The sequence below is a fragment of the Glaciihabitans arcticus genome (genome assembly GCF_004310685.1).
Lineage (GTDB): Bacteria > Actinomycetota > Actinomycetes > Actinomycetales > Microbacteriaceae > Conyzicola > Conyzicola arctica.
This window is the reverse complement of record NZ_SISG01000001.1, coordinates 1,132,303-1,187,089: the sequence shown is the minus strand read 5'-3', so window position 1 is coordinate 1,187,089 and position 54,787 is coordinate 1,132,303. Positions and strand designations below refer to the sequence as shown.

Below are 54,787 nucleotides of genomic sequence, written 5' to 3'. Positions count from 1 at the left end.
GACGAGTACGTCGGCCAGGCCATCCGGGCGGGAGCGAGCGGTTTTCTGGTGAAGGACACCGAGCCGGTCGAGCTGATCCGCGCCGTGCGCGTCGTCGCGGGCGGCGATGCGCTGCTGAGCCCCGGGGTCACCAAGCGCCTGCTCGAGCGCATAGCTGCCGACCTGACCGACGCTCCCGACACGGCGCAGCTCGCCGTGCTCACCGACCGGGAGCGCGAGGTGCTCGCTCTCGTGGGGCAGGGGCTCACGAACGACGAGATCGGCCGAGCGCTGTTCCTCAGCCCGCTCACCGCGAAGACCCACGTCTCCCGCATCATGTCGAAACTGCTCGCCCGCGACCGCGTGCAGCTCGTCGTCGTCGCCTACGAGACGGGCCTGGTCAAGGCCGGTCGCCCCTGAGTCGATCGTCCCGGAGTCCATCGTCTTGGGGGAGTACGCGCGTTCGCGCCACTGCACCCGGCGCAGTACCAGGAGTGTAGCCACCGGGCAGATTCGCAGGAACGGCACCGAGAGGAACCTAAAGGTAGTGGTTCCGCCGGAACCCACAACCGAATGGATACGCCGTGTTGACTACCCTTGCTCTCGCTCCGATCGCCGCTCACGCCGGCCCGTGGGCCGCCGGATTCGGCTGGGTGTTTCTCCTCATCCCGCTGTTCTGGATAGCGCTCTTCGCCCTGTTCTTCGCCTTCGTCGGCCGCCGCTTCCGTCGTGGAGGCTTCGGACCCGGCTACGGCGGAGGCTGGCACAACCCGGCCCGCGAGGCCGAAGCCACCCTCGCCGGACGCTACGCGGGCGGCGACATCGACGAGAAAGAGTACGCCGCGCGCCTCGCCGTGCTGCGAGCGAACAACTCTCACGACCCGTCGTCCCGGCGCTAGCCACGCGGTAGTCTCTCTCTTGGTCGAAATGGGCCAAGAGGGAGACACCCGTGATTACCTGGATCAACGACAACCCGATGGTCGTCATGATCTCGCTCGCCGTACTGGCGGGCGTTTTTCTCGTCCTCGCGCTTGTGCTCCTTGTCTCCTGGCTGCTCGCGCGTCGCGGCCGCCGCAACGAGCGCTTCGACCGGGTCGGTGCCGAGCGCGACCGCATCGACCTCGAGCTCGCCCTCGCCGAGCAGACCGGGCGGCTGCGCATCATCCGCGAACTGCACGAGGTAGCCGTTCACGACCTCGCCGTGATCATCAACCAGGCCGATGGCGCGCAGTACGCGGCGGCCGAAGACCCGTCCGCCGCTGTCCGCGCCGCCTCCGTCATCTCGGAGGCCGCCAAGCACACCCTCGCCGACCTGCGTCGCGTGATGACCGTGGTCAGTGACGGTGAGTCCGCTCCGGATGCCCTGCCCGACATCCCCAGCCGTGCCGAGCTCTTCGGACTCATGCGCGAATCCGGTCTGGGTGTGGAGTTCACGGAGACGGGCACCCCCTTCGAGCTGCGCCCGGGCGCGGAGCTCGCGATCTACCGCATCCTTCAGGAGTCGCTGCGCAACGCCCTGGAACACGGCGGCAAGGGCACGCAGGCGACGGTCGGCTACACCTGGACCGACGTCGGTTTCCAGATCCGCGTGGACGACGACGGCGCCCGCAACGCGCTGCGCCAGGCCGGACAGGATCCGAACCTCGTCGCGCGCGGCAGCGCCTACGACCTCGACGCCGACCTGAGCGCCCTGACGACCGTCGCGAGCGGCGCGACGATGACCGAGATGCGCGAGCGCACCGAGCTCTTCGGCGGCGTCTTCGTGGCGAGCCTTGAACCCGGTGTCGGCTTCAGCGTGTCGGCGACATTCCCCACCCTGCGGTACCACAACGGCATCCACGGCGTGAATCTGAGCTCGTAGTGGCGCAGGCTGATCCCGCCGACGGTGTCGCGATCCGGGCGTCGCTCTCCGTCGGCATCGCCGTGTCGGCCTACGGTCTCTCGTTCGGCGCTCTCTCGGTCGCCTCCGGTCTCGACATCTGGCAGACCTCGGTGCTCAGCCTGCTGATGTTCTCCGGCGGCTCGCAGTTCGCCCTCATCGGCGTGATCGCCGCGGGCGGCGCGGCCGCCGGCCCCGCGGCGATCGGTGCGGCGACCCTGCTGGGTGCGCGCAACACGCTCTACTCGATCCGCATGTCGCCGATCATCGGCCCGGGCTGGCTCAAGCGCTTCCTCGCGGGCTGGATCACCATCGACGAATCCACGGCCGTCGGCATCACCCAGCCGACGCTGCGTAGCCAGCGCATCGGGTTCTGGATGACCGGCCTCATCATCTTCGTCGGCTGGAACCTGACTACGCTCCTCGGTGCGTTCCTCGGCGACCTGCTCGGCGACGTGCGCCAGTACGGTCTGGATGCGGCTGCCGCCGCCGCGTTCCTCGGACTGCTCTGGCCGCGGCTGAAGAAGCTCCAGCCGATCGTCGTTGCGGTCGCCGCTGCTGTTGTGGCGACGGTGCTCACTCCCTGGCTTCCGCCGGGGCTCCCGATCCTCGCAGCGGCCGCCGTGGCCGTCGTTGTGGGCGGATTCAACTGGTGGGGGAGGCGCACCGCATGACCCTCTGGCATATCGTGCTGCTCGCGTCTGTTGCGGTGCTCGCCCTCAAGCTCGCCGGCTATTTCGTGCCGGAGTCGTTCCTCGAGAAGCCCACGCCCTCGCGCATCGCCAACCTGCTCACGGTCGCGCTGCTCGCCGCCCTTATCGGGGTGCAGACGTTCGCGAGCGGCCAGGACGTTGTCCTCGATGCACGGTTGCCCGCGGTGCTGTTGGCCGGTGTGCTGTTCGCGCTGCGGGTGCCGTTCATCCTCGTGCTGATCGCGGCGGCGGGCACGGCGGCGCTGTTGCGGTTCTTCTTCCCGGGGATGTAGTCGGCTAGGCGTCGAGGTCGTCGACGCCGGGCAGCCAGCTCTCGCCCGGAACACCCCAGCCCGCACGCTTAACGGCCTTCGCCGCCTGCTTGGCGTGCTTGTGCTCGAGGCGGTCGGCGTAGAGAGTGCCCTCGAGGTGGTCGAATTCGTGCTGGAAGATGCGGGCGAGCCAGCCGTCCGCCTCGATCTCGAACGGAACCTCGTCGAGGCCCACGGCGCGCAGGATGGCCCGCTCGCCGCGGCGCAGCGGGTAGCGCTCACCGGGGATGGAGAGGCAGCCCTCCGACTCCTCCTCCTCATCGGCCTCGCCCGCGGGCGCCGGCGTGATGAACAGTTCGGGGTTGATGGCGACGCCGCGCCAGTGAACTTCCTCGTCGTCCTCCCAGTTGTAGACGAAGAGGCGAAGTCCCACGCCGACCTGCGGTGCGGCGAGGCCGACGCCGGGCGCCTCGTCCATCGTCTCGAACATGTCGTCGACGAGGGCGGTGAGCTCGTCGTCGAAGACCGTCACGGGTTCGGCGGGAGCGTGGAGCACGGGTTCACCCGTGATGAGAATCGGAAGTACGGCCATTCACACAGAATATCGGGGTGCCAGCGGGTAGATTCGACGGGTGCTTCCTGAACTGACCGATCTGGCCGACCAGGTTAACCTCTCCCCGGGGGAGTGGATCGGCATCCCCATCGCTCTCGTCGGTGCCGTCATCCTGTCGCTGGGTGCGCACTACCAGCACCGTGGTGTGGGCAAGGTCGAGGCCAGCGCTGTCGAGGCGAGTGCGGCAGCGGCGAGCAACGTCGCGGCCGAGGTACAGGCCGAGGTCAGCAAGGGCGGACTCAGCGGCAAGCAGCTGCTCGCCCTGATCTCCCGGCCGTCGTGGCTCATCGGAACCGGTCTGCTCGGACTCGCGATCCTGTTCCAGCTGACCAGCATCTACTTCTCGCCGCTCATCGTTGTGCAGCCGCTCGGGGCTATCGCGCTCGTGGTCACGGCCATCCTCACCGCTCGAAGCACTGGCATCAGGCTCGACTCGCTCTCCAAGCGGGCCATCGCGCTGTGCGTCGGCGGCATCGCCATGTTCGTGGCGATCACCTCGTTCTCGGCCAAGTCCAGCGCGATCACCGAAACCCAGCTCATCACCGTGCTGATCATTCTCGGGGTTGTTCTTGTGGCCTTCGCGGTGCTGTACGGCATGTTCCGCAGGAACATCAACCCGATGTTCTACATCGTCGGTGCCGGTGTGCTGTTCGGGTTCGTCGCGACGCTCGCCAAGGTCGTCATCGGACGTATCCAGACACTATTCAACGTCGAGTTCCAGACCGGCCAGTTCGAGTGGTTGACGCTGAGTTGTGTTATCGCGCTGCTCGCTGCATCCGCTCTCGGATCGTATTTCGTGCAGTCGGCCTACTCGAAGGGGCCGCCCGATCTTGTGGTCGCGGGCCTCACCGTCATCGACCCGCTCGTCGCCATCACCATCGCCATCATCGTTCTCGGCGAGGCCCGGCACATGCCCATCTGGGCGATTCCGCTCGTTGTGCTGGCCGGCGCGATCGCCGTCTACGGCGTTTTCCTGCTCTCCAAGCACCACCCCCAGTCGCAGGGCGCTCCGGTCGCCTCCGCCGAGTAACCGGGGCACTGCGGTACGGTGTTAGCTGGCCGCACGCCCATCACGGCCCCACAAACGCAAGGGAACCCCAGCACGTGGACGACGCCCCCACCCCCCGCTCCGAACTGAAGCGATTGCGCATCCTCATCGGAGCCGACACCTTCCTGCCCGAGATCAACGGAGCAGCGATCTTCGCGGCCCGTCTCGCCGCCGGCCTCGTGCAGCGCGGTCACGACGTGCACGTCGTCGCGCCCGCGGCATCGCGCAAGCACGGCACCTGGACGGAGACCATCGAGGGCGAGCCGATGACGGTGCACCGCCTCTACAGCTGGCGCTGGTACCCGCACCCGTGGCTGCGCTTCGCCATCCCGTGGCGCATTGAGCAGAACAGCGCGCGCATCCTCGACGAGGTGAAGCCCGACGTCGTGCACTTCCAGTCGCATATCATCACCGGACGCGGGCTGTCCAACCAGGCGCAGAAGCGCGGCATCCGCATCATCGGCACGAATCACTTCATGCCCGAGAACATGCTCGACCACACGCTCTTCCCGCAGTTCATCCGGCCCTGGGCGACCGGGCTGGCCTGGAAGGCCGCCGCGCGCTCGTTCGGTCGCGCCGAGGCCGTCACCACCCCGACCCGCAAGGCCGCCGAGTTCCTCGAGAACGCGACGCACCTGAAGGGGGTCATCGCCATCTCCTGCGGCATCGAGATGTCGAACTACACGCCCTCCTTCGAGCCGCGCACGGAGAACCTCATCCTCTTCGTCGGAAGAATCACGGGCGAGAAGCAACTCGACAAGCTCGTGCGTGCTTTCGCTCGGCTCGATAAGTCTCTGGATGCACGGCTCGAGCTCGTCGGCGGTGGCGACCAGGAGCACCAGCTGCGTTCTCTCGCTAACCAGCTCGGCGTGGGCGACCGCGTCACGATCACGGGCTACGTCGAGGTCGAATACCTGCGCCACGCACTCACGCGCGCGACGGTGTTCGCGATGCCGTCGATCGCCGAACTGCAGAGCATCGCGACCATGGAGGCGATGGCCTCGGGGCTCCCCGTCGTCGCCGCCAACGCCATGGCGCTGCCGCACCTCGTGCACGATGGCGACAACGGCTTCCTGTTCGAGCCCGGCAATGTCGACGACCTCGCCGAGCGACTCACCGAGGTGCTCACGCTTCCGGAGGACGAACTGCAGAAGCTCAAGCAGTCCTCGATGAAGATCGTTGAGGCGCACGACATCCAGCGCACGCTCGACACCTTCGAGGATCTCTACCGCGGTGTGCTCGTCACGGAGGACTCGGTCATCGAGCGTCCGCTCGGCAAGCGTGCCCGTCTCCGTGCGGCCCTGCGCGCCGTCGCGGGTGGCAAGCGCGAGGAGTAGCCGTTCGGGCACGTGTCCGAGGGTTGGGCGCGTGGTTGAGGACGGTTTGCGCTCGGCGCGTGTCCTGGCGACCGGCGCGGGGGTTCGGACTCCCGCACTCGTCGCTACACCCCGCGCTGAGCCGTGCTTCGCTCCTCGCCCGGTCTGGCGCCCCCCGCCCGAGGCCGGCCCCGGGCGAGTGTCCGCAGACCGGGCGGCGAGCGTGCCCCAACCGCACGCTCGCGGTATCGTAGATCCGGCGCTATGGCGCTGTGGCACTTCGGTGCCAGGGGGCGGTAGCTCAGCTGGTTAGAGCAGCGGACTCATAATCCGTCGGTCATGGGTTCAAGTCCCATCCGCCCTACGTCGAGATCGAGCAGGATCGAAGAACCGCGCCACGGCGAATCTTCCTACACTGGGCGCATGACCGATTCCCAGAATCCTGAAACGTTCAGTGCCGAAGAGCGCAAGGCGATACGTGAACGAGCCAAGGAGCTCAAGACCGCAGCGGGCAAGAGCGAGGACGCTGCCGGCAACGCCGAGGCGCTCGCCAAACTCCCGGAGGACGAACGCATCCTGGGCGAGCAGATCCGCGACATGGTGGTTGCGGCCGCACCGCAGCTCGACCCCAAGACGTACTACGGCTTCCCGGCCTGGGCGCGCGACGGCAAGGTGGTGTGCTTCTTCAAGCCGAAGTCGAAGTTCAAGGTGCGCTATTCGACGTTCGAGTTCGACACCGCCGCTTCCCTCGACGATGGTGCGGTCTGGGCGACAGCGTTCGCCGTGAACGACGACATCACGAAGGCCGACCTCGCGATGCTCAGCGCGCTGGTCACGAAGGCAGCCGGCTGATCCATTTTCATCCGCCCTGTCACGTTGCGCCCGCTGCCGGACATGTACGGTCATGATCACCAGACGAGCGGACCGAAAGCCGTGACGATGAAGCGAAGTCGGGACCTCGATGACGCCTCGCTCGACGGTCTCATCAGGACGACCGATCCGGCCGCCCGTTTTAAGATCGATCGAGAGCGGCTCTCCCGAATAGCGGCGACCGTTCCTCGACGGCGTCGCTCACGGCTCGCGGTGTGGATCGCACTCGCGGCTGCCGCAACCCTCGGTCTCGCGGCCGCGGCACCCGCCATCGCGGACGGCATCCAGCGCCTGGCGCGCACAGGCGACTATGGCCCGGTCACCACGGAGTCGGACGGAAGTGAGTGGATCAGCGCCGAGGGCGACGATTTCAGCGAGTACGCGAGCACTCTCTACCCGGACTGGATCCCATTGCCTGAAGGCATCTCTGACGAGCTGTTCCGCGGCGCGATGATCTCCCAACTCGCCGAGGTCGAGGGCGTCAGCCAGGCAAGCAGCATCCAGCACAGTTTCGAGCACGGCGCACGGTGCACCTGGGTGGACGAGTGGCTGAACGCCGATGCGCGGGATGACACGGCGCGCGCTGACGCAGCTGCCGAGGTCCTGCGCGCCGCTGTCTCCTGGCCCGCTGGTGTCGCGCTCGACGGCGGCGGGTACGTGGACCACCTCGCGGATGTTGCGACGGCAGCCAACCAGGGTGATCGGGAAGTGCTCGAGTACGAGCGGGAGTCCGATTGCGGCTCGAGCCCGAAGGAACTGCGCCGGTGAGCGCGGACACCCTGGTGGGCGAACGGTCATTCACCGTGCGCGTCGAACCGCTTATGGAACCTCTGCTGCGTTATTTCGTTCGTCGCGTTGTGCCCCGCGATGACGCGTACGACTGCCTGTCGGAGACTCTGGTCGTGCTGTGGCGCCGCTGGGCGAAGTGTCCTGCGGACCCGGACGAACTGCGCGCGTGGAGTTTTGGTGTGGCCAAGCGCGTTCTCGCCAATCACCTGCGCGGACAGAACAGGCGAGCTCGGCTGAGTGCGAAAGCCCTCGACAACGTCGACGCGCGTGGAGAGGAGTCGACCATCGAGATCGAGGAAGCGCTGACCACCCTCAACCATCGGGATCGTGAACTCGTGCGCCTTATCGTGTGGGACGGACTGGGTGTTGCTGAGGCCGGGAGCGTGCTCGGCCTTCGGCCCGATGCGGCTCGTGCGCGGTACAGCCGGGCTCGCGCGAAACTTAGGGAAGCGATCGCGTGAGGCGCTTGATGCCGTTGCTGGCGACACTGCTCCTGCTCGTCGGTTGTGCGGCGGGACCTGCGGGCAGCCCGAAATCCGAACGGGATCTCGTTCTCGAGCAACTCGGACCCATGCCGACCGGTGAGCCGCTGTCCGACGAGGAGGAACTGGGCGAGACCACCAGGGTGATCGAGCTGTACTGGCAGTCTGTGGTGGCCGATTTCCCCGATGCTGTTCGACCCGAGGTCGACATCGTCGAAGCAGTTGATGCGAGCGAGCGTGAAGTTCCGCTGGCGGATTGTCTCAAGAATCACGGAGTTGTTGTGCCCGCCGACCAGAGCGCGGAGAGCTGGTACCCGGCAACGGAACCCGAGGCACTGGCCTGGTTCACGTGCCAGGCGAGCTATCCGCCCAGGCCCAACCCGCCGATCACAGACGACCAACTCGGCTACCTCTACGATTACCTGACCCTCTTTGTCGCTCCCTGCCTGAACAAGCATGGCTCGAATGTGCCGAAGCCTCCGAGTCGCGAGGACTTCATCACCGAGTGGCCGAATCAGATGTGGTACCCCGAACCGACCAATGTGCACGGGGACGATCCCAAATACGCGGGGATTCTCGACGCGTGCCCTCTCCGGCCCGACGGGCGATGAATGTCGGGCTCTACAGCCGCAATGCGCTCGCGAAGGACGCGGGGGTCGAGCCCGAGGGCACGGGGTCACACCGGATCCTGATCGGCGGCGGCGATGCGTTCACCGACCCGAACGGTTTCGCCTGGACGGCCTGAGCCGCTACTTCCCGGATTCGCCGCGCGCCCGCGCCATGATCGCCGCAATAGCCTCGGTCTTGGCATCCGAGTAGGCGTTCATGTCGTCGAATCCCTGTGCGATGAGGCGGCGCTTTGTGGTCGCGTATAGCTCGCGGTCCGAGGCGGAGGCGCGAAGCCGGTCCCGGAACAGCAGGTAGTTCCTCACCGCCGAATCATCGCGCTGGTAGACGTGCACGAGCACGTCGAGCTCGGGTGTGCGCACCAGTCGGTGGCCGGGCTCCCGCACGCGCAGCAGGTAGCCGGCCGCCAGCAGGGGAACCAGATAGTCCTCCTCGGCGGTCACGTCGTCCACGCCGACGACGATGTCGATGATCGGCTTGGCGGGCAGCCCCGGTACGGAGGTCGATCCGATGTGCTCGATGAGAGCCAGGGGGAGCGCCGCGCGAATCCGTTGCTTGTGAGGGACGAACACACCAGCTCAGCGCGGGTCGAAGTCGACCACCGAGAGCTCGCGCTTCTCGACGCCGCCGACCAGCTCGACCCCGTCAACGTCATCCCGGCGATTGTTCACGCTGCATTGTGTCACGTCACCCGCACGAGGGTAGACCCCTAGAATTGAGGCAACGTCAGGCATAATGCTGGCGCAATCCCCGGGGGCTTCACATGACTGATTCCAACAATTCCGCGCCCGCGGGATGGTTCCCGGATCCCTCGGGCACACCCCGCCAGCGCTACTGGGACGGCGCACAGTGGACCGAGCACTTCCACCCGCCCCTGACGGAGCCGGTTGCCGGCCCCGTCGCGACGGCCCCGAAGAGCAAGGGCAAGAGCGGGCTGGTCGCGCTGATCGCGGGCGGCAGTGTCGTCATCCTCGCCGTCACGTCATTCTTCGTCTGGGGGTTGCCCGCACTCACCGGCGGATCGAACGGCACGGTGTACGCCGACCCCGCCTGGGACTACTCGTACACGACCCCGATGCTGAACATCGAGCGCGACCATGAGTTCGAGTTCCCCGCGAAGTTCGACTTCGAAAAGCGCGAGATGGATTTCGCGACGCCCGAACCCGCCATCACGCCCTTCCCGGGCGAGACCTTCGAGCCGGGCGAGGAAGAACTTCTCAATTCAGACCCCTACGTCAACCCGAGCTGGGCGTTCGAGATCTTCTATGACGCGGCGTTCACCAAGCGCGCCGAAGTCATGGCAATCCAGTACGAGCCGGGGGAGCCGATCTTCATCCTGCCGCACGACAGCCCCACAGGCTGGACCGTGGAAGGGCACTACCCCCGCCCGGTGATGGACGAGGAGTTCGGCGGCGGCTGGGGTCTGCACTCCGAGTACTACCTCATGCGCAAGATCGACGAGAAGGGTGAACTGCTCGACAAGCCCGTGGTAACCAAGTTCACTGCCAAGAGCGAATTGGCCGCACCGGTCGTCACCTTCAGCACCGAGGATGACGATGGCAACCTCACCATGACCTGGGACCCGGTGGATGGCGCTGACCGATACCTCGTTGTGGCCTCGCACAGCGGCGGATCGACGACCACTCGTAGCCTCGATATCCTGGACCAATCGGAGACCACCACCTGGTCGAGCTCTATCTCCCAGTCCGACGACAGCCGCGATGCGCCCTGGGTGAACCAGCAGAACGTCGGCATGGAGTTGTTCTCGTACGGCAGCGCCGACACGCTCTCGAGCGGCTGGTCGCTGACGGGCGACACCAATGGCTATGACTTCGGTGTAATCGCCAGCAACGGCACGAACTTCTCGCCGTACAACACCTACGACTCGGTTGAGATCGCCGGGACCCTGCCGCTCGAGATCGCGTTTGCTGCGTCTCGTGAGCTCAAGAAGTGGGGCAAGAGCGGCTTCGTCGAGGGCATGGAGAACGTGCAGACCACCATCGCATTCACCTCGCTCGACGGAGCGACGCGCTCGACTGTGGCTCACATCGTGGCGGACAAGGTCTTCGAGATCGATGGACGGTGGGCGCTGCCGCTCATGGGACGGGGCACGAGTCTCGGCGAGTGGGTTCCGGTGAGCAAGGCGACGGTGCCCGACATCGATGCGGCGGTCAAGGCGTACAACAAGCGCGCCGACGACGAGGCGCCGACCACGGGTATGACGGAGTTCGTGTCACTCACCGAGCCGGTGGACCAGTTCGCGACCGGTGTCAAGGAAGCGCCGGACACGGAGTATCCGATCTTCGGCAGCAACGACTTCTCGAAGTTCCTGGCGGCGCACTTCATCGCCCACACTCCGATCATCGATATCTCGGAATGGATCGACAAGCCCGGCATGCCGGAGGCCATGGACGCCGCGTACGAGGCGATGTACCAGAACCCGTACGCCATCAGTCTCAAGGGCATGCAGGTCAACAACGCGGGTACGGCGATGACCGTCGAGTACACCTTCACCAAGAAGGTCATGTCGCAGATGCAGTCCGAGCTCTTCGCCAAGGTGAAGAAGGTGGTGAAAGATGTGGCCAGCAGCGGGTCCGATGCGAAGAAGGTCACCGCACTCAACAACTGGATCGTCAAGAATGCCGCGTACGACCACAAGGCTCTGGCCAACAAGGACAAGGGCTTCTTCGGCGCGGTGCCGGTCGAGTACGCGAACGCCTGGAATGCGAACGGAGTACTCGTCGACGGTGTGGGCGTCTGTGCGAGCTACGCCTACGCGTTCAACGCCCTGGCAAACGACGCGGGCATCGAGACCGTGGTGATCGTGGGCGACGTGGTGAACGGCGGCCTTCACGCCTGGAATAAGGTCAAAATCGACGGCACCTGGACCGCCGTCGACTCGACCTGGAACGACAGCCCCGCAGGTAATCGCTACCTCATGATCACCGATGCCGAGTTCTCGGGGTCAGCCCTGCGCACCGAGGACCAGTCGTGGATGTCCGACACCTTCCTGAAGGACTTCTCCACCCAGTAAGGCACAGGCTGATCTGGGAGACTGGCAGCATGACAACAACCGACAAGGTGTCGATCACCGCCCTCGCCGTCGGCCTCGTGTTCGCGATCACCGGCATGATCCTCGCGTTCACGGGCAGCCCGGCGGGCATCTGGGTGCTCGTCACCGGTGTTGCGCTGTTCGCGGTCGTGAAGCTCACCCAGAACTTCCTGCTGGTGCGCCGGGCCGTGCGCCGGAACAAGCTGCAGTGAGCACCCTCGGGCGGTTGATGCCCTTCATCATCGGCCTGCGCGGGAGCAAACGGTTGTTCTCCTCGGCTGAGCGCACCCTCGCGCGGGTCGCGAAGCACCGCCTGCGCCCCAAGAGTTTCTCCCCGCCCCGCTCGCTAAAGAACGTCGCAGTTAGATTCGAGGCGGGATGGCCCGTGTACGACGTCGGCGTCACCTCCGCCCCGCGGCGCGCGCTGTACCTCCACGGCGGAGCGAATATCTACGAGATCGCCCCCCAGCACTGGAGTCTCGTCGGACGACTTGCGCCCGGGGCATCCGCTCTCATCAGTGTTGCCATCTACCCGCTCGCACCCGAGGGCACGGCCGGCCCGCTCACCGAGGTGGCAGCGGACCTGGTCGCGGCGATGATCCGCGAGGTGGGAGCGCAGAACGTGACCATTCTGGGCGACTCGGCGGGCGGCGGCATGGCGCTCGCGACGGCGATGGTGCTGCGCGATCGCGGCGAGCCCGGGGTCGGCGTAGTGATGATCTCGCCGTCGCTCGACCTCTCGCTCAGCGACCCCGATGTGATCGAGACCGCGAAGATCGACCCGTGGCTCGACATTCCGGGAGCGAGCGCGGCGAGTGAGCTCTACCGCGGCGACCTGCCCGTCGAACACCCGAGGGTGAGCGCCCTGAACGGCTCGCTCGAGGGTCTCGGCGACCTGCAGATCTTCACCGGCACGCTCGACATGCTGAACCCGGATGCCCGCAGGCTCCGCGCCAGGGCCGCCGAGGCGCACCACACGCTCGAGTTCCACGAGGTGGAGGGCATGATCCACGTGTACCCGATCCTGCCGATTCCCGAGGCGGCCGTTGCCCGCCAGCAGATCATCGCCTTTATGACGAGGTAGCCACAACGGCCGTTCCGTCGAGCTCGTCGGAGTGCTCGATGCGGGTAGCGAAGCCGTGCGCGGCGAAGGCTGCGGCGGTGTGCGCGGCCTGCTCCTCGCTGGTCTCGATGATGACCGTGCCGCCGGGGGAGAGCCAGCCGCTCGCCTCGGCCGCAACCCGGCGGTGCAGGTCCAGTCCGTCGCTTCCGCCGTCGAGGGCGATGCGCGGCTCGTACAGGCGGGCCTCGGGTGGCATCAGGGCGATCGCCTCGGTCGGCACGTACGGCGCGTTCACGAGCAGCAGGTCGAAGCGCACACCGTGCGGCAGCGGGGCGAACAGGTCGCCCTCGAAAACCGCCGGCAGGTTGCGGCGCGCGCAGGCGGCCGCTGCGGGGTCGAGTTCGGCGCCCCAGACCGTGACGTCCGGTCGTTCTGCGAGCATCGCGGCGCCCACCGCGCCCGTGCCGCAGCACAGGTCGAGGATGCGCGCACCCTCGCCCGCGACCCGCACCCCGAGCTCGACGAGCACTTCCGTGCGTTTCCGTGGCACGAACACGCCGGCGTCGACGGCGATGCGCAACCCACGGAATTCCGCCCAGCCGAGCACCACCTCGAGCGGTTCCCCCTGGATGCGGCGCAGCACGAGGGCTTCCAGGGCGTCGCCGGTCGCGGCCTCCTCGAGCAGCGCGGCCTCGTCCTCCGCGTAGACGCAGCCGGCGGCGCGGAGTCGTTCAATCAGGCTCATGTGAGGTCCCTCAGTCGGGCGACGACGCCCCGGTCGGAGCTCGTTCTGCGTTCGTAGGTGACGGCGATTACGAGCAGCACGGCGCCCGCGGTCGCGAGCGTCATCCACCACGCGGCTGGGCTGATCTCGCCGCCGATGATCTGCACGGCGAAGACGATGACGTTCTCGATCGGCAGCACAGTCATTCCGATGATGAACGGCGCCGCGAGCTTGCGCAGCGATCCGACGAGGATCGCGACCAGGGCGAGCGCGATCACGAGGATCGCCCGCCAGGTGACCGGATCGGTTCCCGTCGCGAGCACGGACGGCAGCAGCGTCACGACGATGCCCGGCACGAGCAGCTGCCAGGAGCCGGTGTAGCCGAGCGGCCAGCTCGCGGGTGACGGCTTCACCTCGCGAGTCTGCTTCATCGCAAGGATGCCGGCGATGAGCAGCGCGAGGCCGAGCACCAGCGAGAAGGCCTCGACCCGCAGAAAGTCGCGGGTGCTCCAGCCGGCTACCGCAACGCTCCAGGCCACCGCGAACTGGAACCATACCGGCGGCAACTGGGTGGCACGCGATCGCGCGCGGACGACCGTGTAGACCATGAGGGCGAGCAGCAGCACGGAGAGCGACCACAGCACGGCGACGGTGAACTCGTTCACCCGCACAGATCCGATGGGGCCGAGCGCGAGGAGCACGAGCGCGGGGGCGTAGATCCAGCGGGATTCCGTGTGCGCGGCGAGCATCCTGCCGGCGGCAGCAGCGAGACCCGCGGCCGTGATGCCCAACAGGAGTACCGGCACGAGGACCCACTGGTCGGCGAATGCCGAGACATCCACCGACTGGCCGTAGCGCAGCCCCTGCAGGGTGCCGGCCGCGGCCGCGGCGATTGCGAAGACGAGGGTGGGCACGCGCAGCGTGGTGAGGTCGGGCCAGCGCTTCACCGGCAGGCGGGCGGCCAGCGCGAGCAGCAGCAGGGAGGCGCCGAGCAGCGCGAGCGTGCGCCAGAGCCCGCCGCTGAAGCCGTCGGCGCGCTCGTTGATCGCGAGCAGGAACAGGGAGGGTGCGATCGCGAAGCCGATCCCGACGCCGTAGAACGGCACCCCCGACCTACCGCGGCCCCGAGCGACGGCGATGAAGCCGATGATTGCACCGGCGATAGCGGGCGGGAAGCTGTACGCCTCGAGCCACTCGACTCCGACGAGCGCCCAGATCGACCAGAGCGCGCCCGTGAAGGCAGCAAACGAGACGGGCCAGGCCCAGCGGCGTGGGGAGAACAGCGCCGTGGCGCCCGCGCCGAGGCCGATGATCACGAGCACGAGGAACGAGGTGCCGGGACCAGCCGCCTCACGGGCGAGCGAGAGCAGCACGGCGAGAGCGGCTGTGACGAGGGAGGAGACCTCGATCCAGAGCCGCACGGCCGCGATATCGGCGGGGGAGAGTCCGTGCCGCTCGAGGGCGGCGGCGATGCGCCCCGTCAGCGGCAGCGTGAGCGCAACGAGCCCGGCGATGATCGGCAGGGTGACGGGTGAGGCGCTACGCAAGAGGAACTCGGCACCGAGGCAGATCACCACGACCGCGAGCGAGGGCACAAGCGTTGCGGCGGCGAGGGAGCGCAGCGCGCGTCCGAGGCCCTCCCGGCGGGTGAGTACGAGGGTGAGGGCGAGCGCGAAGGTGACGGCCGTGGAGAGGCCGGTCCAGCCGCTGCGTACGGTCAACACGGAGACGATACCCATGAGGAACGGCACCGCCGTCACGATCAGCACGGAGTACCAGATGCGCGCGGGCACGAGCCGCAGCAGCGTTACGACGAGGGCCGAGATCGAGGCAAGGCTCGTGGTCAGGCACAGTGTGGCGATAAGTTCGAGGCCGGCCAGGTCGAGGGCCGTCGCGAAGATCAGCAGCGTGTAGGCGTAGGCCAGACCGATGTGCACCGGTCGCAGCGCCTTCGGCACGATGAACGCGAGTGTGAATCCGGATGCCGCGACCGCCGCCCCACCCCACACATTCAGTCCCGGCTCGGCCCAGGCGACCGCCGCGGCAAGCAGCACGAGTGCGTGTGCCCCTGTCACGAGCGGAGCACGGAGCCGGGTCGGCCAGGCGACGATCCGCGGCACGAGGCTCAGGAGCAGGATGAGCCCTATGGCGATCCCGACCGCGATGGCGACGCGACCCGCGTAGAGCCAGCCGGTCCAGGCGGCGACAGAGACGAGCCCGAGCACCGCCAGCCAGAGACTCGCGGTCGAGGCGCTCGACGCGACACCCGGCGCCGCTGGGCGGGCGAGCATCGACAGGAGAGCGGTGGACAGCGTCACGGCCGCGATGCCCGCGATGGCGGCAAGGCCGAGCGAGGAGACGTCGAAGTCTGCGAGGGGCAGCACATATTCGACCGCCACGACGAGGACGGCCGGGCCTGCGGCGAAGAGCGCCGTGCCCCACGCCCCGGCGAGCAGCAATGGGCGGCGCAGCGTCCCCGGTCCGCCGAAGCGGGAGAACAGTGCGAGCAGCGCAACCGCGAGGCCGGCGGCGGCGGACACGGCCGCGAGCATCCACTCGGCGCTGTCGAAGGTCAGTGCGAGAGGCACTATTGCGGCCGCGGTGACGGCGAGAACTCCCGACGTGACGCTGAGCGGTGCGGCGAGCTGGTTGCGGGTACTCCAGCCGGCGAGCACCGCGAGCACTGCGAGCACTGCTGCGGAGCCGAGGGCGTGGGCTGCGTCATCCACGCCCCGATAGAAAGCAAGCTGCAGCAGCACGATGCCGGTCGCGGTGAGGGCGAGGATCGTGGCCGTTGTGCGCTCTGTGAACAGCGGGCTACCGAAGCGCGCGGAGAGCCGGCGAGCGAGGCTATGGCTTGCGTACGCGGCGAAGCCGACGGCGACGTGCCCGAGGATGGGCGGCCAGTAGCCGGAGTTGCCAGCGCCGAAGCCGTAGCCGACCATCGCGGGCGTCACGATGAGGCCGACAATGCCGACCCAGAGCCAGCTGCGCACGCGGGCGAGTGCCGCGACGGCGACGAGCGCCGCCGAACTGACCAGGGTGGCGAGAGCGCCGAGCAGCCAGTCGCTGACGCCGGGCCAGGCGAGGGTCGAGATCGCCCAGACATCGAGGGCGAGGAAGACCGTGCCGAGTGCGCCGACCGTCTCGGCCGAGAACTGCAGTCCCTTCGCGGCGAGGAACCAGGCTCCGCCGAGGAACACTGCGGTCACCCCGGCCACCACGAGCGAGCGCGTGGTGAAGTCGGTGAGGTCGGGGTTGAGGAAGGTGAAGACCATGGCGGCGATGGCGAACAGGCCGGCTCCGGCCACGGCGAGCACGGACTGCACGCTGATCTGTGAACTCGGTCGTGGGCCTGGAGCGAGCACCACGCGCGGGGCGACGGAGGCGACGGCGGATGAGGGAACGGCAACAGGAACAGCCGCGGGACGGCGCACAGTGGGCAGCTGCTCGATGAGCGCCTGCCTCTCCGTGACAGCGAGGGCCGCGCGCTGGGAGACCACCATCAGCTCGACGGCCTGCAGACCGCTCAGGTCCGCCCCGCAGCGCGGGCACCAGCCCGACTCGAGACTCAGGTTGTCGCACCGTGGGCACGACGTGGATCGGGTGAGGTACTCGGCGAGATTGTCACTCCACGGTTTGGACATGCCGCAAGCCTAGGGCGGTGCCCCCGCTCGGAAGATCGTTCGCGAGGATGACCCGCTCGACTGCGGGATGATTCGCGCAGCGTAAGCTTTGCGGATGACTTCGGCACCCCCGGCACGCACCAACTCCCTGGCCGGACGCTTCGACCCGCGCCACAACTCGCTCAACGCGTTGCGCCTTTTACTCGCCGCGCTCGTGATCGTGTCGCACTCCTGGCCGCTTTCCGGCAACGAGCCGGAGCCGAACCTGGGCGGTGCGAACCTCGGCACCTGGGCGGTGTTCGGCTTCTTCGGCATCTCGGGCTTCCTCATCGCTCGCAGTCGCCTGAGCGGCAGGCCGCCCGTGTTCTTCTATCGCGCCCGGGCGCTGCGCATCCTGCCCGCCTTCCTCGTCTGCCTCGTCGTCGTGGCATTCGTATTCGCGCCGCTGTCGCTGCTGCTCGACCCCGCGGCGACGTGGAACCTCTCGAACGCCCTGAGCTTCGTGCTGCGCAACCTCGCGCTGTACCCGCCGTACCTGTTCCAGGGCGGCATCGCCGGGACCCTCACGACGACCCCGTTCGTCGAGCTCTGGAACGGTCCGCTCTGGACGCTGTTCTGGGAGGCGTGCTGCTATGTCGCGATCGGGGTGCTTGTGTCGCTCGTGCCGAAGGCTCGCCTCGGGATGGTGCTGGTCTCCGCATTCGCCGTGCTGACCGTGGTGGCGTTCGCGCACCGCTTCGCGCTGCTGACCCTGCCGGAGCTGCTCGCGCGCCCGCTTCCGCTGTTCCTGGCCTTCATTGCGGGGTCGCTGGTGCTGCTGTACGCGGGCCGCATCCTGATCACGCCGCTGTTCGTCGGCTCGGCTCTCGCGATAGTCGTCGTCGCCGTGCTGCTCGGCATCGTGCCGGAGCTCGGCACCCTGCCGCTCGCGTACCTGCTGCTCGTGCTGGGTACGGCGCTGCCGCTGCAGAAGGTCGGCTCCAGGTTCGACGTGTCCTACGGCGTTTATATCTATGGATGGCCCGTGCAGCAGTTGATCGCACTGGCCCTGCCCGGCCTGCCCCTACCGCTGTTCATCCTGCTCGCGCTGGCCGTGACGCTGCCGCTCGCGTGGCTCAGCTGCGCGCTTGTGGAGCGGCCCGCCCTCGCGTTGAAGGCGGGCCGGTCACCTCAGATGGTGGCGACGGATCCCGAGTCGACGCGGTAGTTCGACCCGTTCACGAAGCTTGCCAGGTCGGAGCACAGGAACGCGATGACCGCGGCCACCTCGACCGGCTCGCCCCGACGACCGAGCTCCATGTAGGGACGCTCCTCCACGAGGAACGACTCGATCGCCTCCTCGACGCTCATGTCCTTCTCCTTCGCCCGCTTCTGCATCATCGCGTCGGTCATCGGCGTGTGGATGAACGCGGGCGAGACGGCGTTGACGAGCAGACCTTCGGAGGCATAGCTGCGGGACAGGCCCTTCGAGAGCGCGAGAATGCCTGCCTTCGCGGAGCAGTACGGCAGTTCGTCGTCGTAGGGCTGCACGGCATCTTCGGACGCGACGAACACGAGGCGGCCCCAGCCGCCCGAACGCAGGTCGGGCAGGAACTCGCGCACCAGGCGCACCGGGCCGAGCAGGTCGACCTCGATCGTCTCGGTCCAGCCCGCGTCGTCGATCTCGTGGAACAGCCCCTGCGCGCCGGTGATCCCCGCGGACTGCACGAGGATGTCGATCTCGCCGACGTCGGCACGCACCTTCGTGTGCAACTCCCGGAGCGAGTCGACCGAGGTGATGTCGGCGGCGAAGGCCGTTACGTTACCAAGCTTCTCCGCTGCGTCGTCGAGTGAGGACTGGTCCTTGTCGGAGATGACGACGGTCGCGCCCTCCTCGAGCAGGATGCGGGCCGTCTCCCAGCCGATGCCCGAGTCGGCGCCCGTGACGAGTGCGACCTTTCCGGAGATACCCAAATCCATGACTAGGCCTTCTTCGCCGTGCGGTTCTCGGCGGAGACCATCCAGGCGTGCTGCTCGAGACCGGTGATGATCGCGTGCAGGATATCCGCGCTGGTCGGATCCTCTTCGTCGACCTCGTCGTGCACCTCGCGCATGGTGCCCACGGTGTTCTCGATACGCACGGTCACGAGGTCAACCGCGTCTTTGGTGTCGACCTCGCCAGCCGGGAACTCGGGCAGGGTCGTCGTTGCAGCGACGGTGTCGCTGCGTCCGTCGGGAACGGCATGCAGGGCGCGCATGCGCTCGGCCACCTCGTCGGAGGACTCGCGGGCGAAGTCGATGATCTCATCGAGCTGGCGGTGCAGGTCGCGGAAGTTGCGGCCCACGATGTTCCAGTGCGCCTGCTTGCCCTGGCCGGCGAGTTCGATGAGGTCGACGAGAACCTTCTGCAGGTTCTCGGCGAGCGGCTTCGAGGCACGGAAACCCTTCTCGGCGTTCTGGCGTCGGGTCTGGCGTGCCCCCGCGTCGGCGCGGGTCTTGGTGGTTGCGGTGTCGGTCATCGAACTGTCCTTTCACTGTCTGCTTCTTGTACTGCTGCGAGCAGGTCGGCGCGCAGGTAGCGCGCATACCCGCCGTCGGTCCGGCCGTATTGCCGTCCCGATGTCATGACCTCGCACCGGTCGGTGGCGAGGGTCACGGGATTCAGGGTCGCGCAGCGCGCGACGAGGTCGACGTCTTCGTGCTCGGGCAGATCGGGGTATCCGCCGGCCGCCTCATAGAGCCGAGCGCTGAGGCCGAGGTTGGCGCCGTGCACGTGCCCATTCGCAAACCCGGGAACATGGGTGGCAGTCCAGGCAGCCACCTGCTCTGCGCTGAGGTCGGCGAAGTCGGGCCGCACCGTGCCGATCACCAGCTCGATGCCGCGGTGGGCGAGTCGAAGCTGCTCGACGAGCCAGTTAGCGGGGACGACCGAGTCGGCGTCGGTGTTGGCGATCCAGACTCCGGATGACGCACTGCCGCACGCGACCTCCACGCCGTGCCGCCGTGCGCTCCCGACGTTCGAGGCGTCGAGCTCGACGACGGTGACGCCGGGGTACTGTCTCGCGATCTGCACCGTGTCGTCCGTGCAGCCGTCCGCCACGAGGGTGATGCTCACCGGGATCGCCACCCGACGGGCGGCCACCAGCACCGACTCGAGGCAGCGGCCCACCAGTTGCTCCTCGTTGCGCGCGGGGATCACCACCGCGACACTCGAAGTGACCTGCCTCACACGAGTCCCGTCCGCTCGGCGACCGACCGGCCATCGGAGTTGAAGACGTCGAGCACGAAGTCCTTCTCCAGGTGCCGGGAAACCCGCTCGAGTCCCAAACGCGCGGCCAGCACCACGTGCACCTCGTCGCCGTCGAGGGGGTAGTCCGCGACCGGGTGGCGCCAGTGGCAGGCGAGCAGGGTGCCGCCCTCCGCGAGGTGCTCGGCGACCGCATCCACAAGAGCGTCGAGGCCCACCGCGTCGAAGTAGTAGCCGACTTCGCTGAGCACGATCAGGTCGAAGCGTCCGTCGGGGAAGGAGCTCGCGACATCCCCCGTCTCGAAACGCACGTGCGGGGACGCGGCGAGACGCTGCTTCGCCGACTCGATCGCGGCGGACGACACGTCGGTCGACAGCAGGGCATCGCAGCGCTCGGCGAGATCGGCCGTCAGCACGCCGATCGAGCAGCCGATCTCGAGCGCGTTCGTGTAGCGCTCCTCGGGCAGTGCAGCCAGGGTGATCGCACGCTTGCGGCGCTCGTACCAGCGCGACTCGAAGCCCCACGGGTCGTCGCGGCGTGCGTACATCGCGTCGAAGTAGTCGGCCCCGAGCGTGGTCGGCTCCTGCACGAACACCTCGAAGCGTCGCTCGAAGTTCGCGAGGAAACGAGGATGCAGCAGCGCCTCATCCCCGGGCGACTCGCTCAGCGGCTCGACCTGGGAAACGTGCGCGGCGATCGCGCGGTGCTTGGCTCCCGCGGCCGCCGGCTCAAGCGGAAGGGAGACGAACGAGTCCCACGGCACGTCCTCCATCTCGGGTTCCGCCCAGTGCCACAACCAGATCGGGTAGCCGGCGAAGCGCAGCCGGTTGGTCGCTGCGAGTTCGGCGCAGAGTTCGCCGACGATGCGGTGGTCCCGGTGTCCGTCGCCGCTCCAGGGGGCGACGAGCAGGGTGCTCGGTCCGGTGGCCGGGATCGCGCGGGCGAGGTCGGCGGCAATCGTCTCGCGCAGCTCCAAAGTTGAGCCGTCGGGGTGGGCGAGCAGCAGGATTCCCGCGTCGGGCGCGAGCTCGGCGAGGGCCGTGCGCGCCTCCTCGGCCCGGCGCGCGGCAAGGTCGTGCGCAGGCGTGCTGGGGGAGGAGGGGTGGGACGCGGCGCCATCGGTCACGGTGACGACCAACACGCGGATGCCTCGCGCCGCGCACTCGGCGATCAGCCCGCCAGCGCCCAGCGCCTCGTCATCCGGGTGCGCGGCGACGACGACCAGGCTCTCGATCCCGTCGAGGCTGAGCGCGGGCAGCCGCGCGAGGCGGCCGTCTGCCTCCCACGCTTCCGCCGACGTGCCGGGCAGGGTGGAGTCGAAAGTCACCACGGCGCATCCTCGCTCTCGAGCAGGGCGGTGCCGAGGGAGGCGAGATCCTTCTCGGCGTGGTGCTGGCGCACATAGAGCTGCAGGTCGGCGACGCGCTTCGCGTGCTCCGCGTCGAGCGCGAGTGGGGCGGGACCGAGGGCGTGGGCCGCGCGGGCCAGCACGTCATCCACGGCGGCCGCCACAACGGCACGCACGCGCTTCGTGAGCAGCCTGCCCTGCGCGCCCTCGGCGAGGCCTGCGTCGACGAGCGCCGCGGCATCCTCGATTGCCCGCTTCGCCGAGTGCAGGGTCGCGTCGATCGCACCGAGGTGCATCAGCAGGAAGGGGTTCGGATCGGGTCGCTGGGCCGCCGCGAACACCGTGCGCGCGACACCGACCGCGCCGCCGAGCCAGCAGGCTGCAACGCCGATGCCGCCCCAGGAGAATCCGGGACGCTTCAGGTACCAGCCGGGCTCGCCGATCGGCAGCGCGAGCACATCGGAGAAGTGCACCGGTCCGCTCGGGATCTCGGTGAGACCGCGCGCGTGCCAGGCACCCGGCTCGACCCGCACGCCCACATCGGAGAGCTCGACGGCGAACAGGCCGCGCTCGCCTTCGGTGGTCTGCGCGGTGACGAGTGCGGCATCGATGCTGCCAGCGAGCGAGCACCACTGCTTGGTGCCGGTGATCGTCCAGCGCGGAACGTCGTCTTCGGTGTAGGTCGCGATGAGCGGATCGGGACCGCCCTCGGACGCGAATACACCCCACGTGCGGTCGGCGTCGAGGGCGGCGTTGATGACCCGGGCGTTGCCGGACTGCTCGATGATCGCGATCGCGTCGAGGTGTGGCTCGATAGCGCGCACCGCCCCCAGGTCGAGCGCGCCGATCTCGGTGAGCAAGTGCCAGAGCTCGGCCGTCGCGCCCTCGCCGGGCACGGTGCCGCGCTTGCCGAGGTCGACAGCGAGCTGGAGGGCCTCGTCGATCGAGTTGGGAAACCCGCTAACGGAAAGGGGCAGGGTGTGCAGCATGCGCGACATCTCTCCGCTCGAATCGTTGATGGGATCGAGGCGATCAGCCTCGCGATTCACCATACGACTGGCATGTGTGACTGCTCCCGCCGCTAGCGGGTTCCCAGCCTGCTGTCAGGCGGCTTACAGCGGGTCGGTGGGCTGTGTTATTGCGGCGAGCACTATCGGGTCGGAGCAGCCGCGCGCGAAACCGGCAATGCGGCGATCGATGTCACGCTGCAGGATGACGCTCCCGATCCGCTCCGCCAGCGGGGCCAGCCACGCCGGCTTGCAGGCGAAGTTGTAGCGCCACACCGCGAGAGTGCTGTTCGGGTCGCCCTCGACGGGTCCGAACCGCCAGCCGCCGCCGAGGCGCTCGAAGAACCACGATCCGGTGAGCATCTTCATGCCCACGTTGGTCGGCGGGTTGTAGGAGACGTACTCGCTCACCATGCGGAAACCGAGGCGGTGCACGGTGAGGGTGCGCACGCCCTTGCCAGGCACGATGGCGCCGTCCATGAGGTGCTGCCGGCGGATGAAGGGATCCCAGCGCATCCGCGTGGCGCCGGTCGTCTGCGAGACGGCGAACGCCGTGGCCGGTGGCACCGGTACAACGAGGGACGACTCGATCACGGGCATGGTCCAAGGCTAGTGCCGGGGGAGCAGGTCTTTCGAGAACCAGTGCTGCGCGTACGGGTCGTCGTTGAATGCTTCCACCTCGGAATAGCCGAGCGCCGAGTACAGCGCGCGCGCCTCGACGAGGTCGCTGCGGGTGTCCAGCCGTAGTGTCTGGATGCCGCGAGCTCGCGCCCGCTCTTCCAGCTCGAGCACACAGGCGCGGCCCACTCCCGTGCCACGCGCCTCGGGGATCGAGAAGATGCGGGTGAGCTCGCCGGTCACGGAGTCGACGATGCGCACGCCGCCGCAGCCAACCGCTTCACCGTCCCGGGAGGCAACGAGCAGGAAGCCGGTGTGGCCGCGGAGGTCATCGCTCGATTCCTCGATCTCGAGGTTGTCGAGCTCCCCCTCGGATACCGGGCGTCGGTAGTACCGCTCGGCGACCTCGGAGAGGTAACGCCGCAGCAGGTCCCGAGCGCTCGGATCAGAGGGCTCCAGGCTGCGGAATACGAGGTCGGTCATGGCCCCCAGTGTAAACACGGGGAGCGACGCGTAACGTGATGCCATGAGCCCTCGCCCGCCGAAACCCGTGAAGCCGCAACCCGGACAGGAATCGGTGTGGGACTACCCCCGGCCGCCTCGCGTGGAGGCCGTCGACGCCCGCGTCACCATCGAGCTGGACGGCCGGGTGATCGCCGAGACGAGTCGGGCGGTGCGAGTGCTGGAGACGAGTCATCCCCCCGTCTACTACCTCCCGCGCGACGCGTTCCTGCCGGGCGTGCTGCAGCCGGCCGCGGGGTCGAGCTTCTGCGAGTTCAAGGGGCGAGCAGGCTATCTCTCGGTGGGCAGCGCCGATCGCGCCGCCTGGTTCTATTCGGAGCCCACCCGCGGGTACGAGCAGCTCGTCGACCGCGTGGCCGTCTATCCAGGCGCGATGGACCGCTGCACGGTCGGCGGAGAGGTGGTCCAGGCGCAGGAGGGCGACTTCTACGGCGGGTGGATCACTTCGAGTATCGTCGGCCCGTTCAAGGGGGCCGAGGGCACTTGGGGCTGGTGACGTGAGCCTGCGCGGGTACCTGCTGACGGCATTCTCGGGGGATCCCGACGGCGTGCCCGATTGGGTCGAAGCATTCGCCGAGGGCGAGGACGAAGGCTACTTCGGCCCCGAGTCTGCCGTGTGGGCGGTGCACAGCGCCACTCCCGTGCTCGTCGCGGGCATCCGCGCGCTGCTATTGCAGACGCTGCACCCGGGCGCGATGGCCGGTGTGCACGACTGGTCGCGCTACCGCGAGGACCCGCTCGGTCGCCTCGCCGGCACGGTGCGCTGGGTGATGACCACGACGTTCGACGACCGCGCCGGAGCCGAGGGCGGTTCGGCGTTCGTGCGACGCCTGCACACCCGCGTCGTCGGCAATTATGTGGATGCCACGGGCTCGCCGGTCCCGTACGCCGCGGGAAACCCGGAGCTCCTGCGCTGGGTGCACGTCGTTTTCGCGGAGTCCTTCCTGTCCTGCCACCAGGCCTGGGTCGGCGACCCTCCCGGAGGCGCAGACGCCTACGTTCGGGAGTGGGCGATCGCGGGGGAACTGATGGGCGTCGAGTACCCGCCCCGCTCTGAGGTCGAACTGCGCGCGCAGCTGGCCGAGTTCGGTCCGCGGCTGCTCGCCGATGAGCGGGTGGCCGAGGCCGTGCGGTTCATCCACCACCCGCCGCTCAAGCGAGCGGTGCTGCCGGGGTACCGTGTTCTCTTCGCCGGCGCCGTGTCGACGCTGCCGGATGACACGCTGGCGATGCTCGGGCTGCGCAAGCCGCGTTGGCCGGCCCGGACTGCTACCCGCGCAGTGTTGTGGGGACTCGGGCTACTGCTCGGGCGGCCCTCGGCCAGCGAACGTTACGCCCGAAAGAGACTGGTTAGTCTCGCTGCCGCTACCCCATCGTGATGGCCTGCGCAAGGGCTTACGGAGAACCCCCATTCGGGGGTAATTTTTAGCCAACGAGACCCGTGGGAGGGGATCATGACAACCATCATCAACGCAGGCAAAACAGCTACAACAGAGCAGGTTCCCGTCACGACGGCCGAGGTTCGCACCGTCGTCGAAGGTGGCCCGAGAATCGAATGGCAGGTCGTCGACTGTGTCGTTCCGATGGTCTGGATCGGCCGCGTTCGCGGAGCCTTCGTCGGAATGGTCGAGGCACGCTGGGGCGAGGGCTATGCCGTCACCACACGTCTCGGCCGCGGACTCGGCACCTTCGAGACACTCGAGGCAGCCCAGGACGCCTTCATCAAGCGCTGAGCGGATCACGCGCCAGGCATTACCTCGCACAGCGATCGTCGCGGAATTCTTCCGTGTCGATCGCTGTTCTCGTTGGTGACCTGAACAAAGATGGAGCCCATGACTGTCGAGACCGCCACCCCCACGCCCGCTGAAGCCCTCGCGACCTACCACTCGCGTCGTGAACAGGCGGTGGTTCAGCCCAAGGGCAACCTGGCCCTCGTGAATACCCAGTGGGTGGACTCCGAGCAGACCATCTGGGAAGTCCCCGGCATCTGGGCACCGGTCGAGGGCGGCCTGTCCGTGACGGCAGTCGCAGCCGACGGAATCATCGTCGACGGAACCCCGGTCGAGGGCACCGTCACCGTCCGTGCCAAGAACCAGCCCGAGCCGAGTGAGATCGACTTCGGCGGCACCCGCACCGGCTTTGTGATCGCCGGTGAGAATGGCTCGTACGCGCTGCGCGTCTGGGACTCCAACTCTTCGGGAATTCAGGAGTTCGGCTCCATCGACGCCTTCGGCTACAACCCCGACTGGGTCATCACCGCGCAGTGGAGCGAGAACCCGGCCGGAACGACCCTCGGCTTCGAGCACCTCAAGGACAACGGCCAGACCCGCGAAGAGGTGATCCCCGGCTCCATCACCTTCGCGAAGGACGGCATCGACTACGACCTCGCCGCCTTCAAGGCCGGCCGCGCTCTGCAGCTCGTCTTCGCCGACGCCACGTCGGGCGACTCGACCTACTCGGTGGGCCGCTTCCTCTTCCTCGCGCCCAACCCCGATGGAACCATCACCCTCGACTTCAACCGCGCCGTGCTCCCGCCCTGCGCCTTCAGCTACAACTTCAACTGCCCGATGCCCCCGAAGCAGAACCGTTTCGCCGTGGCGATCGAGGCCGGCGAGAAGAACGTGCTGAAGAAGGACGGCTCGCTGCTCCACTAGGCCCCGGTCATCGTCCCGTCCGCACGCGTGCGTGCGTGTCGGAAATTCAGGGCTTTGGTGGCACGGGCCCGGAGTGCCTCAGCGTTCTCCGGGACTCACCGACTGGGCGGTGCGGGAATCCTGAATTTTCGTACCCCTCAAGGGCGGACAGCACTGCGCGGTCTCGGGATGTCCCCGGCTCAGGGCAGACTGGGTGCGTGTTCGTTGTCCTCGCCCGCACCCCCGACGGCATTGTTGCGCATCGCCTCGACGGCGAGGCCCGGCCTTCCGACGAGCCGGAACTGATCGAGCCCGACGACTTCGCCGAGTGGGCCGAACTCGAGAACGAGGGGCTCGAGGGTGAGGCCCAGCCGCGCTGGGTCTGGGACGACACCCGCCGCTGGTATCCGCAGCTGCTCGCGGCTGGAGTGCGCGTGGAGCGCTGCATCGACCTGCGCCTCAGCCACAACATCCTGAAGGGCTCCACGCTGACCGCCGCATCCGAGCTGGCGACGACGCGCAGCCCGTGGGACTCGACTCCGCCGCTCGACCCGTCCGCTCCGACCGGCGAGGAGCGCAAGGCGAAGCGCGCCGCCGACTCCCTGTTCGACGAGGACCTGTTCGAGCTGGGCGATGAACGCGAGGAAGCCCCCGACCCGGTCGCCGAGTTCCTGCTGCAGAGGCGCGCCGTGGCATCCAGTGCCGAACCGAACCGCATCAACCTGCTGTTGGCCGCGGAGTCAGCCGGAGCCCTCATCGGCGTGGAGATGAAACACGGCGGGCTTCCGTGGCACGAGGATATCCACCGCGCGATGCTCACCGAGGTGCTCGGCCCGCGCCCGAGGGGCGGCGACCGCCCGGCGAGGCTCGAGCAGCTGCACGCCGAGATGCAGGCTCACCTTGACGGCGCCGAGATCAACCCCGATTCGCCCGCCGACCTGCTCAAGGCCCTGCGCCGCGCCGGCATCATGGTCGAGTCCACCCGTTCCTGGGATCTCGAGCAGATCGAGCACCCCGTGATCGAGCCGCTGCTTCGCTACAAGAAGCTGTCTCGCCTGATGACGGCCAACGGCTGGACCTGGCTCGAGACCTGGGTCGCCGACGGCCGTTTCCGCCCCGACTATGTTCCCGGGGGCGCCGCGACCGGACGTTGGGGTGCGAGCGGCGGCGGCGCCCTGCAGCTCCCCAAGCAGGTGCGGGCGGCCGTTGTGGCCGACCCGGGCTGGAAACTGATTGTGGCGGATGCCTCACAACTCGAGCCGCGCATCCTCTCAGCCCTGAGTGCCGACCGCGCCATGGCTGCCGCGGGTTCGGGCGACCTGTACAACGGCATCGTCGCAAGCGGAGCCGTGGCCACTCGGGCGGAAGCGAAGATCGCCATGCTCGGCGCGATGTATGGCGCCACCACCGGCGAGAGCGGGCGGCTGATGCCGAAGCTCGCCAAGGCGTTCCCGCAGGCAATCGCGATGGTCGAGGCTGCGGCGCGCACGGGTGAGCGCGGGGAGCTCGTGTCGACCCGGCTCGGGCGCAGCTCGATGTTCCCGGGGGAGAGCTGGCGCGAGATACAGGGCGCGGCGCAGGGGGACGGCGCGACGGCAGCCGACCAGAACCGCGCGCGCAGCCAGTCACGCGCGTGGGGCCGCTTCACCCGCAATTTCATCGTGCAGGGCACAGCCGCCGAGTGGGCGCTGTGCTGGATGGCGGGGCTGCGCAAACGCCTCTGGGCCATGACGGACGGCACGCTCACCGAGGGACCGCACCTCGTGTTCTTCCTGCACGACGAAGTCATCGTGCACGCCCCGGCGGAACTCGCCGATCACGTGCTCGAGGAGGTACGGGCGGCGGCGGCCGACGCGGGCAGGCTGATCTTCGGGAACATCCCCGTACAGTTTCCGGTCACGGCCGTCGCGGTGGACGACTACTCGCAGGCTAAATAGCGCGCGGCCGTCCCCGCTTCGGTACCTCGGTGCTGAGCGGCAGCTTCGTGTCTGCGCCGGATGCCAGCCGCTCCTCGACCCGATCGAGCCAGCGTCGCTCCGCCTCCGTCGCTTCGACACGCGCGTCGCCGATGATCGCCTGCGGGAGGGTCGTGGCCGGCCCGCTCGGCGAGAGAGCGGAACGCTGCACGGCAATCACCTCCGCGGCGTCGACGCCCGGCAGTGTGACTGCGAGCGCGACCTTGATCGCGAGTTCGTCCCGACCCGCTCCACGCAGCACAGGGGAGGTGAACCACTCGGTCACGGCGGCGGTGCCCTGCACCGTGATCGCGTAGTAGATCTGCCCGTCGCCATCAGGCTGCTTCTTCTCGACCAGCCCGTCCCGCTCGAGGCGATCAAGGGTGCTGTAGACCTGCCCGGCGTTGACCGGCGCCTCCCCGCCCGTGCGCCTCTCGAACTCGGCGCGCAGCTGGTAGCCGTAGCAGGCGCCCTGGTCGAGGATCGCGAGCAGGCTGAGGCGGATGGACACGGTTACTCGGCAGGCGTGCGGCGCGCCACTTCGCGCATCGCGAGCTTGTAGACGCCCTCGATCGCGGTGACGTAGCCGACCGCGGAGAAGGTCACGGCGTCCTGCTGCGCTCCCGCGGAGAGCGCGAGCAGCTTCGAGGGTGAGCCCGTCAGCTCGACGAGGGCGTCGGCGAGAGCCGCGGCATCCGGTGTCGCGGTCAGGTGGCCGGAATCGCCGAGCCCCTCGCGCAGCTTCGGGTCGCAGAACAGCACACCCCGGTAGCGGGTCACGGCCTCGGCGATGGTCATCGGCTGGTTGTCGAAGCCGTGGCTGGTGAGGGCGACGAGGGCCGATGCGTCCATAAGATCGAGCACGGCGTCGTGTCCGAGCGAGCCGTGGATGACGAACTGTGGATGCCCGGCCGCGAGTATACGGACGTCATCCAGCTGGCTGCCGTCTCCCACGAAGTCCACGGCGAACCCGTTGTTCGTGCGGGCGAGGGCGGTGACGACGGCTTCGGCGAACACGAGGGGACGCTTCTCCTGCTCGCAGCGCGCGACCCACAGGATGCGGGGATGCTTCGCCTGCTCCTCGGTCAGCAACGCCGCGGGCCGAGGGGAGCGGGAGATCGGGTTCGGAACGACTTCCACGTGCTTCTCGAGGCCGGCCGCGTGCAGGTCCGTGCCCTGGTGGGCGGAGGGGGAGACGACCACGTCGGCGCGCTGGGCGAAGCGCAGGGTCAGGTTGCGCAGGGTGTCGTCGGAGGGGCGGCCGGTGTAGCGCTGGGTGGGGAAGCGCATTCCGGTCACGTTCTCGAGGAAGGCGCGCACGAACGGCGAGGCGATCGTCGGCCCGGCACCGGTGCTCGCCCAGTAGAAGGTGTGCACCGTGTGCACGACGGGCAGGCCGAGCTGCTCGGCGGCGGTCGCCGCGGCGTGTGCGAGCCCGAACTCGGTCTGCGGGTGCACCACCTGGATGCCCTCCGCGTAGAAGAACTCGGCCAACTGCGCGACGACTTTCCTGCGGTTCCGGATGACGGGTAGCAGGAGCCCCGGAATCGTGACCGCGGCCTTCACCGCCAGGTCGAGCCCCTCGACGTGACCCCGCTTGCTCGACACGGCGGCCACGAGATACACCGTGTGACCGGCCTCCTCGAGGGCCGCCTTCTGCTCGAAGATGGAGCTCTGCGCGCCCCCCACGTAGTCGAGGAAGAAGTCACTGACGATGGCTATGCGCATGGAACTCCTCGGGGGCAGACGGTACCCGTCGAGCCTAGCCAATTACCGGTATCCGCCCCGCCGAATCACACCCTTGTCATTCACCAGCTTCGTCGGGCATAATGCGAGTACAACTTCACACGCAGCACAGGTATCCGTTCACAGGTCGATGGGGAAGTCGCACCTAATCGAACGGAGTTATCGTGACTGCAGCAACCGCCCGCGGAGTGCTCTTTGTGCACTCTGCTCCTCGCGCGCTCTGCCCCCACATCGAGTGGGCAGCGGGTCGCGCGCTAGATCGCGCCGTGAACTTCGAGTGGAACGAGCAGCCGGTCCTCAAGGGATCGCAGCGCACCGAGTTCTACTGGGAAGGCAGCCAGGGAACCGGCGCCGCCATCGCCTCAGCCCTGCGCGGCTGGGAGCACCTCCGTTTCGAGGTCACCGAGGACCCGACCCCGGGTTCCGACGGCGGCCGTTGGATGCACACCCCCGACCTCGGTATCTTCTTCGCCCAGACCGATACGGCAGGCAACGTCGTCATCCCCGAAGACCGCATCCGTTACGCCATGGAGATCGCGGGCTCGAACGCCCTCGAACTGCACCGCGAACTCCGTCTCGCCCTCGGGCAGGCGTGGGATGACGAGCTCGAGGCATTCCGCCACGTCGGTGCGGACAATCAGGTTGTGTGGCTTCACAAGGTCGGTTGATCGAAGGTAGGAGAGTTATGTACAAGGAATTGCAGCGTGAACTCGACGAACTATTCAACGAGGTAGCTCCACCCCTTATCGACCTCGACCAGCTCGCGGTGCTCGTCGCCGAGGACGAGGATCCCTCCGGCTTCGACGGCGAGTGCTTTGTGCACTTCTCCTGTATGCCCGTATTCGTGAACCGGCTCGACTGGCGCGAGTAGCGCTTGCTCAGTAGCTGCGGAACGCCACCACGGAGTTGTGGCCCCCGAAGCCGAACGAGTTACTGATGGCGAGCAGCGGCCCGTCGCCGAGCGGACGGGGCGAGGTTACGACGTCCAGCAGGATCTCGGGATCCTGCGACGTCAGGTTGATCGTCGGGGGAGCGAGGCGGTTGTGCAGCGCGAGGATGGTGAAGATCGCCTCGAGCGCGCCGGTTCCACCGAGCAGATGGCCGGTCGCCGCCTTCGTGGCTGAGACGGGGATCGAGTGCACCCGGTCGCCGAACACGGCGAGCAGCGCCTTGTATTCGGCGATGTCACCGACGGGCGTGCTCGTCGCGTGGGCGTTGATGTGGGCAACGTCATCCGGAGTCGCGCCGGCCTGGCCCAGGGCGGCGTAGACGGCGCGCGCAGCGCCGGATCCCTCGGGGTCGGGCGCGGTGATGTGGTACGAGTCGCTGGTCACGCCACCACCGGCGAGCTCGGCGTAAATGCGGGCTCCGCGTGCGAGGGCGTGCTCCTCGGTCTCGAGCACGATGCTGCCGGCGCCCTCACCGAGTACAAAGCCGTCACGGCTGATGTCGTAGGGGCGCGAGGCGGTCGCAGGGTCGTCGTTGCGCTTCGAGAGCGCCTGCATGGCAGCGAACGATGCGATCGGCAGAGGATGCACCACAGCCTCGGTACCGCCGGCAACGACGACATCGGCGTAGCCCTTCTGCAGGTGGTCGTAGGCATTCGCGATGGCCTCGGTGCTGGAGGCGCACGCGGACACATCGGTGCGGGCGTAGGCGCGGGCCTTGAGGTTCATGCTCACGGCGGCAGCTGCGGCATTCGGCATGAGCATGGGGATGGTCATGGGGAGCACGCGGCGCGGGCCCTTCTCCTTGAGCGTGTCCCACGCGTCGAGGAGGGTCCACAGCCCACCGATGCCGGTGGAGTAGTCGACGCCCACACGATCGGGGTCGACGTCTGAGCCTTCGAGGCCGGCGTCGGCCCAGGCCTCGCGTGCCGAGATGAGGGCGAATTGGCTGGAGGGGTCGAGACGCTTGGTCTCCTGGCGGCTCAGCACGTCTTCGGGGCGCACCTTCGCCTGCGCGGCAAAGGTCACGGGGAGGTCGAGCTCCTTGACCCAGTCCTGCTGGAGGGAGGCGACGCCGGACTCACCGGCGAGGAGGGCTGCCCACGATTCGGGAGCCGTTCCGCCGAGGGGTGAGGTGGCACCCAGGCCTGTAACAACGATCTTCTTGGTCATAACAACAATCCTTTGGACGATTCCACTGGCAGCCACGCACGGGGATGGCCAGTCGAGCGGTGCACGACTGGCCAGCCGCGAGAGGAAAGGGTTCTAGCCCTGTGCTGCGGTGATGAAGCTGACGGCGTCACCGACGGTCTTGAGGTTCTTGACCTCTTCGTCGGGGATCTTGACGTCGAACTTCTCTTCAGCGTTGACGACGATCGTCATCATCGAGATCGAGTCGATGTCCAGGTCGTCGGTGAACGACTTGTCCAGCTCGACCGTGTCGGTTGCGATGCCGGTCTCGTCGTTGATCAGTTCGGCCAGGCCGGCGAGAACTTCTTCGGTGGACAATGCCATGGTTTTATCTCCTTGAGGGGGTGTCGTTTGACCGTGTGTAAGTTTAGGGCAGGCGAGGGCGGTAGGGGCGGCGGCGCACCTACGGGAGCACCACTACCTGCGCGCCGAAGACGAGTCCTGCGCCGAATCCGATCTGCAGGGCGAGGCCGCCGCTGAGCTCGGGATGATCCGCGAGGAGTCGGTGGGTGGCGAGCGGGATGGACGCCGCGGACGTGTTTCCCGTGTTCGCGATATCCCGGCCAATGACGACCGTCTCGGGCAGGCCCAGCTGCTTCGCGAACTCGTCGACGATGCGCATGTTGGCCTGGTGCGGGATGAAGGCCGCAAGGTCGTCGACGGTGATTCCCGCAACCTCGAGTGCCTGCTTGGCGACCTTGGCCATCTCCCAGACCGCCCAGCGGAACACGGTCTGGCCCTCCTGGCGGAGCGTCGGCCACGTGGTCTCGCCGTCGCGGAACTGGGTGAGGGTCGCGTTCATGCCGACGGCATCGGCCTTGGAGCCGTCGGAGCCCCACACGGGTGCGGCGATTCCGGGGAAGTCGCTCGGGCCGATGACGACCGCTCCAGCTCCGTCGCCCAGCAAGAAGGAGATCGAGCGGTCGGTCGGGTCGACGACGTCGGACAGCTTCTCCGCGCCGATCACGAGCGCGTAGTGCGCGGCTCCCGAGCGGATGAGCGCGTCGGCCTGCGTGACCGCGTAGCTGAAGCCCGCGCACGCGGCGTTGGTGTCGTAGGCGGCGGCGGGGTTGGATCCGACGCGGTCGGCGACCACCGCAGCCATCGAAGGCGTCTGCTGCACGTTGCTGATGGTCGCGACGATGACGAGGTCGATGAGCGCGGCGTCGACGCCGGACTTCTCGATGGCCTCTTTCGCCGCGTCACTTGCGAGGTCGGTGGCGCTCACGTCGTGCGATGCACGGGTGCGGGTGATGATGCCGGTGCGCTGCTGAATCCACTCGTCGCTCGAATCGATCGGGCCGATGAGCTCGCTGTTCGGTACGAGCAGGTCGCCGCGAGCGGCCCCGTAGCTGTAGATGCGGGTGAACTCGACACCGCGGGACTGGGTGAGGACTGGGTGGGTCATGCGTCTCCGTCGATCATTTCGTACGCCGCGGCCAGGTCGTCGGGGGTTTTGACGGCAACCGTCGGTACGCCCTTGAGGCCACGCTTTGCCAGTCCGACGAGTGCGCCGGCCGGTGCGAGCTCGATGAGCCCTGTCACTCCGGCATCCGCGAAGGACGCCATCGTCTTGTCCCACCGTACCGGCGAGGAGACCTGGCCGACGAGCCGGTCGACGAAGTCCGCTCCGGATGCGACGGCCGCGCCATCCACGTTCGACCAGATCTGCAGGCTCGGGTCGTGAATCTCGAGCTCGCCCGCAACGCCGCGCAGGTGCTCGACGGCGGGCTCCATGTAGCGGGTGTGGAAGGCGCCTGCGACCTGCAGCGCGATGACGCGGCTGCCGGCGATGGGGTTGTCCTTGAGCGCGTCGAGCGCGTCGAGGGCGCCGGCGACGACGATCTGGCCGCCGCCATTGAAGTTGGCGGGCTCGAGGCCGAGTTCGGCGAGGCGGGCGAGCAGGGCGTCTTCGTCGCCGCCGAGCACGGCGCTCATGCCGGTCGGGGTGAGGGCCGCGGCCTTCGCCATGGCGGTGCCACGCTCGCGCACGAAGCGCACGGCGTCGGTCTCGCTGAGGATTCCCGCTGCGGCTGCGGCGGTGAGCTCACCGACGGAGTGGCCGGCGACGCCCGCGACCTTCTCGCGACGGCCGTCGGCGAAGAGGGCGGTGAGGGTCAGCAGGCCGGCCGCGACGATGACGGGCTGGGCGATGGCGGTGTCGCGGATGGTGTCCGCGTCGCTGGTCGTGCCGTGGGCGAGGAGGTCGAGACCGACCGCGTCGGAGATGCCGGCGAGCTGGTCGCGGAACCTCTCTTCGGCGAGCCAGGGCTCGAGGAAACCGGGGGTCTGGGAGCCCTGACCGGGCGCAACGATGACGATCACGGGTTCTATCCTGCCAGCACTCGTGCGCTCTGGGCTGTGCCAACCGCACTGACCTCGGCCCGTTTCGTTGGTGCGACCCTCTAAATCTGCTGCTGCCCGAGCCAGATGGTGACGGCGCCGGCGACCTGCGCAGGCTGCTTGCGCGCCCAGCGGAAGTGGTCGAACGGACGCTCGTCGGTCAGGTGCAGCTTGGTCACCTCGGCGGCCACGGCCCGCGCGGCGAGCAGGCCAGAGGCTTCGGGGGAGATCAGCCGGTCGCCCTCAAGAGTAAGCATCAGCACCGGTTGTGTGATGGTGGCGATGCCGCCCTCGTCGTCGAACGTGCTCCCCGCCAGGCGGAATCGGCCCGTGCGGGCCTCGTGCGCCCAGTCCTCGATCATGCGCCGGGGCTGGCGTCCGCCGAAGCCAAGACGGTCACCCGGGTGATAGCCGAGGGTGCGTGCAATGATCCCGATCGTGCCGACCTGCGCCCGGCGGCGGATGCGGAGTCGCGAACTCTTCAGGGCGCTCGCGTGGCTCGATCCGCTGGCGATGCTGATCACGGCCGCGACCTCGCTGGTGCCGCGTCCGGTGTAGAGCAGGGCGAGCTGGCCGCCGAGGCTGTGACCGGCGAGGATGAAGGGCACCGCGATATCGGTCTGCGCGATCGCCGCGGGGATGTCGAACTCAAGGGCGTGGGCGTACCCGAACTCGTTCGAACGGATATCGGTGGTGGAGGAGAGCGGCATCCCGCGTAGTTCAAGGGCGTAGATCGTGAAGCCGCGGTCGGCCCATTCGGTGAGGAACGGTGCAAAGTAGGAGATCGGCACCCCGAGCCCGGGCAGGAAGAGCACCGAGGGTCCTGAGTTTCCGTACACCTCGACGACGGTCGAAGCGCCGTCAGAGCTCGAGATCGGGAGAGTGCGCACCTGAGCACCGTGCCAGATGCGGCGCCCGCACGCGAATCCCTCGCCGGTGGCAACGGAAATTCAGGGCTTTGGTCGGCGGAAGTTGTCGAAACCGAACTACGGGCACAGTGCGCGACCAAACCCCTGAGTTTCCGAACCCCCGGAGCGGAGAGGCGGTGTCAGGAGTGGCGGCGCTCGACCCGGCGCTGGTCGGCGGCGTGCGCCTCGCGCAGGGCGTCGAGCGCGCGTGGCATAGTCACAGGCCCCGGGTTGACCACGGCGACCCAGCCGTAGTCGCCGTAGAGCGGGTGGGGAAAGAACGCGTCCGGTTCCGAGGGATCGGCCGACGACACAAGCGACGCGAGCAGCTCCGGCCCGACGTGAATGTTGAGCCGCCAGCGACCCGGCGCCGAGAGCTGCGACGACGCGTCATCCGGGTAGTCCTTCGTGACAAACGTCGCGTACGGCTGGCGGTTGGTGGGCACTTCGCCGTCGGGCGCGTAGTAGAAGAAGTGGTCGCCCCACGAGATCTCGGGGTGCTCTGACCCCGCGACGGGGGCGAGTTCCAGCACTCCGGGCAACGACCTGAGCACAGCGAGAATCTCGTCCATGCCTCCAGTGTGCCTGCTTACGGCGTGCGCGGTGAGGGTTTGCGGGCCGGGTCGGGCTCGGCGATCGAGCCGATGATGAGCGCCGACTGCAGGATGAGTGCCTCGCGCGCACCGGTCGCGTCCCAGCCGATGACCTCGCTGATGCGCTTCAGGCGGTAGCGCACCGTGTTGGGGTGAACGAAGAGCTCGCGGGCCGTGGCCTCGAGCGAGCGGCCGTTGTCGAGGTAGCACCACAGCGTGCCGAGAAGTTCCGTGGAGTGCGCCTGCAGCGGCTTGTAGATGCGGTTGATGAGGGTCGAGCGCGCGAGCGGGTCGCCCGCGAAGGCGCGCTCGGGCAGCAGGTCGTCGGCGAGGGTGGGACGCGGCGCGTTGCGCCAGGCCCGGGCCACGGCGAACCCGGCGAGAGCCGCCTTGGCGCTCTTCGATGCATCCACGAGGGAGGGGACCTCGTGCCCCAGCACCAGGTGCCCCGGACCGAAGCCCGGCTCGAGCTGGGTCGCGATGTCGAGGAAGGGCATGGGGGGAGTGTCATCCGCTTCATCGGCGGCAGGGGTAGCGCGACCGATCACGAGCACAAGGCGCGAGCCCTGCACGCCGATGAGCACGTCGGCGTCGAGGTGTCTGGCTGTGCGCCGAAGCTGGTCCACGTCGAGTATGCGCGGGGCCGTCCCGACGAGCACGCAGACCTCGCCGTGGCCGTTCCAGCCGAGGGCGGCGATGCGGCTGGGCAGCTCGGTGTCGTACTCCCCGCTGAGGATCGAATCAACGACGAGGGCCTCGAGCCGGGCATCCCACAAACCGCGCGCCTCTGCCGCGCGTGCGTACACGTCGGCCGCCGCGAAGGCGATCTCGCGCGAGTACAGCAGGATCGCCTCGCGCAGCACGTCATCCCCGTCACCGATGCGGGCCTCGACGACCTCCACGGTGATGCGGATGAGCTGAAGGGTCTGCTGCAGAGACACGGACCGGAGCAGCTCCCGCGGGGCGGCACCGAAGACGTCGGCGGCGATCCACGGGGTCGACTTCGGGTCTTCGAACCAGCTGATGAACGAGGTGATGCCCGCTTGTGCCACAAGACCCACGGCGGAACGCCGCCCTGGTGGCATGTCGCCATACCAGGGCAGCGTGTCGTCGAGTCGCTTCAGCGTCGCCGTCGACAGCTCACCGGAGATGATGCGCAGCCAGGCGAGCGTCTGCTCCTTGGTCTTGGGGGTGGTGGCCACCTCTAGCTGTCGCCGCCCGCGTTGCCGGTGGTTCCGGCGGTGACGTCGAGCAGGCGGTAGCGAGCGATCGCCTGGGCGGGGATCGACGGATCGAGCTCGCCCTTCTTGACCAGTGCCTCGAGAGTACGAACGACCATCGAGTGGCTGTCGATCTTGAAGTAACGGCGGGCCGCAGCGCGGGTGTCCGAGAAGCCGAAGTCGTCGGCGCCGAGCGTTGAGTAGTCACGCGGCACGAACTGGCGGATCTGGTCGGGTACGGCGTGCATGAAGTCGGTCACGGCGACGAAGGGTCCTTCGCTGGCCGCGAGCTTCTTGGTGACGTACGGGATGACCGGGTCCGAGTCGGGGTTGAGGAAGTTGTGCTCCTCAGCCGCCAGGCCGTCGCGACGCAGTTCGCTCCACGAGGTAACCGACCAGACATCTGCCGCGACATTCCAGTCGTCGGCGAGGAGCTGCTGGGCCTCGAGCGCCCACGGCACAGCAACGCCTGACGCGAGCAGCTGGGCGCGCGGTCCGAAGTTGTGGGCGGCACGCAGGTGGTAGATGCCCTTGAGCGCACCCTCGCGGTCGAAGTTCTCGGGCTCCGCGGGCTGCACGATCGGCTCGTTGTACAGAGTCAGGTAGTACATGACGTTGGGGTCTTCGTGCGCCCCGCCGTACATGCGCTCGATGCCGTCCTTGACGATGGCGCCGAGCTCGTAGCCATACGCTGCGTCGTAGGAGATGACGGCCGGGTTGGTGGACGCCAGCAGCAGCGAGTGACCGTCAGCGTGCTGCAGTCCCTCACCGGTGAGCGTCGTGCGTCCTGCCGTTGCGCCCATGATGAACCCTCGGGCCATCTGGTCGCCGGCAGCCCACATAGCGTCGCCGGTGCGCTGGAACCCGAACATCGAGTAGAAGACATAGACCGGGATCAGCGGCTCGCCGTTCGTCGCGTACTGCGTTCCCGCAGCCGTGAACGCGGCGAAGGCGCCGGCTTCGTTGATACCGACGTGCACGATCTGCCCCTGCGGGCTCTCCTTGTAGGCGAGCAGCAGTTCCCGGTCGACCGACGTGTAGGTCTGGCCGTTCGGGTTGTAGATCTTCGCCGTCGGGAAGTAGGCGTCCATACCGAAGGTGCGCGCTTCATCCGGGATGATCGGCACGATGCGCTTGCCGACACTCTTGTCCCGCAGCAGGTCCTTGAGCAGTCGGGCGAACGCCATGGTCGTGGCGATCTCCTGCTTGCCGGAGCCCTTGGCCGCGATCTCGTAGGTCTTCTCCTCGGGCATCTCGATCTGCGTGAAGCGCGAACGACGCTCGGGCAGGTAGCCGCCCAGCTCGCGACGACGCTCCTGCAGGTACTGGATCGCCTCGTCCTGGTCGCCAGGGTGGTAGAACGGCGGCTGGTACGGGTTCTCCTCGAGGGCGGCGTCGGTGATCGGGATGTGCATCTCGTCACGGAACTGCTTGAGGTTGTCGAGGGTGAGCTTCTTCATCTGGTGGGTCGCGTTGCGTCCCTCGAAGCTCGGGCCGAGGCCATAGCCCTTGACGGTCTTCGCGAGGATGACGGTCGGCTGGCCCTTGTGCTCGGATGCCGCCTTGAACGCGGCGTAGACCTTGCGGTAGTCGTGGCCGCCGCGCTTGAGTCCCCAGACCTGATCGTCGGTGAGGTGCTCCACCATCTTGAGGGTGCGCGGGTCGCGGCCGAAGAAGTTCTCACGAACGTAGGCGCCGGACTCGGCCTTGTAGGTCTGGTAGTCGCCGTCGGGCGTGCGGTTCATAAGATCGCGCAACGCGCCCTCGTGGTCGTTCTTGAGCAGGTCATCCCACTCGCGACCCCAGACGACCTTGATGACATTCCAGCCGGCACCGCGGAAGAAGCTTTCGAGCTCCTGGATGATCTTGCCGTTACCGCGAACCGGGCCGTCGAGGCGCTGCAGGTTGCAGTTGATGACGAAGTTGAGGTTGTCGAGACCGTCGTTGGCGGCCCACTGCAGGGCTCCACGGCTTTCGACCTCATCCATCTCGCCGTCACCGAGGAAGGCCCAGACCTGCTGGTCGGAGGCATCCTTGATGCCGCGGTTGGTCAGGTAGCGGTTCGACTGGGCCTGGTAGATCGCGTTGATCGGGCCGAGACCCATCGAGACGGTCGGGAACTGCCAGAAGTCCGGCATAAGACGCGGGTGCGGGTAGCTGGAGAGTCCGCCGGTGGGGTGCGACTTCTCCTGGCGGAATCCGTCGAGCTGGTCGGTGCTCAGGCGTCCCTCGAGGAATGCGCGGGCGTACATGCCGGGGGAGGCGTGACCCTGGTAAAAGATCTGGTCGCCACCGCCGGAGTGCCCTGCACCGCGGAAGAAGTGGTTGTGCCCGACCTCGTAGAGGGCAGCGGAGGACGCGTAAGTGGAGATGTGTCCGCCGACACCGATACCGGGGCGCTGTGCGCGATGAACGGTGATCGCGGCATTCCAGCGGATCCACGCGCGGTACTTGCGCTCGATCTCCTCGTTGCCGGGGAACACGGGCTCGTCTTCAACGTTGATCGTGTTGAGGTAGTCCGTTGTCGGCACCATCGGCACGCCGAGGTGCAGTTCCTTGGAACGCTTGAGGAGGCTGAGCATGATCTCGCGACCGCGCTCGTGCCCCTGCGTCGCCACGAGGGCGTCCAGGGATTCCTGCCACTCGGCAGTCTCCTCCGGGTCCTTGTCGATGTGATTCACCGAGTATGGGTCCTGGTCGTTGACCGTCACCGTTGACCTCTTTCTGGTTAAGACAGATCCTGCGCGGCACGCCGATTCGCCGGGTTACGGTGATCGGGTTCGCTGCGCCCCAACGATTCTAGTTCTCACAAACGACCCGAGTCGTTCACCCGGGGCCCGCGTGCCAGCATTTCAGTGCGCGCAGGCGTAGCATTGCCAATCGTGTGTGCTCCGCAAGCATTTCGGGGCACGAAAGGAAGCGCATCATGGCTCTGGAAAACGATACCCAGGCACCCGACTTTGAACTCCCCAACCAGTTCGGCGAACACGTTCGACTCGGTGAGTTCCGTGGCAAGAAGGCTGTAGCCCTCGTCTTCTTCCCCCTCGCCTTCTCCAGCACCTGCACGACGGAGATGTGCGACCTGCGCGACAACCTCGCCCTGTTCAAGAACAACGACATCGAGCTCATCGGAATCTCCGTCGATTCGAAGGCCGTTCTCCGTGCCTTCGCCGAGAACGAGGGCTACGACTTCCCGCTGCTCGCCGACTTCTGGCCGCACGGCAGCGTTGCCAAGGAGTACGGCGTCTTCCTCGACAGCAAGGGCTACGCGAATCGCGCCACCTTCCTGATCGACATCAACGGCATCATCCGCGCGTCGTTCATCACCGCGCCCGGCGAGGCCCGCTCCATCGAGGAGTACCAGGCGGCCGTCGAGGAACTGCAGCTCACGAAGGTCTAGACCTTCGGAACCCGCGCTACCAGCTCCTCGATGAGCTCCATCTGGCGCTTGTTGATCGCGAGCAGTTCTTCGATCTCCGACTTCGACGTCGTGTTGGTGTCGTAGTCGCTCTGCGAGAGGGCTGCGGCGATCGCATCCTGTCTCTTTGCCGCAATTAGGAGGATGGCGCCCTGCAGCCCCGCCAGCATGCTCAGGAACAGGTTGAGCAGGATGAACGGATACGGGTCCCAGGCGGTGGTCGAGGAGTTGATGATCGCCCAGACGATCATGAAGGCGATGAATCCGCCGACGAAGCCCCAGCTGCCCATGATGTTGCGCATGCGGTCGGCGGCGCGCTGACCGAGGGTCAGGTGGGCGGTGTGGTCGGCGTGCCAGTCGCGGGGCGCTTGGGTGTCGGTCATCCGCTGACCATACGCGCTATCCCAGCAGCGCGACCGCCCGCGCGATGACCAGGGCCAGCATCACGAACCCGCCAAACGATTCGAGCAACATGAGCGCCTTGGCGCGGTGCGAGAGCGGCATGGTGTCGGTGGGGCTGAACGCCATCGAGTTCGTGGAGGAGAAGTAGAGGTAGTCGAGGTAGCTGGCGGTCCAATCGGACTTCATCGATGACCGGTGCGCCACCTCCTCGACCGCGTCGTGATCCTCGTCCTGCGGGAAGCGGAAGTCCGCCTCGGGCAACTCGTCCCGCGGAGCCCGCGTGCGATTCACCGGTCCGCCGCGGTCCATCTCCCAGTAGATGAGGCCGTAGACGATGACGTTGGTGACCCAGACCTGCACCGACGCGAGCAGAAGCGACGGGCCATCCGCCTTATCGGCGTGAATGAGCAGGATGACGAGCTGCACGAGCGCGACCTGGTTGGCCAGCAGCAGCAAGAGCGCCTGCCCGAGGGAGAGGATGCGGCTGAGCTTCGTCTCCTTGTTGAAACGCATCGGGTTGGTGGCGATGAGGGGGATAAGAAGCAGCACGCCGATCGCGACCACCGCGTAGCGCAGCGGAGGGAAGAAGCTGCTCGGCAGTGTGGCGTAGAGCGTGAGCGCCACCACCAGGGCGGCGACGGCCGGCCAGCGGTGCTCGGCGCGCGCTTTTCTCGGAGGCATGGGGCGAGCATACGACCGGCGCAGCCTTTTCCGCTGTACCTGCGAACTTGCTCGATACGCAGGTCGTACCCTCCGCGTAGTCTCGCCTCGTGTTCGCTCATGAGTCCGGCTCCGGTACCCCGATCGTCCTGCTCCATGGTTTCGGGATGGACCACCGCAGCCTCCTGCCGCTCGACCCGACGTTCGAGCGGGCGGGCGGATGGCGGCGCATCTTCCTCGACCTGCCGGGTGCCACGCGCAGCCCGGCCGGCTCGATCGGCAGCTCACAACAGGTCGCGGACGCGGTGCTCGACGAAATCCGCGAGAGAGTTGGCGACGAGCCGTTCGCCGTACTCGGCAACTCGTTCGGCGGCATGATCGCCCGCTACGTCGCGCACGAACGGCGCGAGCAGGTGCTCGGTCTGGCGACGATCGCCGGTGTCTTCGTTGCGACGCATGCCGAGCGGATCGTGCCGCCGCGCACAGTGCTGTGGCGCGATGACGAGGTCGAGGCGATCCTCGGGGAAGCGCTCAGCGAGTACCGCGAGGGCGCCGTGGTGGAGTCCACGGGTGGCGCGCGAGCCTTCCTCCGGCACGAGCTGCCCGGACTCAACGCCGCCGACCAGATTGCCCTCGATCGCATCGCGCAGCGCTACTCGCTGGATCACGAGCCTGAGCTGCGGCATCCCGAACCGTTTGTGCAGCCGACCCTGCACCTCACCGCCCGGCAGGATGACGTCGTCGGTTACCGCGATGCCTGGCGGACGATCGATCACTACCCGCGGGCAACCTTCGCGACGTTGGATGCTGCGGGGCACGGCATCCTGCTGGAACAGCCAGCACTGTGTGATTCCCTCATCGCCGACTGGCTGCAGCGCATGCGGCACGCCGATTATTGAGAACAGCGAGTTGCCGATATCCTTAAGCCACTCGCGGGAAACCGTCGAGGGCCTTTAGCTCAGCTGGTAGAGCGCCACGTTTACACCGTGGATGTCATCGGTTCGATCCCGGTAGGGCCCACCACAGTCTTCATTCAGTTCTGAGAGCCAGCAGGCGCGTCGATAGTCTCGACGGTCAGTGTGGCCGTGTTGTGCGGTCCTTCCATGATGTGGACGACCGATCCAACCTCGATGTAGAGCTCCGCAAGCGCATTGACCGGGAACAGATAACTGACCCGATCCTCATCCAGGTACTCGATGAGGACGGTAAGCCCGTCAGCCGGCAGGTCTGCGCCGCGATTCAGGTCCTCTCTCATCCGACTGAACTGCGAGTTTGTGACGTAGCGATGCTCCTTCAAGGGAAAAGGGGCTGCTCGTCCACCCTCGTCGGCGCTCAACCAATCCAAGGTGCCCGTGCCGCTGGGCCCAACCCGATCCATGTACCCTCTGGTGTCCACCGTTCGCCTCCGCGACGAGGCTAGCGATCTTCGGGCTCTCGTGTTAAGTTTCGCCGCCTGCCGGACAGGTACGCAGTATGAAACCATCCCGAATCGCCGTCCTGGTCGTCGCAGCCGCGCTGCTCTCCGGCTGCGCCGCCGCCAGCCGAGCGGATGTCCCGGCCGCAAGTTCCGCCAGCGGATCGACTGTCTCGACCGCAACGTCGGCCAGCGAACGAGAGCACCAGCTCAACCTCGACGTCGCGGAGTGCATGCGAGACCGTGGCCACGTCGTGACGCTGAACAGTGACGGCGGATGGGGTCTCATCCTCGGCGACTTCTACGACAGTCCTGACGAAACTCGCCAGCTGAACATCGACTACGACGCGTGCGTCGCCGGGCTCGGGCCGATCTTCGAGCCGGGCACCGAGAACGCGAATATCGTCTACGACGAGAGCCTGATCGTCGTTGAGTGCTTGCGTAATGCGGGCTTCCCGATCGACGAGCCGCCAGCCCGGGACGCGTTTGCGCGAGAGTACGTGGCGCGCGGCGGATTCGTGCAGTGGTCGCCGTACGCTGCAATCGAGCCGGACCAGGAGAAGGACGCCGTATGGACGTGCCCGCAGTGACCGACGATGAGCTCGACGCGCGGCTGGCGCGCCCGCCTCTCGTCGACGATGGTGGGGAGGCGCAAAGACTCGCGCACACTGTCGCCGCTCAGGGCCCGCGCCGAGTGCGCCGCCACCGCGTCAAGACCGCAGCGATCATCGCCCTGGTCGCTGCCCTTGCCGGAGGTACCGCGGCCACGGCCGTTCCCGCCGCGATCGACCTCCTCTCCGAGCCAGAGCTCGCGACCGAGCGCACCTTCGTGGTCGACGGCGTGCCCTCGCGCTGTTCGATCACGGTCCAGGTGCTGCGTGATCCCCAGTCCAAGCGGGATGACCCGACCGCCGAGGCCAACCTGATCGCAGCGCGCATCTTCCTGCAGGACATCGATGCGGATGCACTCGAACCCGACCTGTCCGCTCTCACCCCGAGTGACCTGGCGATCAGCGAGGGACAGCCGGAGGAGTTGCGCCTCATCCAGTCGATCAACGCCCAGGTGATGGCCGGATTCGCCGAGGCGAAACTGCTGAAGTACGGCGTGACCGTCGAGGGGCTCTTCGGCTGCGACGAAGAGCCCGCCGAGTGAGATCCGCCGAACTCGAGGCGCTGCACAGCACTGTCGCCGTTGACCTGCTGCACTACTTCCTGCGCCGTGTGGACACGCCCGAGGACGCCGCCGACCTCGTGGCCGACGCCTTCCTCATTGCCTGGCGCCGGGTCGGCCGGCTGCCGACCGATCCCGAGCAGCAACGCATGTGGATGTTCGGCATCGCGCGCAACTGCCTCGCCAACTGGCATCGGGGGAGAAGGCGTCGCATCGCCCTGTCTGACGCCCTGCGCGAGGTTCTTTCCCGCACGCATACGCCCGTAGAACGGGATGACGTTACCGACGCGCTCGACTCCCTCCCTGTAGAGCAGGCCGAGCTGGTGCGGCTCGTGCACTGGGACGGCGTCTCGGTCGTCGACGCCGCGAAGGTGCTCGGCATCCGGGAATCGACGGCTCGCGGCCGCTACCAGCGGGCGCGGCTCGCGCTGAGAATCGCTCTCGAAGCTACTCCGGCACGCACACGTCGGTGAGCTCCTGCATCGACGCGCTGTAGGCGGCGGGCACGTCGCCCTCGAAGTTGTAGGTCTCGACGGTGTCCTTGGTCGAGTCCAATTCCAGGATGAGCACCGAGGCGGCGTCCACGACCTTCGTGAAGGCTTCGGCGGCCTCCGCGTCTGCTGATCCGAGGCGCGGGGCGATAGTCGCGGCAGCGGCAGCAAGTGTCTTCGTGCCCTCGCTCAGCTGGGGAAGGGTCGTGTTGCCCTCGGCGTCGACGACCTGCTTCGAGTACTGCTCGAAGGCGATGCCGAACTCCTCGCACCCTTCGGCGAGCGTGATCGTCTCGGCGGTCTCGGGTGTCGTCGTCTCCTTCGGCGTGGCCCCACCGGTCGGCGCGGCCGTCGCAGTGCATCCGGTCAGAACCAGGAGCGAGGCGGCGACGAGAACGAGGGGGCGTGCGAGCGAGGAAGTCATCAGGCGAGCGTAGTTGAGCCGCGGGAGTCCGCCCGCATCTGGGCATTGCCTCAACGTTCGCTGTACGGGTAGGCGAGCCGGGCATCCCTCTGTTGAACTGGCTGGATGTCTACCAACGTTCGTCGCATGAAGTGCACCCCACAGGACGTCTTCGATGTGCTGGCCGACGGCTGGCTGTTCCCTGCATGGGTGGTCGGGGCATCCCGAATGCGCGACGTCGACCCGAACTGGCCCGCGGTCGGCTCGAAGCTGCAGCACTCCTTCGGAGTCTGGCCGATGCTCATCAACGACGAGACCGTCGTCAAGGAGTTCGATCCGCCGCACCGGATGGTGATCCGCCCCAAGGGCTGGCCCATCGGGGAGGCCCTCGTCGAGCTCGACGTGAAGCCGTCGAGAGGCGGATGCCTCGTGCGCATCAAGGAGCGTGCTGTGACCGGCCCGGGCGCACTTGTTCCCGCCCCGCTGCTCGACGTCGGGCTGTACGCCCGCAACACGGAGACGCTCCGCAGACTCGCCTTCCTCGCCGAGGGACGCAGCGCCAATGGTGAGAAGACGGAGCAGTCATGAGCAAGGGAATCGCAGTGGTTACCGGGGGAACGGCCGGCCTCGGCCGTGCTATCACGCGGGAACTGGCCGATCGGGGTTGGGACGTCGCCATCCTGGCCCGCGGCCAGGAAGGCCTTGAGGCGACGGCTGCCGAGGTGCGCGCCAGGGGGCGTCGCGCCCTCGCGATCCCTACGGACGTTGCCGACCGCTACGCCGTCGAGGCAGCCGCCGATCGCGTGGAGGACGAACTCGGCCCGATCGACCTCTGGGTGAACGACGCGATGGTCGGGGTGTTCGGCGAGTTCCTGACGACCGACCCCGACGACTTCGAGCGCGCGACCGCCGTCAACTACTTCGGCTTCGTCAACGGCACCCGAGCGGCCCTGAGCCGCATGGTTCCGCGCGACAGCGGTCACGTCATCCAGATCGGGTCGGCACTCGCGCACCGCGGCATCCCGCTGCAGGCCGCCTACTGCGGCTCCAAGCACGCGGTCATGGGGTTCACCGACTCGGTCACGAGCGAGCTGCTGCACGCGAAGAGTAATGTCGCCATCTCCACGGTCGACATGCCGGCGCTCAACACCATCCAGTTCAACTGGGTGAAGTCGCAGCTACCGGGCCACCCCCAGCCGGTGCCGCCGATCTACGAGCCCGAAGTCGGTGCTGTCGCTGTGGCGGATGTCGCGGACACCCCTCGCCGCAGAACCTGGGTCGGGGAACCCACCATCGGCACGATCCTCGGCAACCGCGTCTCCACGAGGGCCCTCGATTGGTTCCTCGCGCGCACCGGGTACGACGGCCAGCAGGCACCGGAGAAGACGGAGCCGATGTGGGCGAACAACCTGCGCGCGCCCGTCGAGGGCGACCACGGTGCACGCGGGATCTTCAGCGACCGCGCCTGGTCGGCGAGCCCCGCGACGTGGGCCATCGGGCACCGCAAGACCGCGACGGCCATCGGTGGCGCAGTCGGGATCGCCGCGGCCACGGCCGTCGTCGCCCTGCTCAAGCGCCGCTAACCTCGACACCATGAGCGAACTCGACGCAATTGTTGTCGGAGCCGGCCCGAACGGTCTCGCCGCTGCCGTCACTCTCGCCCGCGCCGGCCTCAAGGTGCGGGTGTACGAGCGCAATACCAGCATCGGCGGGGGAGCGCGCACGGCACAGCTCACCCTGCCCGGCTTCCACCATGACGTGTGCTCCGCGGTGCATCCGATGGCTCTCGCCTCGAGCTTCTTCCAGGCGTTCGGGCTCGAGAAGCGCATCGAGCTGGTCACGCCCGAGATCTCCTACGGGCATCCGCTCGACAACGGACGAGCCGGCCTCGCCTACCACGACCTCGATCGCGCGGTCGAGTCTCTGGGTCGCGATGGACGGGCCTGGCGCGGGCTGATGGGGCCGCTCGTCGAGCACGCCCAGCAGGTCGCCGACTTCACGGGCGACCAGCTGCTGCAGTTCCCCAGAAACCCGATCACGGCAGCGAGATTCGGGCTGCGGGCGCTCGAGCAGGGATCGCCGCTGTGGAACCTGCGCTTCCGCGAGGACGTCGCCCCCGCGATGCTCACCGGCATCGCCGCGCACACCATCTCGCCGATGCCCGGGCTTGCTCCCGCCGGCGCCGGTCTCGCCCTCGGCACCTACGCGCACGCGAAGGGCTGGCCGATCCCCGTCGGCGGCAGCCAAGCCATCGTCGATGCCCTCGCGGCCGATCTCGTCGCGCACGGCGGCGAGATCGTCGTCGGACAGGAGATCGCGAGCCTCGCTGAGCTTCCCGACGCAAAGATCGTGCTGCTCACCACGAGTTCGCAGGCGCTCAGCGCGATTGCGAACGACGTGCTCCCCACCACCTACAAGCGCCGCCTCGAGGGCTTCCGCTACGGCAACGCGGTCGCCAAGGTCGACTTCGCGCTCTCCGGCCCGGTTCCGTGGGCCAACGAGGAGCTGCACAAGGCCGGGACGCTGCACGTCGGGGGATCCCGCGCAGAGGTCTCCCGCGGCGAACGCGAGGTCGACGACGGCAAGCACCCGACGAGCCCGTACGTGCTCGTCGCACAGCCCTCGGCGTTCGATCCGAGCCGGGCGCCCGCAGGAAAGCACGTGCTCTGGGCCTACACCCACGTTCCGCGCCACTCCGAGCTGGACGCGACCGAGGCCATAACGGCACAGCTCGAGCGGTTCGCCCCGGGTTTTCGCGATCTTGTGCTCGCGTCATCCTCAATGAGCGCCGTCGACATGGGCAACTACAACCCCAACTACATCGGGGGCGATATCGCCGGGGGCGCCGCCACCATCAAGCAGTTGCTCGCCCGCCCGGTGCTGGCCCGCGAACCGTGGCGCACACCGGTCACGGGGCTCTACCTGGGGTCGTCATCGGCTGTACCCGGCCCGGGTGTTCATGGGCTTGCGGGATGGCGCGCCGCAACCAGCGCGCTGAAGCACGAGTTCGGCCTGCCCTCGCCGGATTTGTCGCCCGAAAATAGCCTGTCACCCGGGGTCTGACCTCTCACCGGGCCTAGGGAACCTCGACGGTGACGGCGACCGTGTCGACGTTGCCGCTGAAGTCGACGACCTGAAGCTCGAGGTAGAGCTCGGTGCCCGACTCGAGGTTCGGGAAGTCGTACTCCAGGTTCGGCAGGTCGGCGTAGAGGCCGTAGTCCGAGGTGGAGAGCCACTGTTCCGTGCCGTCAGCGTCCACGTTGAGCAGCTCCGGGGAGATGATGCCGTCGGGGTCCGCGCTGAGGGCTCCGTAGGTTCCGGCCTCGACGTTGTGGGTGTAGTAGGTCTCGCTGATGAGGTCGTCGCCGTCGATCACGAGGGAGAGCAGGGCGTCCGTGCCGTCCTCGGCGTCCGGAGCGTAGTAGGTCATCGGCACGTCGAAGGTGACGACATCGCCGTCGATCGTCATGTCGAGGTAGGCACCCGTGGTGTCCTCGCCGTCACTGATGGTCAGCTGGCTGAGGTCGTAGCTGCCCACCACCTCGCCCTCATCGTCGAAGTCGGCGGGCTCGCGACCGAGAAAGGTCACCGAGCCGTCCGCGTCGACAGTGCCGTAGCGGATGAACGCCTCGGAGATGTTCTCGGCGCCCTCCGCGTCGAACGAGGCGGTGACATTCACGCCGTCGGCGTCGAAATCGATCACCGCGTCACCGTCGGCGAAGGTCGTGTGACTCTCCTCCGGCACCGCTGAACCTGCACCGTAGTAGGCCACGAGGAAGTCGGCCCAGTCGCCATCCACACCCAGCGCGTCGTAGTCGCTGCTGTACAACGCCTCCGTCGGCGGGAAGTAGATCGACAGTCCCGTCGCACCCTTCGTCGCTTGGCCGTCGACCTTGTCGAGCACCGAGTCGTTGATGGCGCGGATGAGGTCATCCGCCTCATCGGACACGTCGAGCGCATCCACCCCGATCTCGCCCGCGAGGATCGCGAGATCCGTCATAAAGACGTCCTGCTCTGGGTCGGGATTGCGGCCGAAGCCGAGGGCACTCGCGAGCGAGCGCCCCACAACCGGAGCGACACCCGCGGCACGCTCGACGAGGGCGCCGCTGAACGCAGCGAGCGCGTCATCCACCGCAGGAATCGCGTTCAGGTCGACGAGGGACAGCGTGATCTCCGCCTGGGTCTCCTGGTCGACCGCCTGCGCCTCGAAGCCGGCGATGAGTGCGGAGCCGAGCTCGTCGACCGTCGCACCGCCGTTGTCGGGGATCGTCTGCAGGGCCGTGTAGTCCCAGCCGTGTCCGGGCTCGAGTTCCTGGGAGGCGAGCAGGCGCTCGGCGTGCGGAGCGAGCTTGCTCGCGACCTCGTAGGTCGCCATCAGACAGGCGTCGAAGCCGAGCAGATCGAGCTTCTCGACGTCGGTGCCGGCGAGTCCGTCGGTGAGCGCCTGGTTGATCTCTTCGAGGTCGAGGCCGTCGCCGTCGAACGACTCATCGCCGCCGACACCCGGCCAGGATGCGCCGTGGTCGGAGATGATGAGGGCGTAATTGTCGGCCGGGTACTCGGTGATGCCGCGCGTGATGAAGTCGGCGAGCACCTGGGGGTCGCCGGTGTTCACATCGCCCATGTCCTCGAGCTCGTCGGCACCGCCGTCGGTCACCGCGAGCAGCTTGCCGCCGACCCAGTCGCCCTGGCCGAGAACGTCATCCGCCGTGTAGTCCGCGGAGCGGTCCACGAGCGCGACGATGTTCAGGTTCTCCTGGCTGCCGACGGAGCCCATCTCGGCCACGTCGTCCATCATGTACGGCTCGAGGTCGGTGTCGGCGATCGAGTACGAGAGCACCGTCCAGCTGCCGGACTTCACCGCCTTTTCTTCGGCGCTGCAGGCAGCGAGCCCGAGCAGGAGCGCTGTGCCCGTTGCGAGGGCGACGAGGCTAGTTGCGGTGCGCACCGGTTACAGCGAGACGAACGGCACAAGTGCCGTCATGATCGCGGCAACGATGAAGATGACGGTTCCGGTCGCGGCGAGGATGACCTGGATGCGCAGCTGGCGCACCACGGCCGAGATGCCGAGCAGGAACAGCGAGATCGACATGAGCACCGTGTACAGCGTCAGCTGGTCGCTGAAGGAGTTGAACGAGTCACCCTTCTTGATGGTGGCGATGCCCTCGTCGCTCTTGTCGGCGTAGTCGCTGAAGAGCGACGCCTGGTAGTCCTCGTCGTCGAGCGGGCTGTAGTAGAACTCGGCATCCGCCTCGTTCTGCGCGTTGGCGGTCTCGATGGCCTTGGCGAAGTCCTCGGACACGGCCTGGAACTCGAGGGTGTCGAACTTGTTCTGGGCGTCGGCCGCGATGACCGGGTCGGAGCTCTGCGCGTCGATCTGCAGCTCGGTGAGGCGGTTCCAGACCTGGGTGTCCTGCATGAACTGCTGGTTGCCCTCGAGGTAGAGCGACTCCGCCTCGGTCGAGAGGTTGCTGCCCTGCTGGTAGGCGCCGGCCATCTGGGAGTCGTAGAGGGCCGCCTGGAACGACGCATACGCCGTAGCGATCGAGACGATGCCGAGGAGGATCGCGATGGTGAGCTCGAAGTTGGCGAGCAGCTTGGCGAAGAAGGTGCCGGACGGCACGGCCTCGGTGGGTGTGGCGTCTGCTGCTGGTGCTGTGCTCATGTGGGAACTCCGGAAGGTGAGGGGCTGTGCAGCCCAGCGTATCCACGACGAATCGTCGCGCGACGGCGTTTCGGCACCCCAGTTCGGGGCGAGACAGGGCGTGCGTGGCGCCCTAGCCGAAATCGCTGTTGCCCGCTCTCAGCTAAGTTGCTGGAATGACGGGGAGAGCCGGGGTGTCAACGGGTGCGCTCGCCCTCGTGCTCGCGTCCGTGCTGTGGGGCACCACGGGAACGGCAGCGAGCTTTCTGCCGGATGCGGTCAGCCCCCTCGCGATCGGCGCGTCGACCATGGTCGGCGGGGCTCTATTGCTCTTCCTCGTGTCGGCCCGGGGCGCCCTCGCCGCGATTCGTCATCCCGTAGCGCGTCGCTGGCTTCTGATCGGTGCCGTCGGCGTCTTCGTCTACCCGCTCGCTTTTTATAGCGCCATGGATGAAGCGGGCGTCGCGATCGGCAACGTCGTGGCCCTGGGTTCCGGCCCGGTCTTCGCCGCGCTGTTTGAATGGGTCTGGGAGAAGCGCGGCCTCTCCGGTCGCTGGCTGGTCTCCACGACCATCGCGATCGCGGGAATCGTGCTGCTCAGCTTCGGCGGCCACGGGGGAGCGGGATCGGGAAATGTCTTCGTCGGCGTACTGCTCGGACTGCTCGCCGGCCTCGCCTACGCGCTCTATACCTATGCGTCGAGTCGCGCCATTGGGACCGGGCACGCGAGCCGGTCGATCATGGGCGGGATGTTCGGACTCGGCGCCATCGCGCTGCTTCCCGTACTGCTGCTCACCGGCGGGCCGCTGCTCGACTCTCTCTCGACCGTCGGTATTGCGAGCTATCTCGCAGTCGGACCGATGTTTTTCGCCTATTTATTGTTCGGTTTTGGACTCGTCAATCTGCGCAGCAGCGTGGTCACCACCATCACCCTGATCGAGCCACTTGTCGCTACTTTGTTGGCTGTTTTGATCGTCGGCGAGCGTCTCGACGTTCTCGGCTGGGTCGGACTCGCCCTCATCTTCGTGGGCGTAACGGTAATTGTTTCGGCTCGGCAGCCACGAAACCCTCCTGTGGAGCTTTAGTATTTTGGGCATGAGCAGCACCGAAGACGCGCGCGACGATCGGGCCGAAGATGGCCTGACGGCGGACGACGGCTTCATCGAGCCTCCCGTTCACCGTTCCACGTATACGCCGCCCACCATTCCGCAAGCACCCTCCGCCGAGCCCGCAGCCGTCGATGACGACGAACTCGCGAACGCGCTCGCCACCGAACTGGGAACGCTCACGGGCTCCATGCCCGTGATCTACTCGCTCGAAGACCCCACTGGAACACCGATTCCTGACGAGGACCCGTTCTCGGGGCTGTTCGCGCCGAAGGCTCCTGCTGCTACCGCTCCTCCCGAGCCCGCCTTTGAGATCCCGACCTACGAGGTTCCGCCGGCCCCTGCCGCGCCCGCCTACGAGGTGCCGCCGTACGTCGCGCCCGTGGCGGCCCCGCCGGTATACGAGGTGCCGCCTGTCGTCGACGCGCCGCCCGTGTACGAAGCTCCGCCCGCGTACGTTCCGCCGCCCGTCTTCAACGAGCAGCCGCCGGTGTACGAGCCGCCCGTCTACGAGCAGCCTGCCGCTCCGGCCGCCGAGGCTCCGGTATGGGAAGTCCCGGCTTACGAGACGCCCGCCGCCGAAGCTCCCGTGTGGGAGCGGCCTGCCGCTCCGGCCGCCGAGGCTCCGGTATGGGAAGTCCCGGCCTACGAGGCGCCGGCCGCTCCCGCCGCTCCGCCCGAGCCGCCGGTCGCCGAAGAGCCCTACCTGGCAGCGCCCTCGTGGCAGCCGGCACCCCCGCCCCCGTCGTCCGCGTTCGAGATGCCCGCGGCATCCTCACCCGCCGACTACCCGGCTCCGACCTTCGAGCAGCCAGCCGCGCCCAGCTACCAGCCGCCCGCGTACGAGGCGCCCGCCGTGCCGAGCTCGCTGAACGAGCCGACCTTCACGCCCGACAGCTTCGAGCAGCCCGCGGCTTTCCCGCCGCCGCCGTTCCCGAGGTCGCAGCCGATCGGCGAGCCGTTCGTGATGCCGAGTGCAGCCGAGCAGGCCGCGAGCCTCGCCAACCTGTCCGCTCCGGCCGGTCCGCCGTGGATTCCGCAGCGTCGTTCCATGTCGGACGAGCAGCTCATGAACGCTCTCGAGATCGCCAATGGGCCGCAAGGCACCAACGGGATGATGCAGGAGCTGCAGGATCAACTGCGCATGCGCGAGGAAGAAGCTCAGGAGTACCGCGACTGGGAGCAGTCGATGCTCAACATCGGCAGCCCCGAGGCCCTCGCGGCCGTCGACAAGGTGCGCCCCCAGTTCACCGGAATCGTGCCGCCGTCGCCCACCGAGGCGCCCCCGGTCGTTCCCGAGGCCTTTGTGCCTGAGCCGGTCGTGCCCGAACCGGTCGCGACTGAGCCTTTTGCTTCGGAGCCTTTTGCTTCGGAGCCTGTTGCTTCTGAGCCTGTTGCGTCCCCCGCCGAGACGACCACTCCGCCCGTGCAGAACTGGAACTCGAGCGAGTTCGACATGGCTCCCGCTGCGACCACGCCAGTCGCCGAGTCGGCTCCCGAGCCTCATCAGGCTCCTGATGCAGCGTTCCCTGCCGACCCGCAGCCTGCCGAACCCGCGGCTCCTGTCGGGGAAGCGGCTCCCGCCGCCGATCCCGTCGAGTTCAACGCCGCTGCTCCCGAGACCCCCGCCGAACCGGAGACTCCGGCCTCCTTCGACTCCTTCAACCAGACCGAGACCGAGAACGCAGCAGCACCCGACTTCGCAGCTCCGACCGGCGAATTCGAGGGTTTCCAGGCAGAAGTGCCGCAGAGGGAGGTTTCGCAGACCGAAGTCGCGGCCGAGCCTGAGGCGCCTGCCGCGGATTCGTTCGATTTCAGCGCACCTCCGGCAGCCGAAGAGACGCCGTCCGAACCGGCAACTCCGGCTCCGTTCGATTTCTTCAGCCAGCCGGAACCGGAACAGGCAGCCCCTGACTTTGCAGCCCCGGTCGGCGACTTCGACGCTGTTCAGCCCGAGGCGTCGCAGGATGAGCCTGCAGCCGAGCCCCAAGCTGCCGTCGAGTCCGAAGCTCCCGCCTACGATCCATTCGACTTCAGCGCCGCGCCCGTTGCGGACGAAGCTGCCGCCGAGCCGGTCGCCCCGGCTCCAGTCGACCCTGCAGGCGAGCCGGAAGGTGCCGCGTTCGATCCGCTCGACTTCAGTGCCGCACCGGCAACAGAAGAAGCCCCTGCCGAACCCGTGACCCCGGCTCCGTTCGACTTCTTCAACCAACCCGAGCCGGAGCCGGCGGCCCCGGTGAACGACTTCGAGCCAGCTCAGCCCGAGGCGCCCCAGCAGGAGACCGTCCAACCCGGCGCTCCCGCCTACGACCCGTTCACCTTCAGCGCCGCGCCCGTGGCAGAAGAGGCGCCGGCCGAGCCTGCTGCCGCCGAACCCGTCTTTGCCGATCCTGCTGCGGCCGAGCCGGCGCAGCCCGCCCCGTGGGACCAGGCGCCGTTCGCGCCGCCCGCCATCGTTCCGGTCGAGCCGGAACCGGCCTCCGTCGAACCGGAATCCTTCGGATCAACCCCGTGGAACCCCGAGCCGACTCCGGTCGCCGAGCCCACCCCGTGGGCCCCCGAGACCGCCGAGGAGACCGCGGTCTGGACCCTCGATCCCGAGCCGACTCCCGAGCCCACCGAACAGCCCCAGACCGCCGCGTGGAGCCTGGCCGCTGAGCAGCCGGAGCCTTTCGAGCAGCCGGAGCAGCCTGAGCAGTTCCAGCAACCGGAGCAGTTCCAGCAGCCCGAGCGGCCCGTCGCACCTCAGTCCGAGCCGTACCCGTGGGAGACGACTCCTGCCGCAGCC

Annotated in this window: 60 protein-coding genes and 2 tRNA genes (2 of these 62 running past the window's edge); 35 read left to right on the top strand and 27 right to left on the bottom strand. The window is 67.7% G+C overall.

The window, feature by feature from the left end; translation table 11 throughout:
- The 5 genes from EYE40_RS05675 to EYE40_RS05655 all read left to right on the top strand — a co-directional run.
- Positions 1-399, top strand: the 3' portion of a protein-coding gene (locus tag EYE40_RS05675) for a response regulator transcription factor (RefSeq protein ID WP_130981039.1). It extends 264 nt beyond the left edge of the window; only the last 399 of its 663 coding nucleotides appear in the window; its start codon lies beyond the left edge, outside the window; its stop codon occupies positions 397-399.
- A gap of 164 nt (positions 400-563) precedes the next feature.
- A complete protein-coding gene (locus EYE40_RS05670; RefSeq protein WP_130981038.1) occupies positions 564-878 on the top strand; it encodes an SHOCT domain-containing protein in 315 nt (104 codons plus the stop codon).
- Positions 879-928: 50 nt separating this feature from the next.
- Complete coding sequence (locus tag EYE40_RS05665) at positions 929-1,840, top strand: sensor histidine kinase (protein ID WP_130981037.1); 912 nt, start codon at positions 929-931, stop codon at positions 1,838-1,840.
- Entirely contained in the window at positions 1,840-2,532 is a 693-nt protein-coding gene (locus tag EYE40_RS05660) for an AzlC family ABC transporter permease (RefSeq protein WP_130981036.1), read from the top strand. The genes EYE40_RS05665 and EYE40_RS05660 overlap by 1 nt, the downstream gene beginning before the upstream one ends.
- A complete protein-coding gene (locus EYE40_RS05655; protein WP_130981035.1) occupies positions 2,529-2,843 on the top strand; it encodes an AzlD domain-containing protein in 315 nt (104 codons plus the stop codon). The genes EYE40_RS05660 and EYE40_RS05655 overlap by 4 nt, the downstream gene beginning before the upstream one ends.
- A gap of 4 nt (positions 2,844-2,847) precedes the next feature.
- Here the strand turns inward: EYE40_RS05655 and def are convergent, their stop codons facing one another.
- A complete protein-coding gene (gene def, locus EYE40_RS05650) occupies positions 2,848-3,414 on the bottom strand; it encodes a peptide deformylase (protein ID WP_130981034.1) in 567 nt (188 codons plus the stop codon).
- A gap of 40 nt (positions 3,415-3,454) precedes the next feature.
- Between def and EYE40_RS05645 the strand changes: the two genes are divergently transcribed.
- The 8 genes from EYE40_RS05645 to EYE40_RS05610 all read left to right on the top strand — a co-directional run bounded on the left by EYE40_RS05645 (position 3,455) and on the right by EYE40_RS05610 (position 8,685).
- Entirely contained in the window at positions 3,455-4,465 is a 1,011-nt protein-coding gene (locus EYE40_RS05645; RefSeq protein ID WP_130981033.1) for a DMT family protein, read from the top strand.
- A gap of 74 nt (positions 4,466-4,539) precedes the next feature.
- Positions 4,540-5,820, top strand: a complete 1,281-nt coding sequence (locus EYE40_RS05640) for a glycosyltransferase (RefSeq protein WP_240034726.1) — start codon at positions 4,540-4,542, stop codon at positions 5,818-5,820.
- A gap of 269 nt (positions 5,821-6,089) precedes the next feature.
- Positions 6,090-6,163, top strand: a tRNA-Ile gene (locus tag EYE40_RS05635).
- 59 nt (positions 6,164-6,222) lie between these two features.
- Positions 6,223-6,651, top strand: coding sequence for a hypothetical protein (locus EYE40_RS05630; protein ID WP_130981032.1), 429 nt, complete (start codon positions 6,223-6,225; stop codon positions 6,649-6,651).
- Between the two features lie 87 nt (positions 6,652-6,738).
- A complete protein-coding gene (locus EYE40_RS05625; RefSeq protein WP_130981031.1) occupies positions 6,739-7,437 on the top strand; it encodes a hypothetical protein in 699 nt (232 codons plus the stop codon).
- Positions 7,434-7,919, top strand: a complete 486-nt coding sequence (locus EYE40_RS05620) for an RNA polymerase sigma factor (RefSeq protein ID WP_130981030.1) — start codon at positions 7,434-7,436, stop codon at positions 7,917-7,919. Before EYE40_RS05625 ends, EYE40_RS05620 begins: the two co-directional genes overlap by 4 nt.
- Positions 7,916-8,551, top strand: coding sequence for a hypothetical protein (locus tag EYE40_RS05615; protein WP_130981029.1), 636 nt, complete (start codon positions 7,916-7,918; stop codon positions 8,549-8,551). The genes EYE40_RS05620 and EYE40_RS05615 overlap by 4 nt, the downstream gene beginning before the upstream one ends.
- Positions 8,524-8,685, top strand: a complete 162-nt coding sequence (locus EYE40_RS05610) for a hypothetical protein (protein WP_204742216.1) — start codon at positions 8,524-8,526, stop codon at positions 8,683-8,685. Before EYE40_RS05615 ends, EYE40_RS05610 begins: the two co-directional genes overlap by 28 nt.
- Before the next feature lie 4 nt (positions 8,686-8,689).
- On the opposite strand, the gene EYE40_RS05605 is transcribed toward EYE40_RS05610, so the two are convergent.
- Complete coding sequence (locus EYE40_RS05605; RefSeq protein ID WP_338029017.1) at positions 8,690-9,139, bottom strand: GrpB family protein; 450 nt, start codon at positions 9,137-9,139, stop codon at positions 8,690-8,692.
- Between the two features lie 191 nt (positions 9,140-9,330).
- Between EYE40_RS05605 and EYE40_RS05600 the strand changes: the two genes are divergently transcribed.
- The 3 genes from EYE40_RS05600 to EYE40_RS05590 are packed head-to-tail and all read left to right on the top strand — an operon-like array spanning position 9,331 to position 12,703.
- Entirely contained in the window at positions 9,331-11,601 is a 2,271-nt protein-coding gene (locus EYE40_RS05600) for a DUF2510 domain-containing protein (protein ID WP_130981028.1), read from the top strand.
- A 29-nt stretch (positions 11,602-11,630) separates the two neighbouring features.
- Entirely contained in the window at positions 11,631-11,831 is a 201-nt protein-coding gene (locus EYE40_RS05595) for a hypothetical protein (RefSeq protein WP_130981027.1), read from the top strand.
- A complete protein-coding gene (locus EYE40_RS05590) occupies positions 11,828-12,703 on the top strand; it encodes an alpha/beta hydrolase fold domain-containing protein (protein WP_240034725.1) in 876 nt (291 codons plus the stop codon). Before EYE40_RS05595 ends, EYE40_RS05590 begins: the two co-directional genes overlap by 4 nt.
- On the opposite strand, the gene EYE40_RS05585 is transcribed toward EYE40_RS05590, so the two are convergent.
- Positions 12,690-13,427, bottom strand: coding sequence for a putative protein N(5)-glutamine methyltransferase (locus tag EYE40_RS05585; RefSeq protein ID WP_130981026.1), 738 nt, complete (start codon positions 13,425-13,427; stop codon positions 12,690-12,692). The genes EYE40_RS05590 and EYE40_RS05585 overlap by 14 nt on opposite strands.
- A complete protein-coding gene (locus tag EYE40_RS05580; RefSeq protein WP_130981025.1) occupies positions 13,424-17,053 on the bottom strand; it encodes an SCO7613 C-terminal domain-containing membrane protein in 3,630 nt (1,209 codons plus the stop codon). Before EYE40_RS05580 ends, EYE40_RS05585 begins: the two co-directional genes overlap by 4 nt.
- Positions 17,054-17,147: 94 nt before the next feature.
- Here EYE40_RS05580 and EYE40_RS05575 point away from each other — a divergent pair, with 94 nt between their 5' ends.
- Positions 17,148-18,239, top strand: coding sequence for an acyltransferase family protein (locus tag EYE40_RS05575; protein WP_130981024.1), 1,092 nt, complete (start codon positions 17,148-17,150; stop codon positions 18,237-18,239).
- On the opposite strand, the gene EYE40_RS05570 is transcribed toward EYE40_RS05575, so the two are convergent.
- The 7 genes from EYE40_RS05570 to EYE40_RS05540 all read right to left on the bottom strand — a co-directional run bounded on the left by EYE40_RS05570 (position 18,203) and on the right by EYE40_RS05540 (position 23,715).
- Positions 18,203-18,991 carry an SDR family NAD(P)-dependent oxidoreductase gene (locus EYE40_RS05570; RefSeq protein ID WP_130981023.1) on the bottom strand — a complete coding sequence of 263 codons (789 nt, stop codon included), beginning with the start codon at positions 18,989-18,991 and terminating at the stop codon, positions 18,203-18,205. The genes EYE40_RS05575 and EYE40_RS05570 overlap by 37 nt on opposite strands.
- Before the next feature lie 2 nt (positions 18,992-18,993).
- The gene (locus EYE40_RS05565; RefSeq protein WP_130981022.1) at positions 18,994-19,530 is read right to left on the bottom strand and encodes a Dps family protein; all 537 of its coding nucleotides are present in this window, start codon (positions 19,528-19,530) and stop codon (positions 18,994-18,996) included.
- Entirely contained in the window at positions 19,527-20,240 is a 714-nt protein-coding gene (locus EYE40_RS05560; protein ID WP_130981021.1) for a glycosyltransferase family 2 protein, read from the bottom strand. Before EYE40_RS05560 ends, EYE40_RS05565 begins: the two co-directional genes overlap by 4 nt.
- Entirely contained in the window at positions 20,237-21,589 is a 1,353-nt protein-coding gene (locus tag EYE40_RS05555; RefSeq protein WP_130981020.1) for a PIG-L family deacetylase, read from the bottom strand. Before EYE40_RS05555 ends, EYE40_RS05560 begins: the two co-directional genes overlap by 4 nt.
- Entirely contained in the window at positions 21,583-22,596 is a 1,014-nt protein-coding gene (locus EYE40_RS05550) for an acyl-CoA dehydrogenase family protein (protein ID WP_130981019.1), read from the bottom strand. Before EYE40_RS05550 ends, EYE40_RS05555 begins: the two co-directional genes overlap by 7 nt.
- Positions 22,597-22,719: 123 nt before the next feature.
- Complete coding sequence (locus EYE40_RS05545) at positions 22,720-23,214, bottom strand: SRPBCC family protein (RefSeq protein ID WP_130981018.1); 495 nt, start codon at positions 23,212-23,214, stop codon at positions 22,720-22,722.
- 9 nt (positions 23,215-23,223) lie between these two features.
- On the bottom strand, positions 23,224-23,715 hold the full coding sequence (locus EYE40_RS05540) for a GNAT family N-acetyltransferase (RefSeq protein ID WP_130981017.1): 492 nt from the start codon (positions 23,713-23,715) through the stop codon (positions 23,224-23,226).
- A 43-nt stretch (positions 23,716-23,758) separates the two neighbouring features.
- Between EYE40_RS05540 and EYE40_RS05535 the strand changes: the two genes are divergently transcribed.
- From EYE40_RS05535 to EYE40_RS05515, 5 genes are all read left to right on the top strand, one after another.
- Positions 23,759-24,250, top strand: a complete 492-nt coding sequence (locus EYE40_RS05535; RefSeq protein WP_130981016.1) for a DUF427 domain-containing protein — start codon at positions 23,759-23,761, stop codon at positions 24,248-24,250.
- A 1-nt stretch (position 24,251) separates the two neighbouring features.
- Entirely contained in the window at positions 24,252-25,133 is an 882-nt protein-coding gene (locus EYE40_RS05530; protein ID WP_130981015.1) for an oxygenase MpaB family protein, read from the top strand.
- Positions 25,134-25,208: 75 nt separating this feature from the next.
- On the top strand, positions 25,209-25,487 hold the full coding sequence (locus tag EYE40_RS05525; protein ID WP_130981014.1) for a hypothetical protein: 279 nt from the start codon (positions 25,209-25,211) through the stop codon (positions 25,485-25,487).
- A 99-nt stretch (positions 25,488-25,586) separates the two neighbouring features.
- Positions 25,587-26,408 carry a DUF1684 domain-containing protein gene (locus EYE40_RS05520; protein WP_130981013.1) on the top strand — a complete coding sequence of 274 codons (822 nt, stop codon included), beginning with the start codon at positions 25,587-25,589 and terminating at the stop codon, positions 26,406-26,408.
- A gap of 197 nt (positions 26,409-26,605) precedes the next feature.
- Complete coding sequence (locus EYE40_RS05515) at positions 26,606-28,324, top strand: bifunctional 3'-5' exonuclease/DNA polymerase (protein WP_130981012.1); 1,719 nt, start codon at positions 26,606-26,608, stop codon at positions 28,322-28,324.
- Here EYE40_RS05515 and EYE40_RS05510 read toward each other — a convergent pair.
- Positions 28,317-28,853, bottom strand: a complete 537-nt coding sequence (locus EYE40_RS05510) for a PadR family transcriptional regulator (RefSeq protein WP_130981011.1) — start codon at positions 28,851-28,853, stop codon at positions 28,317-28,319. The two genes, EYE40_RS05515 and EYE40_RS05510, sit on opposite strands and share 8 nt — an antisense overlap.
- Before the next feature lie 2 nt (positions 28,854-28,855).
- Positions 28,856-30,070, bottom strand: a complete 1,215-nt coding sequence (locus tag EYE40_RS05505) for a glycosyltransferase (RefSeq protein ID WP_130981010.1) — start codon at positions 30,068-30,070, stop codon at positions 28,856-28,858.
- Between the two features lie 182 nt (positions 30,071-30,252).
- Here EYE40_RS05505 and EYE40_RS05500 point away from each other — a divergent pair, with 182 nt between their 5' ends.
- Positions 30,253-30,756 carry a DUF3145 domain-containing protein gene (locus EYE40_RS05500; protein ID WP_130981009.1) on the top strand — a complete coding sequence of 168 codons (504 nt, stop codon included), beginning with the start codon at positions 30,253-30,255 and terminating at the stop codon, positions 30,754-30,756.
- A 17-nt stretch (positions 30,757-30,773) separates the two neighbouring features.
- Entirely contained in the window at positions 30,774-30,959 is a 186-nt protein-coding gene (locus tag EYE40_RS05495) for a hypothetical protein (RefSeq protein ID WP_130981008.1), read from the top strand.
- 7 nt (positions 30,960-30,966) lie between these two features.
- Here the strand turns inward: EYE40_RS05495 and fabF are convergent, their stop codons facing one another.
- The 8 genes from fabF to aceE all read right to left on the bottom strand — a co-directional run bounded on the left by fabF (position 30,967) and on the right by aceE (position 40,001).
- Entirely contained in the window at positions 30,967-32,208 is a 1,242-nt protein-coding gene (gene fabF / locus EYE40_RS05490) for a beta-ketoacyl-ACP synthase II (RefSeq protein ID WP_130981007.1), read from the bottom strand.
- Between the two features lie 93 nt (positions 32,209-32,301).
- Entirely contained in the window at positions 32,302-32,550 is a 249-nt protein-coding gene (locus EYE40_RS05485; protein ID WP_130981006.1) for an acyl carrier protein, read from the bottom strand.
- 79 nt (positions 32,551-32,629) lie between these two features.
- Entirely contained in the window at positions 32,630-33,634 is a 1,005-nt protein-coding gene (locus tag EYE40_RS05480) for a beta-ketoacyl-ACP synthase III (protein WP_130981005.1), read from the bottom strand.
- Positions 33,631-34,551, bottom strand: a complete 921-nt coding sequence (locus EYE40_RS05475) for an ACP S-malonyltransferase (protein ID WP_130981004.1) — start codon at positions 34,549-34,551, stop codon at positions 33,631-33,633. The genes EYE40_RS05480 and EYE40_RS05475 overlap by 4 nt, the downstream gene beginning before the upstream one ends.
- A gap of 80 nt (positions 34,552-34,631) precedes the next feature.
- Complete coding sequence (locus tag EYE40_RS05470; protein ID WP_161972352.1) at positions 34,632-35,459, bottom strand: alpha/beta fold hydrolase; 828 nt, start codon at positions 35,457-35,459, stop codon at positions 34,632-34,634.
- A gap of 158 nt (positions 35,460-35,617) precedes the next feature.
- Positions 35,618-36,049 carry a DUF6194 family protein gene (locus EYE40_RS05465; RefSeq protein WP_130981002.1) on the bottom strand — a complete coding sequence of 144 codons (432 nt, stop codon included), beginning with the start codon at positions 36,047-36,049 and terminating at the stop codon, positions 35,618-35,620.
- Positions 36,050-36,066: 17 nt separating this feature from the next.
- Positions 36,067-37,272 (bottom strand): PucR family transcriptional regulator, encoded by a 1,206-nt coding sequence (locus EYE40_RS05460; protein WP_130981001.1) that lies wholly within the window; start codon positions 37,270-37,272, stop codon positions 36,067-36,069.
- Positions 37,273-37,274: 2 nt separating this feature from the next.
- Entirely contained in the window at positions 37,275-40,001 is a 2,727-nt protein-coding gene (aceE, locus tag EYE40_RS05455) for a pyruvate dehydrogenase (acetyl-transferring), homodimeric type (protein WP_130981000.1), read from the bottom strand.
- Between the two features lie 215 nt (positions 40,002-40,216).
- On the opposite strand from aceE, the gene EYE40_RS05450 reads away from it, so the two are divergent.
- The gene (locus EYE40_RS05450; RefSeq protein WP_130980999.1) at positions 40,217-40,690 is read left to right on the top strand and encodes a peroxiredoxin; all 474 of its coding nucleotides are present in this window, start codon (positions 40,217-40,219) and stop codon (positions 40,688-40,690) included.
- Here the strand turns inward: EYE40_RS05450 and EYE40_RS05445 are convergent.
- On the bottom strand, positions 40,687-41,091 hold the full coding sequence (locus EYE40_RS05445) for a DUF1003 domain-containing protein (protein WP_240034724.1): 405 nt from the start codon (positions 41,089-41,091) through the stop codon (positions 40,687-40,689). The genes EYE40_RS05450 and EYE40_RS05445 overlap by 4 nt on opposite strands.
- 16 nt (positions 41,092-41,107) lie before the next feature.
- Positions 41,108-41,791: a DUF1345 domain-containing protein gene (locus EYE40_RS05440; RefSeq protein WP_130980998.1), complete on the bottom strand. Its 684-nt coding sequence runs from the start codon at positions 41,789-41,791 to the stop codon at positions 41,108-41,110.
- An 89-nt stretch (positions 41,792-41,880) separates the two neighbouring features.
- Between EYE40_RS05440 and EYE40_RS05435 the strand changes: the two genes are divergently transcribed.
- Positions 41,881-42,669: an alpha/beta fold hydrolase gene (locus EYE40_RS05435; protein WP_130980997.1), complete on the top strand. Its 789-nt coding sequence runs from the start codon at positions 41,881-41,883 to the stop codon at positions 42,667-42,669.
- Between the two features lie 48 nt (positions 42,670-42,717).
- A tRNA-Val gene (locus EYE40_RS05430) sits at positions 42,718-42,793 on the top strand.
- Positions 42,794-42,803: 10 nt separating this feature from the next.
- Here EYE40_RS05430 and EYE40_RS05425 read toward each other — a convergent pair.
- A complete protein-coding gene (locus EYE40_RS05425; protein ID WP_130980996.1) occupies positions 42,804-43,025 on the bottom strand; it encodes a hypothetical protein in 222 nt (73 codons plus the stop codon).
- A gap of 218 nt (positions 43,026-43,243) precedes the next feature.
- On the opposite strand from EYE40_RS05425, the gene EYE40_RS05420 reads away from it, so the two are divergent.
- Genes EYE40_RS05420 through EYE40_RS05410 form a run of 3 tightly spaced genes read left to right on the top strand, consistent with a single transcriptional unit; the run spans position 43,244 to position 44,828 of the window.
- A complete protein-coding gene (locus EYE40_RS05420) occupies positions 43,244-43,774 on the top strand; it encodes a hypothetical protein (protein WP_130980995.1) in 531 nt (176 codons plus the stop codon).
- Entirely contained in the window at positions 43,756-44,337 is a 582-nt protein-coding gene (locus EYE40_RS05415) for a hypothetical protein (RefSeq protein ID WP_130980994.1), read from the top strand. Before EYE40_RS05420 ends, EYE40_RS05415 begins: the two co-directional genes overlap by 19 nt.
- On the top strand, positions 44,334-44,828 hold the full coding sequence (locus tag EYE40_RS05410; RefSeq protein WP_130980993.1) for an RNA polymerase sigma factor: 495 nt from the start codon (positions 44,334-44,336) through the stop codon (positions 44,826-44,828). The genes EYE40_RS05415 and EYE40_RS05410 overlap by 4 nt, the downstream gene beginning before the upstream one ends.
- Here the strand turns inward: EYE40_RS05410 and EYE40_RS05405 are convergent.
- Positions 44,803-45,270, bottom strand: coding sequence for a hypothetical protein (locus EYE40_RS05405; protein WP_130980992.1), 468 nt, complete (start codon positions 45,268-45,270; stop codon positions 44,803-44,805). The two genes, EYE40_RS05410 and EYE40_RS05405, sit on opposite strands and share 26 nt — an antisense overlap.
- A 105-nt stretch (positions 45,271-45,375) precedes the next feature.
- Here EYE40_RS05405 and EYE40_RS05400 point away from each other — a divergent pair, with 105 nt between their 5' ends.
- From EYE40_RS05400 to EYE40_RS05390, 3 genes are read left to right on the top strand one after another with little or no spacing between them, the layout of a single operon-like run.
- A complete protein-coding gene (locus EYE40_RS05400) occupies positions 45,376-45,837 on the top strand; it encodes an SRPBCC family protein (protein WP_130980991.1) in 462 nt (153 codons plus the stop codon).
- Positions 45,834-46,832, top strand: a complete 999-nt coding sequence (locus tag EYE40_RS05395; protein WP_130980990.1) for an SDR family oxidoreductase — start codon at positions 45,834-45,836, stop codon at positions 46,830-46,832. Before EYE40_RS05400 ends, EYE40_RS05395 begins: the two co-directional genes overlap by 4 nt.
- A gap of 10 nt (positions 46,833-46,842) precedes the next feature.
- Positions 46,843-48,312 (top strand): phytoene desaturase family protein, encoded by a 1,470-nt coding sequence (locus EYE40_RS05390; RefSeq protein WP_130980989.1) that lies wholly within the window; start codon positions 46,843-46,845, stop codon positions 48,310-48,312.
- 13 nt (positions 48,313-48,325) lie between these two features.
- On the opposite strand, the gene EYE40_RS05385 is transcribed toward EYE40_RS05390, so the two are convergent.
- Both EYE40_RS05385 and EYE40_RS05380 read right to left on the bottom strand, forming a co-directional pair.
- Positions 48,326-50,197: a clostripain-related cysteine peptidase gene (locus EYE40_RS05385; protein WP_130980988.1), complete on the bottom strand. Its 1,872-nt coding sequence runs from the start codon at positions 50,195-50,197 to the stop codon at positions 48,326-48,328.
- A 3-nt stretch (positions 50,198-50,200) separates the two neighbouring features.
- The gene (locus tag EYE40_RS05380) at positions 50,201-50,914 is read right to left on the bottom strand and encodes a hypothetical protein (RefSeq protein WP_130980987.1); all 714 of its coding nucleotides are present in this window, start codon (positions 50,912-50,914) and stop codon (positions 50,201-50,203) included.
- A gap of 155 nt (positions 50,915-51,069) precedes the next feature.
- Here EYE40_RS05380 and EYE40_RS05375 point away from each other — a divergent pair, with 155 nt between their 5' ends.
- Together EYE40_RS05375 and EYE40_RS05370 are read left to right on the top strand one after the other, a co-directional pair.
- Positions 51,070-51,978: a DMT family transporter gene (locus EYE40_RS05375; RefSeq protein WP_130980986.1), complete on the top strand. Its 909-nt coding sequence runs from the start codon at positions 51,070-51,072 to the stop codon at positions 51,976-51,978.
- Positions 51,979-51,988: 10 nt separating this feature from the next.
- Positions 51,989-54,787, top strand: the 5' portion of a protein-coding gene (locus EYE40_RS05370; RefSeq protein ID WP_130980985.1) for a cytosine permease. Its footprint extends 2,313 nt past the window's final position; the window shows 2,799 of its 5,112 coding nt (coding positions 1-2,799); it begins with the start codon at positions 51,989-51,991; the stop codon falls past the right edge of the window.

Excerpts from the sequence above, each read along its gene's own strand:
- EYE40_RS05380 (WP_130980987.1), bottom strand. The coding sequence starts at position 50,914 with ATGAGCACAGCACCAGCAGCAGACGCCACACCCACCGAGGCCGTGCCG.
- EYE40_RS05655 (WP_130981035.1), top strand. The coding sequence starts at position 2,529 with ATGACCCTCTGGCATATCGTGCTGCTCGCGTCTGTTGCGGTGCTCGCC.
- EYE40_RS05535 (WP_130981016.1), top strand. The coding sequence starts at position 23,759 with ATGAGCCCTCGCCCGCCGAAACCCGTGAAGCCGCAACCCGGACAGGAA.
- EYE40_RS05550 (WP_130981019.1), bottom strand. The coding sequence starts at position 22,596 with ATGCTGCACACCCTGCCCCTTTCCGTTAGCGGGTTTCCCAACTCGATC.
- EYE40_RS05580 (WP_130981025.1), bottom strand. The coding sequence starts at position 17,053 with ATGTCCAAACCGTGGAGTGACAATCTCGCCGAGTACCTCACCCGATCC.
- EYE40_RS05630 (WP_130981032.1), top strand. The coding sequence starts at position 6,223 with ATGACCGATTCCCAGAATCCTGAAACGTTCAGTGCCGAAGAGCGCAAG.
- EYE40_RS05585 (WP_130981026.1), bottom strand. The coding sequence starts at position 13,427 with ATGAGCCTGATTGAACGACTCCGCGCCGCCGGCTGCGTCTACGCGGAG.
- EYE40_RS05575 (WP_130981024.1), top strand. The coding sequence starts at position 17,148 with ATGACTTCGGCACCCCCGGCACGCACCAACTCCCTGGCCGGACGCTTC.
- fabF (WP_130981007.1), bottom strand. The coding sequence starts at position 32,208 with ATGACCAAGAAGATCGTTGTTACAGGCCTGGGTGCCACCTCACCCCTC.
- EYE40_RS05600 (WP_130981028.1), top strand. The coding sequence starts at position 9,331 with ATGACTGATTCCAACAATTCCGCGCCCGCGGGATGGTTCCCGGATCCC.
- EYE40_RS05505 (WP_130981010.1), bottom strand. The coding sequence starts at position 30,070 with ATGCGCATAGCCATCGTCAGTGACTTCTTCCTCGACTACGTGGGGGGC.
- EYE40_RS05485 (WP_130981006.1), bottom strand. The coding sequence starts at position 32,550 with ATGGCATTGTCCACCGAAGAAGTTCTCGCCGGCCTGGCCGAACTGATC.
- EYE40_RS05415 (WP_130980994.1), top strand. The coding sequence starts at position 43,756 with ATGGACGTGCCCGCAGTGACCGACGATGAGCTCGACGCGCGGCTGGCG.
- EYE40_RS05480 (WP_130981005.1), bottom strand. The coding sequence starts at position 33,634 with ATGACCCACCCAGTCCTCACCCAGTCCCGCGGTGTCGAGTTCACCCGC.
- EYE40_RS05525 (WP_130981014.1), top strand. The coding sequence starts at position 25,209 with ATGACAACCATCATCAACGCAGGCAAAACAGCTACAACAGAGCAGGTT.
- EYE40_RS05625 (WP_130981031.1), top strand. The coding sequence starts at position 6,739 with ATGAAGCGAAGTCGGGACCTCGATGACGCCTCGCTCGACGGTCTCATC.
- EYE40_RS05440 (WP_130980998.1), bottom strand. The coding sequence starts at position 41,791 with ATGCCTCCGAGAAAAGCGCGCGCCGAGCACCGCTGGCCGGCCGTCGCC.
- EYE40_RS05390 (WP_130980989.1), top strand. The coding sequence starts at position 46,843 with ATGAGCGAACTCGACGCAATTGTTGTCGGAGCCGGCCCGAACGGTCTC.
- EYE40_RS05545 (WP_130981018.1), bottom strand. The coding sequence starts at position 23,214 with ATGCCCGTGATCGAGTCGTCCCTCGTTGTACCGGTGCCACCGGCCACG.
- EYE40_RS05420 (WP_130980995.1), top strand. The coding sequence starts at position 43,244 with ATGAAACCATCCCGAATCGCCGTCCTGGTCGTCGCAGCCGCGCTGCTC.
- EYE40_RS05400 (WP_130980991.1), top strand. The coding sequence starts at position 45,376 with ATGTCTACCAACGTTCGTCGCATGAAGTGCACCCCACAGGACGTCTTC.
- EYE40_RS05540 (WP_130981017.1), bottom strand. The coding sequence starts at position 23,715 with ATGACCGACCTCGTATTCCGCAGCCTGGAGCCCTCTGATCCGAGCGCT.
- EYE40_RS05520 (WP_130981013.1), top strand. The coding sequence starts at position 25,587 with ATGACTGTCGAGACCGCCACCCCCACGCCCGCTGAAGCCCTCGCGACC.
- EYE40_RS05495 (WP_130981008.1), top strand. The coding sequence starts at position 30,774 with ATGTACAAGGAATTGCAGCGTGAACTCGACGAACTATTCAACGAGGTA.
- EYE40_RS05465 (WP_130981002.1), bottom strand. The coding sequence starts at position 36,049 with ATGGACGAGATTCTCGCTGTGCTCAGGTCGTTGCCCGGAGTGCTGGAA.
- EYE40_RS05565 (WP_130981022.1), bottom strand. The coding sequence starts at position 19,530 with ATGACCGACACCGCAACCACCAAGACCCGCGCCGACGCGGGGGCACGC.
- EYE40_RS05375 (WP_130980986.1), top strand. The coding sequence starts at position 51,070 with ATGACGGGGAGAGCCGGGGTGTCAACGGGTGCGCTCGCCCTCGTGCTC.
- EYE40_RS05425 (WP_130980996.1), bottom strand. The coding sequence starts at position 43,025 with ATGAGAGAGGACCTGAATCGCGGCGCAGACCTGCCGGCTGACGGGCTT.
- EYE40_RS05445 (WP_240034724.1), bottom strand. The coding sequence starts at position 41,091 with ATGACCGACACCCAAGCGCCCCGCGACTGGCACGCCGACCACACCGCC.
- EYE40_RS05595 (WP_130981027.1), top strand. The coding sequence starts at position 11,631 with ATGACAACAACCGACAAGGTGTCGATCACCGCCCTCGCCGTCGGCCTC.
- def (WP_130981034.1), bottom strand. The coding sequence starts at position 3,414 with ATGGCCGTACTTCCGATTCTCATCACGGGTGAACCCGTGCTCCACGCT.
- EYE40_RS05405 (WP_130980992.1), bottom strand. The coding sequence starts at position 45,270 with ATGACTTCCTCGCTCGCACGCCCCCTCGTTCTCGTCGCCGCCTCGCTC.
- EYE40_RS05570 (WP_130981023.1), bottom strand. The coding sequence starts at position 18,991 with ATGGATTTGGGTATCTCCGGAAAGGTCGCACTCGTCACGGGCGCCGAC.
- EYE40_RS05450 (WP_130980999.1), top strand. The coding sequence starts at position 40,217 with ATGGCTCTGGAAAACGATACCCAGGCACCCGACTTTGAACTCCCCAAC.
- EYE40_RS05395 (WP_130980990.1), top strand. The coding sequence starts at position 45,834 with ATGAGCAAGGGAATCGCAGTGGTTACCGGGGGAACGGCCGGCCTCGGC.